This is a genomic window from Pseudomonas sp. B34(2017) (genome assembly GCF_002112915.1).
Lineage (GTDB): Bacteria > Pseudomonadota > Gammaproteobacteria > Pseudomonadales > Pseudomonadaceae > Aquipseudomonas > Aquipseudomonas pharyngis.
Genome location: NZ_NEJA01000010.1, coordinates 57,312 through 113,445, shown reverse-complemented (window position 1 = coordinate 113,445; position 56,134 = coordinate 57,312). Strand labels below are relative to the sequence as shown.

General features: G+C 60.9%; 54 protein-coding genes, 1 other RNA gene and 1 pseudogene (2 of these 56 only partly in view). 36 read left to right on the top strand and 20 right to left on the bottom strand.

The annotated features are described in order from the left end of the window. The 4 genes from CAF80_RS27370 to CAF80_RS27355 form a co-directional block, all read left to right on the top strand. Positions 1–474, top strand: the 3' end of a protein-coding gene (locus tag CAF80_RS27370; RefSeq protein WP_039766264.1) for a cytochrome bc complex cytochrome b subunit. The gene continues 738 nt to the left of window position 1, outside the view; only the last 474 of its 1,212 coding nucleotides appear in the window; the start codon falls outside the window, past its left edge; its stop codon occupies positions 472–474. After that, positions 474–1,256, top strand: coding sequence for a cytochrome c1 (locus CAF80_RS27365; RefSeq protein WP_085668170.1), 783 nt, complete (start codon positions 474–476; stop codon positions 1,254–1,256). Before CAF80_RS27370 ends, CAF80_RS27365 begins: the two co-directional genes overlap by 1 nt. 147 nt (positions 1,257–1,403) lie before the next feature. Then, positions 1,404–2,021 carry a glutathione S-transferase N-terminal domain-containing protein gene (locus CAF80_RS27360; RefSeq protein WP_011335872.1) on the top strand — a complete coding sequence of 206 codons (618 nt, stop codon included), beginning with the start codon at positions 1,404–1,406 and terminating at the stop codon, positions 2,019–2,021. Positions 2,022–2,037: 16 nt separating this feature from the next. Beyond that, entirely contained in the window at positions 2,038–2,451 is a 414-nt protein-coding gene (locus CAF80_RS27355) for a ClpXP protease specificity-enhancing factor (RefSeq protein ID WP_074690998.1), read from the top strand. 51 nt (positions 2,452–2,502) lie between these two features. Here the strand turns inward: CAF80_RS27355 and CAF80_RS27350 are convergent, their stop codons facing one another. From CAF80_RS27350 to CAF80_RS27335, 4 genes are all read right to left on the bottom strand, one after another. After that, positions 2,503–3,081 carry a BON domain-containing protein gene (locus tag CAF80_RS27350; RefSeq protein ID WP_011335871.1) on the bottom strand — a complete coding sequence of 193 codons (579 nt, stop codon included), beginning with the start codon at positions 3,079–3,081 and terminating at the stop codon, positions 2,503–2,505. Next, positions 3,078–3,671, bottom strand: coding sequence for a phosphoheptose isomerase (locus CAF80_RS27345; RefSeq protein ID WP_007928463.1), 594 nt, complete (start codon positions 3,669–3,671; stop codon positions 3,078–3,080). The genes CAF80_RS27350 and CAF80_RS27345 overlap by 4 nt, the downstream gene beginning before the upstream one ends. A 102-nt stretch (positions 3,672–3,773) precedes the next feature. Further along, a complete protein-coding gene (locus tag CAF80_RS27340; protein WP_039766259.1) occupies positions 3,774–4,136 on the bottom strand; it encodes a YraN family protein in 363 nt (120 codons plus the stop codon). Then, complete coding sequence (locus CAF80_RS27335) at positions 4,136–5,947, bottom strand: penicillin-binding protein activator (protein WP_039766257.1); 1,812 nt, start codon at positions 5,945–5,947, stop codon at positions 4,136–4,138. Before CAF80_RS27335 ends, CAF80_RS27340 begins: the two co-directional genes overlap by 1 nt. Positions 5,948–6,124: 177 nt before the next feature. Between CAF80_RS27335 and rsmI the strand changes: the two genes are divergently transcribed. The 18 genes from rsmI to lpxC all read left to right on the top strand — a co-directional run bounded on the left by rsmI (position 6,125) and on the right by lpxC (position 25,678). Beyond that, positions 6,125–7,030 carry a 16S rRNA (cytidine(1402)-2'-O)-methyltransferase gene (gene rsmI / locus CAF80_RS27330; protein ID WP_074690999.1) on the top strand — a complete coding sequence of 302 codons (906 nt, stop codon included), beginning with the start codon at positions 6,125–6,127 and terminating at the stop codon, positions 7,028–7,030. Positions 7,031–7,103: 73 nt separating this feature from the next. After that, positions 7,104–7,457, top strand: an RNA gene (gene rnpB / locus CAF80_RS27325) — RNase P RNA component class A. 403 nt (positions 7,458–7,860) lie between these two features. Beyond that, positions 7,861–8,316 carry a division/cell wall cluster transcriptional repressor MraZ gene (gene mraZ, locus CAF80_RS27320; RefSeq protein ID WP_007917012.1) on the top strand — a complete coding sequence of 152 codons (456 nt, stop codon included), beginning with the start codon at positions 7,861–7,863 and terminating at the stop codon, positions 8,314–8,316. Then, positions 8,313–9,260: a 16S rRNA (cytosine(1402)-N(4))-methyltransferase RsmH gene (gene rsmH / locus CAF80_RS27315; RefSeq protein ID WP_074691000.1), complete on the top strand. Its 948-nt coding sequence runs from the start codon at positions 8,313–8,315 to the stop codon at positions 9,258–9,260. The genes mraZ and rsmH overlap by 4 nt, the downstream gene beginning before the upstream one ends. Further along, complete coding sequence (gene ftsL, locus CAF80_RS27310) at positions 9,257–9,550, top strand: cell division protein FtsL (protein ID WP_007956777.1); 294 nt, start codon at positions 9,257–9,259, stop codon at positions 9,548–9,550. Before rsmH ends, ftsL begins: the two co-directional genes overlap by 4 nt. Further along, positions 9,550–11,289: a penicillin-binding protein 2 gene (locus CAF80_RS27305; RefSeq protein ID WP_170844883.1), complete on the top strand. Its 1,740-nt coding sequence runs from the start codon at positions 9,550–9,552 to the stop codon at positions 11,287–11,289. The genes ftsL and CAF80_RS27305 overlap by 1 nt, the downstream gene beginning before the upstream one ends. Beyond that, positions 11,289–12,752 (top strand): UDP-N-acetylmuramoyl-L-alanyl-D-glutamate--2,6-diaminopimelate ligase, encoded by a 1,464-nt coding sequence (locus CAF80_RS27300; protein ID WP_039766252.1) that lies wholly within the window; start codon positions 11,289–11,291, stop codon positions 12,750–12,752. The genes CAF80_RS27305 and CAF80_RS27300 overlap by 1 nt, the downstream gene beginning before the upstream one ends. Beyond that, positions 12,745–14,112, top strand: a complete 1,368-nt coding sequence (gene murF / locus CAF80_RS27295) for a UDP-N-acetylmuramoyl-tripeptide--D-alanyl-D-alanine ligase (protein WP_074691001.1) — start codon at positions 12,745–12,747, stop codon at positions 14,110–14,112. Before CAF80_RS27300 ends, murF begins: the two co-directional genes overlap by 8 nt. Then, positions 14,112–15,194 (top strand): phospho-N-acetylmuramoyl-pentapeptide-transferase, encoded by a 1,083-nt coding sequence (gene mraY, locus CAF80_RS27290; protein WP_007956769.1) that lies wholly within the window; start codon positions 14,112–14,114, stop codon positions 15,192–15,194. Before murF ends, mraY begins: the two co-directional genes overlap by 1 nt. A gap of 5 nt (positions 15,195–15,199) precedes the next feature. Beyond that, positions 15,200–16,546, top strand: coding sequence for a UDP-N-acetylmuramoyl-L-alanine--D-glutamate ligase (murD, locus tag CAF80_RS27285; RefSeq protein ID WP_039766248.1), 1,347 nt, complete (start codon positions 15,200–15,202; stop codon positions 16,544–16,546). After that, on the top strand, positions 16,543–17,760 hold the full coding sequence (ftsW, locus tag CAF80_RS27280; protein WP_039766247.1) for a putative lipid II flippase FtsW: 1,218 nt from the start codon (positions 16,543–16,545) through the stop codon (positions 17,758–17,760). Before murD ends, ftsW begins: the two co-directional genes overlap by 4 nt. Then, positions 17,750–18,820, top strand: a complete 1,071-nt coding sequence (murG, locus tag CAF80_RS27275; protein WP_039766246.1) for an undecaprenyldiphospho-muramoylpentapeptide beta-N-acetylglucosaminyltransferase — start codon at positions 17,750–17,752, stop codon at positions 18,818–18,820. The genes ftsW and murG overlap by 11 nt, the downstream gene beginning before the upstream one ends. After that, entirely contained in the window at positions 18,813–20,273 is a 1,461-nt protein-coding gene (gene murC / locus CAF80_RS27270) for a UDP-N-acetylmuramate--L-alanine ligase (RefSeq protein WP_011335862.1), read from the top strand. The genes murG and murC overlap by 8 nt, the downstream gene beginning before the upstream one ends. Beyond that, positions 20,270–21,244, top strand: a complete 975-nt coding sequence (locus tag CAF80_RS27265; protein ID WP_064383956.1) for a D-alanine--D-alanine ligase — start codon at positions 20,270–20,272, stop codon at positions 21,242–21,244. The genes murC and CAF80_RS27265 overlap by 4 nt, the downstream gene beginning before the upstream one ends. Positions 21,245–21,248: 4 nt before the next feature. Next, complete coding sequence (locus CAF80_RS27260) at positions 21,249–22,115, top strand: cell division protein FtsQ/DivIB (RefSeq protein WP_039766241.1); 867 nt, start codon at positions 21,249–21,251, stop codon at positions 22,113–22,115. Positions 22,116–22,130: 15 nt separating this feature from the next. Continuing rightward, positions 22,131–23,390, top strand: coding sequence for a cell division protein FtsA (gene ftsA, locus CAF80_RS27255; protein ID WP_039766239.1), 1,260 nt, complete (start codon positions 22,131–22,133; stop codon positions 23,388–23,390). A gap of 67 nt (positions 23,391–23,457) precedes the next feature. Further along, positions 23,458–24,654 carry a cell division protein FtsZ gene (gene ftsZ, locus CAF80_RS27250; protein ID WP_007956754.1) on the top strand — a complete coding sequence of 399 codons (1,197 nt, stop codon included), beginning with the start codon at positions 23,458–23,460 and terminating at the stop codon, positions 24,652–24,654. A gap of 112 nt (positions 24,655–24,766) precedes the next feature. Next, entirely contained in the window at positions 24,767–25,678 is a 912-nt protein-coding gene (lpxC, locus tag CAF80_RS27245) for a UDP-3-O-acyl-N-acetylglucosamine deacetylase (RefSeq protein ID WP_007956752.1), read from the top strand. 61 nt (positions 25,679–25,739) lie between these two features. On the opposite strand, the gene CAF80_RS27240 is transcribed toward lpxC, so the two are convergent. The 7 genes from CAF80_RS27240 to CAF80_RS27210 form a co-directional block, all read right to left on the bottom strand. Next, positions 25,740–27,245: a sensor domain-containing diguanylate cyclase gene (locus CAF80_RS27240; protein ID WP_074691003.1), complete on the bottom strand. Its 1,506-nt coding sequence runs from the start codon at positions 27,243–27,245 to the stop codon at positions 25,740–25,742. Positions 27,246–27,353: 108 nt separating this feature from the next. After that, on the bottom strand, positions 27,354–28,670 hold the full coding sequence (locus CAF80_RS27235) for an OprD family porin (RefSeq protein WP_074691004.1): 1,317 nt from the start codon (positions 28,668–28,670) through the stop codon (positions 27,354–27,356). A gap of 196 nt (positions 28,671–28,866) precedes the next feature. Next, a complete protein-coding gene (locus tag CAF80_RS27230) occupies positions 28,867–29,088 on the bottom strand; it encodes a hypothetical protein (RefSeq protein ID WP_039766234.1) in 222 nt (73 codons plus the stop codon). A 243-nt stretch (positions 29,089–29,331) separates the two neighbouring features. Continuing rightward, positions 29,332–30,696: a heavy metal sensor histidine kinase gene (locus CAF80_RS27225; protein ID WP_074691005.1), complete on the bottom strand. Its 1,365-nt coding sequence runs from the start codon at positions 30,694–30,696 to the stop codon at positions 29,332–29,334. Then, positions 30,686–31,363, bottom strand: a complete 678-nt coding sequence (locus CAF80_RS27220; RefSeq protein ID WP_011335857.1) for a heavy metal response regulator transcription factor — start codon at positions 31,361–31,363, stop codon at positions 30,686–30,688. The genes CAF80_RS27225 and CAF80_RS27220 overlap by 11 nt, the downstream gene beginning before the upstream one ends. 8 nt (positions 31,364–31,371) lie before the next feature. After that, positions 31,372–34,473: a multidrug efflux RND transporter permease subunit gene (locus CAF80_RS27215; RefSeq protein ID WP_074691006.1), complete on the bottom strand. Its 3,102-nt coding sequence runs from the start codon at positions 34,471–34,473 to the stop codon at positions 31,372–31,374. Continuing rightward, positions 34,470–35,630, bottom strand: a complete 1,161-nt coding sequence (locus tag CAF80_RS27210) for an efflux RND transporter periplasmic adaptor subunit (RefSeq protein WP_074691007.1) — start codon at positions 35,628–35,630, stop codon at positions 34,470–34,472. Before CAF80_RS27210 ends, CAF80_RS27215 begins: the two co-directional genes overlap by 4 nt. A 995-nt stretch (positions 35,631–36,625) precedes the next feature. Here CAF80_RS27210 and CAF80_RS27200 point away from each other — a divergent pair. The 4 genes and pseudogenes from CAF80_RS27200 (at position 36,626) to CAF80_RS27190 (ending at position 39,085) form a co-directional block, all read left to right on the top strand. Further along, the gene (locus CAF80_RS27200) at positions 36,626–36,985 is read left to right on the top strand and encodes a DUF6124 family protein (RefSeq protein ID WP_074691009.1); all 360 of its coding nucleotides are present in this window, start codon (positions 36,626–36,628) and stop codon (positions 36,983–36,985) included. 135 nt (positions 36,986–37,120) lie between these two features. Continuing rightward, positions 37,121–37,348 (top strand): hypothetical protein, encoded by a 228-nt coding sequence (locus CAF80_RS27195; RefSeq protein WP_039765632.1) that lies wholly within the window; start codon positions 37,121–37,123, stop codon positions 37,346–37,348. 147 nt (positions 37,349–37,495) lie between these two features. Further along, positions 37,496–37,777, top strand: a pseudogene (locus CAF80_RS29340) (PAS domain-containing protein); the annotation flags it as partial. Positions 37,778–37,984: 207 nt separating this feature from the next. Beyond that, entirely contained in the window at positions 37,985–39,085 is a 1,101-nt protein-coding gene (locus CAF80_RS27190; protein ID WP_371916412.1) for a methyl-accepting chemotaxis protein, read from the top strand. Here the strand turns inward: CAF80_RS27190 and CAF80_RS27185 are convergent. From CAF80_RS27185 to norR, 5 genes are all read right to left on the bottom strand, one after another. Beyond that, positions 39,082–39,831, bottom strand: coding sequence for a YkgJ family cysteine cluster protein (locus CAF80_RS27185; RefSeq protein ID WP_039765635.1), 750 nt, complete (start codon positions 39,829–39,831; stop codon positions 39,082–39,084). The two genes, CAF80_RS27190 and CAF80_RS27185, sit on opposite strands and share 4 nt — an antisense overlap. An 87-nt stretch (positions 39,832–39,918) precedes the next feature. Beyond that, positions 39,919–40,236, bottom strand: a complete 318-nt coding sequence (locus CAF80_RS27180) for a hypothetical protein (RefSeq protein ID WP_039765638.1) — start codon at positions 40,234–40,236, stop codon at positions 39,919–39,921. A 61-nt stretch (positions 40,237–40,297) separates the two neighbouring features. After that, positions 40,298–40,756, bottom strand: coding sequence for an N-acetyltransferase (locus CAF80_RS27175; protein ID WP_085668166.1), 459 nt, complete (start codon positions 40,754–40,756; stop codon positions 40,298–40,300). A gap of 27 nt (positions 40,757–40,783) precedes the next feature. Further along, positions 40,784–41,686, bottom strand: coding sequence for a chemotaxis protein CheV (locus CAF80_RS27170; protein ID WP_011335848.1), 903 nt, complete (start codon positions 41,684–41,686; stop codon positions 40,784–40,786). A gap of 314 nt (positions 41,687–42,000) precedes the next feature. After that, positions 42,001–43,557, bottom strand: coding sequence for a nitric oxide reductase transcriptional regulator NorR (gene norR, locus CAF80_RS27165; RefSeq protein ID WP_085668165.1), 1,557 nt, complete (start codon positions 43,555–43,557; stop codon positions 42,001–42,003). 163 nt (positions 43,558–43,720) lie between these two features. On the opposite strand from norR, the gene hmpA reads away from it, so the two are divergent. From hmpA to CAF80_RS27115, 9 genes are all read left to right on the top strand, one after another. Beyond that, positions 43,721–44,902 (top strand): NO-inducible flavohemoprotein, encoded by a 1,182-nt coding sequence (gene hmpA / locus CAF80_RS27160; RefSeq protein WP_074691014.1) that lies wholly within the window; start codon positions 43,721–43,723, stop codon positions 44,900–44,902. A 210-nt stretch (positions 44,903–45,112) separates the two neighbouring features. Beyond that, positions 45,113–45,673, top strand: coding sequence for an ester cyclase (locus CAF80_RS27155; protein ID WP_039765648.1), 561 nt, complete (start codon positions 45,113–45,115; stop codon positions 45,671–45,673). Between the two features lie 25 nt (positions 45,674–45,698). Continuing rightward, entirely contained in the window at positions 45,699–46,208 is a 510-nt protein-coding gene (locus CAF80_RS27150; RefSeq protein WP_007956723.1) for a disulfide bond formation protein B, read from the top strand. An 825-nt stretch (positions 46,209–47,033) separates the two neighbouring features. Beyond that, positions 47,034–47,975, top strand: coding sequence for a ubiquinol oxidase subunit II (cyoA, locus tag CAF80_RS27140; RefSeq protein ID WP_074691015.1), 942 nt, complete (start codon positions 47,034–47,036; stop codon positions 47,973–47,975). Positions 47,976–47,978: 3 nt separating this feature from the next. Further along, positions 47,979–50,009: a cytochrome o ubiquinol oxidase subunit I gene (cyoB, locus tag CAF80_RS27135; RefSeq protein ID WP_007956721.1), complete on the top strand. Its 2,031-nt coding sequence runs from the start codon at positions 47,979–47,981 to the stop codon at positions 50,007–50,009. 3 nt (positions 50,010–50,012) lie between these two features. Beyond that, positions 50,013–50,639 carry a cytochrome o ubiquinol oxidase subunit III gene (locus CAF80_RS27130; RefSeq protein ID WP_007956720.1) on the top strand — a complete coding sequence of 209 codons (627 nt, stop codon included), beginning with the start codon at positions 50,013–50,015 and terminating at the stop codon, positions 50,637–50,639. Next, complete coding sequence (cyoD, locus tag CAF80_RS27125) at positions 50,639–50,974, top strand: cytochrome o ubiquinol oxidase subunit IV (RefSeq protein ID WP_007956718.1); 336 nt, start codon at positions 50,639–50,641, stop codon at positions 50,972–50,974. The genes CAF80_RS27130 and cyoD overlap by 1 nt, the downstream gene beginning before the upstream one ends. Before the next feature lie 10 nt (positions 50,975–50,984). Beyond that, positions 50,985–51,872 (top strand): heme o synthase, encoded by an 888-nt coding sequence (gene cyoE / locus CAF80_RS27120; protein WP_085668163.1) that lies wholly within the window; start codon positions 50,985–50,987, stop codon positions 51,870–51,872. Positions 51,873–52,102: 230 nt separating this feature from the next. Then, positions 52,103–52,594: a RidA family protein gene (locus CAF80_RS27115; RefSeq protein ID WP_039765654.1), complete on the top strand. Its 492-nt coding sequence runs from the start codon at positions 52,103–52,105 to the stop codon at positions 52,592–52,594. Positions 52,595–52,663: 69 nt separating this feature from the next. Here the strand turns inward: CAF80_RS27115 and CAF80_RS27110 are convergent, their stop codons facing one another. The 4 genes from CAF80_RS27110 to CAF80_RS27095 all read right to left on the bottom strand — a co-directional run bounded on the left by CAF80_RS27110 (position 52,664) and on the right by CAF80_RS27095 (position 55,485). Beyond that, positions 52,664–53,368, bottom strand: coding sequence for a hypothetical protein (locus CAF80_RS27110; protein WP_039765656.1), 705 nt, complete (start codon positions 53,366–53,368; stop codon positions 52,664–52,666). Positions 53,369–53,541: 173 nt separating this feature from the next. Beyond that, positions 53,542–54,066: a hypothetical protein gene (locus CAF80_RS27105; RefSeq protein WP_039765658.1), complete on the bottom strand. Its 525-nt coding sequence runs from the start codon at positions 54,064–54,066 to the stop codon at positions 53,542–53,544. A gap of 63 nt (positions 54,067–54,129) precedes the next feature. After that, positions 54,130–54,534 carry a GNAT family N-acetyltransferase gene (locus CAF80_RS27100; protein ID WP_085668162.1) on the bottom strand — a complete coding sequence of 135 codons (405 nt, stop codon included), beginning with the start codon at positions 54,532–54,534 and terminating at the stop codon, positions 54,130–54,132. A 45-nt stretch (positions 54,535–54,579) separates the two neighbouring features. Further along, on the bottom strand, positions 54,580–55,485 hold the full coding sequence (locus CAF80_RS27095) for a LysR family transcriptional regulator (RefSeq protein ID WP_039765662.1): 906 nt from the start codon (positions 55,483–55,485) through the stop codon (positions 54,580–54,582). Between the two features lie 102 nt (positions 55,486–55,587). Here CAF80_RS27095 and CAF80_RS27090 point away from each other — a divergent pair, with 102 nt between their 5' ends. After that, positions 55,588–56,134, top strand: the beginning of a protein-coding gene (locus CAF80_RS27090; RefSeq protein WP_085668161.1) for an aspartate aminotransferase family protein. 626 nt of this gene lie beyond the right edge of the window; only the first 547 of its 1,173 coding nucleotides appear in the window; it begins with the start codon at positions 55,588–55,590; its stop codon lies beyond the right edge, outside the window.

The window sequence follows — 56,134 nt, the reverse complement described above, 5'->3', positions numbered from 1 at the left end:
GGTGTCGTGGTGTTCCTGTTTATCTTCTGCTTCATTGTGTTCTTCTTCCCGGAAATGGGCGGTTACTTCCTCGAAAAGCCTAACTTCGAGCAGGCCAACCCGTTCAAGACGCCAGAGCACATTGCACCGGTCTGGTACTTCACACCGTTCTACGCAATCTTGCGGGCGGTCCCTGACAAGCTCATGGGCGTTATCGCCATGGGTGCCGCGATTGCGGTGCTGTTCGTCCTGCCATGGCTGGACCGCAGCCCGGTCAAGTCGATGCGCTATAAAGGCTGGATGAGCAAGATCTGGCTGGTGGTGTTCTGCATTTCGTTCGTGATCCTCGGCGTTCTGGGCGTTCTGGCCCCGACGCCAGGCCGTACGCTGCTGTCGCAGGTCTGCACCTTCCTGTACTTCGCCTACTTCATTCTGATGCCGTTCTACACCAGGCTCGAGAAGACCAAACCGGTTCCGGAAAGGGTGACTGGCTGATGAAAAAGTTATTTTTTGCTCTGATTTTTGCTGCTCTGCCAGTGCTGTCTTTCGCGGCCGAACACGGTGGTCCGGAACTGGAAAAGGTCGACATCGACGTTTCCGACAAGGCTGCCTTGCAGGATGGCGCGCGTACCTTCGCCAACTATTGCATGGGTTGCCACAGTGCCAAGTTTCAGCGTTACGAGCGTGTCGCCGATGACCTCGGCGTTCCGCACGAAATGATGCTGGAGAAGCTGGTGTTCACCGGTGCCAAGATCGGCGATCACATGAACATCGGCATGCAACCGGCCGACGCCAAGACCTGGTTCGGCGCCGCGCCGCCGGACCTTACGCTGGTGGCTCGTGTTCGCGGCACCGACTGGCTCTACGGTTACCTCAAGTCGTTCTACGAAGATCCTGCACGTCCATGGGGCGTGAACAACAAGGTCTTCCCGAACGTCGGCATGCCTAACGTGCTGGTCGGCCTGCAAGGTCGTCAGGTCGTAGGTTGCAAACAGGTACAGATCGTCGAAGACGGCAAGAAGCAATATGACCCGCTGACCGGTACGCCTTTGACTCATGAAGCGTGCGATCAGTTGACCATCGTGCCGAAAACCGGAACCCTCAACGAAGAGCAGTTCGATGAGAAGGTCAAGAATCTGGTAACCTTCCTGGCTTACTCGGCTAACCCGGTTAAGCTGCAACATCAGCGCATCGGTACTTACGTCTTGCTGTACCTGGCGTTCTTCTTTGTGTTCGCCTACCTGCTCAAGCGTGAATACTGGAAAGACGTGCACTGATACGCTTCAAGCAATTGCTGTTAATCGCGCGCGCCCAAGGGCGCCTCTGAAAACGCAACGCCTGGTTCGCCAGCCGTTGCGGGAGGCGCCCTCTGGGCGCGCGCGTTTTTCCGGCTCCGACTATTTCAACAAGCGAGGAGGATCGCCATGGGCGTGACCAATCGGTTGGCCTGTTACTCCGACCCCGCCGACCACTATTCCCACCGAGTGCGCATCGTGCTTGCAGAGAAGGGTGTCAGCGCCGAAATCATTTTTGTGGAGGCTGGTCGTCAGCCGCCTAAACTGATTGAAGTGAACCCTTACGGCAGTCTGCCCACGCTGGTCGATCGTGACCTGGCGTTGTGGGAGTCGACCGTGGTGATGGAGTATCTGGATGAGCGTTACCCGCATCCACCGTTGATGCCTGTGTACCCGGTGGCGCGTGCCAACAGCCGTCTGCTGATTCATCGTATTCAGCGCGATTGGTGTGGTCTGGTGGATCTGATTCTGGATTCGCGCACCAAGGAAGCGGCCCGTGCCGTGGCGCGCAAGGAATTGCGTGAAAGCCTGACCGGCGTGTCGCCGCTGTTTGCCGACAAGCCGTTTTTCCTCAGTGAGGAACAAAGTCTGGTGGATTGCTGCCTATTGCCAATACTCTGGCGTTTGCCGATTCTGGGTATAGAACTGCCGCGGCCGGCCAAGCCGCTGCTTGATTATATGGAGCGTCAATTTGCGCGTGAGGCATTCCAGGCGAGTCTGTCTGGTGTCGAACGCGACATGCGCTAAGGCTTAAGGAGCCGCTATGAACTCCAGTCGACCTTATCTGGTCCGCGCGCTCTACGAGTGGATTGTAGATAACGATTGCACCCCGCACATGCTGGTCAATTCCGAGTACCCGGCGGTGCAGGTGCCACAGGGATTTGCCAGCGACGGGCAGATTGTCCTGAACATTTCGCCGAGTGCCGTACGGCACTTGCACATGGACAACGACGTTGTGACCTTCGAAGGTCGTTTCGGTGGTGTCCCGCACAGTCTGTACGTGCCGATTGCTGCAATCCTGGGCATCTACGCCCGGGAAAACGGTCAGGGCATGGTGTTCGATCTCGAGTCACCGATGGATGACGAGGACGAGATCGAGCATGACGACGACGTTCCGCCACCGGACAGCGAGCCGCCGCGCCCAAGCGGCCGGCCAAGCCTGAAAGTGGTGAAGTAATAAAAAAGGCGATCCGGTTGGATCGCCTTTTTTTTGCCTGCGAGTTGCGAATCAGTCGATGTATTCGAACAACTTCACAATCTTCTGTACGCCGGAAACACCTTGCACCAGGTTGGTCGCCTGGGCGGCTTCCTGTTTGGTCAGCAGGCCCAGCAGGTAGACGATGCCGTTCTCGGTCACGACCTTGATCCGCGAGCCGGGAATGCTGGCGTCGGTGAGCATCTGGGTCTTGATCTTGGTGGTCAGCCAGGCATCGTTCTGGCGGGCCAGCAGGGAGGAGGGCTGCAGCACTTGCAGTTCGTTATGGACCTTTTTCACGCGCTGAACGTTGGCGGCGGCCTGTTCGGCCTTTTCCTTGAGGTCTGCGCGCGGGGTCTGGCCAGCCAGCAAAACGACGCCGTTGAAGCTGGTGACGACGATGTGCGAGTCGTTGTCCAGGGCCGGATCGGCCTTGGCCACGTTAACGCCGACTTTGGTTTCGATCAGCGAGTCATCGATCTTGCTGCCGAAAGTGCGGGTGCCGCGGTCGTCTTCGATCGGCGCTTCACGGCTGGCATTCACCACAGAGGTGCAGCCGCTGATGCCGAGGCACAGGGTCAAGGCCAGAAGGCCAAGGCGATTAGGGGTCATTCTTCACTCCCGAACAGTTGGCTGTCGATCAGATCACAAAGGCAATGGATCGCCAGCAAGTGGACTTCCTGAATACGTGCGGTGACGTTGGCCGGTACGCGAATCTCGACGTCTTCGGGCAGCAGCAGCGAAGCCATGCCGCCGCCATCGCGTCCGGTCAATGCTACGACAATCATTTCGCGATCATGTGCGGCCTGGATCGCCTGAATAATGTTCGCCGAGTTGCCGCTGGTCGAAATTGCCAGCAGCACGTCACCCGGCTGGCCGAGTGCGCGGATCTGCTTGGAGAACACTTCGTTATAGCTGTAGTCGTTGGCGATCGAGGTGATGGTCGAGCTGTCGGTGGTCAGCGCGATCGCCGGCAGGCTAGGGCGCTCACGCTCGAAACGGTTGAGCAGTTCCGAGGAGAAGTGCTGGGCATCGCCGGCCGAGCCGCCGTTGCCGCATGAGAGCATTTTCCCCTCGTTGAGCAGGGCGTTGACCATCACCTGGCTGGCTTGCTCGATGTGCGGTGCAAGTACGTCCATCGCCTGTTGCTTGGTGTCGATGCTGGCCTGGAAAAGCTGGCGAATTCGGGATTGCATGTCCATCTGTGTGACCTTAATTAGCGCGGCTGTCCGGCACGTGAATGTGCAGCCCGCAAAGCAAAGAGCAAAAATGTTGAGTGAAAGTGTCCGGGTCGGAGCAGGCGGTCAACTGTCGAACGCATTCTGCAACCAGTTCAGCTGACCCTGGTGGCTGTCGATGGCCACCACGTCGAAGCGGCAGGGGGAGTTGGCCCAACGCGACTCGCGCTGAAGAAAATACTGTGCGGCGAAAATCAGTTTCTGCCGTTTGCGCTCATCGATGCTGTCGAGTGCGCCACCCCATTGAGTGTTCTTTCGGTAACGGACTTCGACGAATACTACTGTATCGCCATCAAGCATGACCAGATCAAGCTCACCGCGTTTGCATAACCAGTTCTGCGCCAGCAGGCGCAGCCCCTGGTGTTGCAGATGCTCGAGCGCCTGGCGCTCGGCATCCTTGCCGCTTTGCAGGTGTGACCTGTCGGGCATCAGCGTGGAGTGTCCGGCAGGCGCTGGATCTGACCGCTGACGAACTGCGCCCATGGCAACTGACGTACGACCCGTTGGGACTGGGTCATGCCCAGGCTGCCCGACTGACCTTCGATACGGCTGTCCGGCAGTGCCTTGAGCTGATCCAGTCGTGGCGCCAGACGATAGGCATCAACGCCCATCGCGTACAGGCGGCCGAGGCTGCCGGCAGCTTGCGGCCATTGCGCGGTGACCTGCTGACGCAGCGGATCGCTGGTTTCCAGCAGCCACGGGGTTTCGCAGAAGCGCACGCCGTTCATGTCGTTGTACTGGTTCACGTCTCCGCTGGCGCTGAACACGTGGGAGGTCGCGTAGACCGGCACGTCACCGGCGTACTGGAAGTTCAGGGTAGGCTTGATCTGCTGCGCCTGCTGCGGAGTGGCGGCAAGGAAGATGAATTCGATGTCCTGGCGACGCGAAGGTTGAGCGGCAACGTTGGTGCCGACGGCGTTCTGCAGACTCTTGGCACGGGCTTCGCTCTGACGCAGTTGGAACATGTCGGCGATTTGCTGGGCCAGTTGTATTGGCTGGTCAACGCGTTCGGTGGCGACGATGCTGCCGCCATTCGCTTGCCAGTCCTGGCTGAAGGCGCGCAGGACGCGGTCGCCCCATTCGCCTTTCGGCACCATGATGGCGGCGCGGTGCAGGCCATCGGCACGGGCGCGGCGGGAGACTTCGCGGGCTTCGTCTTCAGCAGCCAGGCCGAACTGGAACAGCTGCGCCGGGCCTTGATCGCCTTCGCTGTAGTTCAGGGCGAGGGTGGTGATCGGCAATTGCGGGCGAGTGCTCAGCTGTTTGACCAGCGGCTTCTCCAGCGGGCCGACGACCAGTTGCACGCCATCGGCCTGGGCCTTGCGGTAGAACTCGTCGAGGTTGGTCAGTTTCGAGCTGTCATAGAACTCGATGGCCGGTGGTTTCTGGCCGGCTTGCTGAGCCTGATAGTGCGCGGCCATGAAACCGTCACGCAGGGCCTTGCCGACCGAGGCCAGTTGGCCGTCCTGTGGCAACAGCAGGGCGATCTTGCTCAGTGGCTGGCTGGCCAGCTCCTTGAGTTTGGTCAGGGGCAGCGGCAGGTTGATCGCGGCCGGGTGCTTTGGATGCTGGTTGCGCCAGTTGTCGATGGCGGCTTGCTGCTGTTCCAGGGTGCCGGCGGTTTTCACGGCCAGGGCCAGGCTCATCCAGCCGCCGAGGTCATCGGTGGTGTTCGCTTGCAGTTGATCGGCCGGCAGCGATGCAATCAGGGACCAGATCGCTTCATGGTTCTTGCTGGCGGCTTCGCCTTCCAGCATCGGCGCGATGAAGATGCGTTCGCGGGCGGCGGCCAAGGTCTGGCCGTCGGCTTCAAGGGCACGAGCGTGAACGGTGCCGGCGCGAACTTGCAGCGGTACGGACATTTCGCTCAGGCGTTGCAGGCTTGGATGGCTCAAGGCGGTCAGCGCGGCTTTCGGCTGATTGCGGGTCATGGCCAGTTCAGCAGACAGGGTGCTGGCGAATGCCTGCTGGCCCGGCTGGAGTTGTTCCATCGGCACTTGCTGCAGGATTTGCGCGGACTGTCCGGCATTGCCTTGGCGGTACGCCATGTCTGCCGCACTCAGGCGCAGCAGCGCAGCCTTGTCCGGCGATTTGGCCTGGGCAGCCTGTTCGAGCAGTTGCTCGATGGTGGCATCCGGGGTCCGTGGAAGTTCGCCAAGGCTGGAGGAAGGGGAGCTGGCGCAAGCCGCCAACAAGGCAGCGAGGCAGAGGGCAGTGAACAGCCGCAGGCAAGCGATCATGTAAGTGTTCCTGATACTCGATCAAATTAGCGTCGAATTGTACCCAAGCACTGGCCGGGGCGCGATGTTACTGGCGTGAAACCGTCAATTTAGCTGATACAAAGAGTGCGCAGCCTCACAATGGTGCGACAAACCGTGTCCGACCCGGACGCATCGTCCGGCGCACGACGCGCTACAATGGCGGCTTTTACCGATCATGAGGTGTGCGCTTTGACTGCTCCAGGTCCTTTGAATTCCGCTGCGGGCTCGCTTTATGTGGTGGCGACGCCCATCGGCAACCTGGATGACATCAGCGCCCGGGCGTTGAAGATCCTGCGCGAGGTGGCGCTGATCGCCGCCGAAGATACGCGCCACTCCCAACGCCTGATGCAGCACTTCGGCATTTCCACGCCGCTGGCAGCCTGTCATGAGCACAATGAGCGGGACGAAGGCAGTCGTTTCATCACCCGTCTTCTGGCAGGAGACAACGTCGCGCTGATTTCCGATGCCGGTACGCCGCTGATTTCCGATCCCGGTTATCACTTGGTACGGCAGGCCCGTGCCGCCGGGATCAATGTGGTGCCGGTGCCAGGCGCGTGCGCTTTGATCGCGGCGTTGTCGGCTGCCGGTCTGCCGTCTGACCGTTTTATCTTCGAAGGCTTTTTGCCGGCCAAGGCCGTGGGGCGCAAAGCGCGCCTGGAAGCGATCAAGGAAGAACCGCGCACGCTGATTTTCTACGAGGCACCGCATCGCATTCTTGAATGCCTGCAGGATATGGAGGCGGTGTTCGGCGCTGATCGTCCTGCATTGCTCGCTCGTGAGATCACCAAGACTTTTGAAACCCTCAAGGGATTGCCGTTGAGCGAGTTACGGGCGTTCGTCGAGGCGGACAGTAATCAGCAGCGCGGCGAATGCGTTGTGGTAGTGGCGGGCTGGACCGCGCCGGAATCCGAAGACGCCGTCAGCAGCGAGGCGATGCGCATCCTCAATCTGTTGCTGGAAGAGATGCCGCTCAAGCGTGCGGCGGCCTTGGCGGCGCAAATCACCGGTGAGCGCAAAAACGTGCTGTACCAGGTGGCGCTGGATCAGCAAAAAGACGCGTAACCCGTCGCGCAGACCGGTTTGCGGGCTATTAGCGCTTGTTCTTCGGCGGCTCTGCCGTTAACCTGCGCGGCGGAGAGTCGATCGGACAGTCGCTGCCCTCTATGAAAATTAGGGGGGGGAGGAAAGTCCGGGCTCCATAGGGCGAAGTGCCAGGTAATGCCTGGGAGGCGTGAGCCTACGGAAAGTGCCACAGAAAATAACCGCCTAAGCGCTTCGGCGCCGGTAAGGGTGAAAAGGTGCGGTAAGAGCGCACCGCACGTCTGGCAACAGTTCGTGGCTAGGTAAACCCCACTTGGAGCAAGACCAAATAGGGTCCCAAGGCGTGGCCCGCGCTGGGACCGGGTAGGTTGCTAAAGATGTCCAGTGATGGCCATCGTAGACGAATGACTGTTCAAGACAGAACCCGGCTTACAGATCGACTCTCCACCTTTTTCTTTTCCCTGCTTGAATTAAAGGCGACAGGGCTGTTTATTATCAGCAGGTCTGCGCTGGAAACCCGGCAGCGGCAAACGCTGTAATAGCCATTTCCCACCTTGCTTCAATCAACAGCAGAAGCGCTTTTGTAATACCGAAAAAATCTTACTCTTAACAAATTACTTTAACTTTCGAGCGCAGCTTTCAGTGCTGCTTCAAGTTATTGGATAAAAGCATCCGCCAGATTCTCGTTGCTCATCCTTTTATGCTCCTAAATCTCCGTTCTGTAAGGGTTTTCCTTTAATCCGCGCCTTGACGGTGTGGTGGGCGCATTCCTATAGTGTGCGCAAGTGGCGGAAAGTGGCATGAAGTGGGTTTTTTGAGCTCAAAACGATAAAAATTGGAGAAACGCAGACGTGTTTCGCGGAGCTAACGCTATCAGTCTCGATGCAAAGGGCCGTCTCGCCATGCCGAGCCGGTACCGTGACGAGCTCGATTCGCGCAGTTCCGGCCAGTTGATCGTGACCATTGATGCCGTTGATCCATGTTTGTGTGTCTACCCGCTCGATGAGTGGGAAATTATTGAAACCAAGTTGCGCGCGCTTCCTTCGCTTCGCGAAGAGAACCGTCGTCTGCAACGTTTATTGATTGGTAATGCCGTTGACCTTGAGCTCGACGGCAGTGGTCGTTTCCTGGTGCCGCCGCGCCTGCGCGAATACGCGAAGCTCGACAAGCGCGCGATGCTGGTGGGCCAACTGAACAAGTTCCAACTGTGGGACGAAGATGCCTGGAACGCGGTTTCTGCCGCTGACCTGGCTGCCATACAACAACCGGGCGCCATGCCTGACGAACTGCGTGATCTGATCCTGTGACTATTGATAGCGGCTTTAACCACATCACCGTACTGCTTGACGAAGCCGTCGAGGCTCTCGCCGTACGTCCTGATGGCTGCTATCTGGACGGCACGTTCGGTCGCGGCGGGCACAGCCGGTTGATCCTGAGCAAGCTCGGGCCGGATGGTCGGCTCATCGGATTCGACAAGGATCCTCAAGCGATTGCCACCGGGCAAACGCTAGCGGCCGAAGACGGCCGCTTTGTCGTTGTGCAGCGCAGCTTTGCCGAGCTCGGTTCGGTGGTTGCCGAGCAGGGCCTGGTCGGCAAGGTCAGCGGCATTCTGCTGGATCTGGGTGTGTCCTCTCCGCAGCTCGATGATGCCGAGCGCGGCTTCAGCTTCCTCAACGACGGTCCGCTGGACATGCGCATGGATCCGTCCCGTGGCATCAGCGCAGCCGAGTTCGTCAACACCGCGCCGGTGGAAGAAATCGCCCGTGTGTTCAAGGAATACGGCGAAGAACGTTTCTCTGGTCGCATGGCCCGTGCCGTGGCCGAGCGCCGTGACATCACGCCGTTCGAGCGCACCGCCGATCTGGCCGAAGTCCTGAAAGTCGCCAACCCGGCATGGGAAAAGGGCAAGAACCCGGCAACCCGCGCTTTTCAGGGCCTGCGCATTCACGTCAACAACGAACTGGGCGATCTGGAAGCGGGTCTTGAAGCCGCGCTCGAATGCCTGGAAGTGGGCGGCCGTCTGGTCGTGATCAGCTTCCACTCGCTGGAAGACCGTATCGTCAAACTGTTCATGCGCAAGCTGGTGAAAGGCGAAGCCGACAACCTGCCGCGCAACCTGCCGGTTCGCCACGTTGCGTTCGAACCGAAAATTAAAGTCCATGGCAAAGCGCAGACGGCCTCCGACGCCGAACTCAAAGCCAACCCACGTTCCCGTAGCGCCGTCATGCGCGTCGCGGAGAAGCTGCGGTGAGCAAGCTTTTCGCCAAGCCACTGCCCGGCGGCAGCTTCTTCATGCTGCTGCTGTTCATCGGCGTGCTCGTGTCGGCCATCGGCGTGTCTTACAGCGCTCACTGGAACCGGCAATTGCTCAACACCCTGTACAACGAACTGAGCGTGCGCGACAAGGCGCAGGCCGAATGGGGGCGCCTGATCCTGGAGCAAAGCACCTGGACCGCCCACAGCCGGATCGAAGTACTGGCCACCGAACAACTGAAGATGCACATTCCCGGCGCGGCTGACGTGAAGATGGTGGCGCCATGATGAAACTCGAGGGGGCTCTTTTCCCATGGCGTTTCCGTCTGATGGTGGCACTGCTCGGCGTGATGGTTGCGGCCATCTGCTGGCGCATCATCGACCTGCAAGTGGTTGACCGAGACTTTCTCAAAGGTCAGGGCGACGCGCGCAGTCTTCGGCACATTCCGATTCCGGCTCACCGTGGTCTGATCACCGACCGTAACGGCGAGCCGCTGGCCGTCAGTACGCCGGTGACCACCCTGTGGGCCAACGCCAAGGAAATGCAGACAGCGAAAGAAAAATGGCCGGCACTGGCCGCCGCGCTGGGGCAGGATCCGAAAGCCCTGGCCGAACGTCTCGAAGCCCAGGCCAACAAGGAATTCATTTATCTGGTGCGCGGGTTGACCCCCGAGCAGGGCCAGGCCGTGCTCGACCTGAAAGTGCCGGGCGTCTACGGCATCGAAGAGTTCCGCCGGTTCTACCCGGCCGGTGAAGTCACCGCACATATGGTTGGGTTCACCGACATCGATGACCACGGTCGTGAAGGTGTCGAACTGGCCTACGATGAATGGCTGGCCGGCGTGCCCGGCAAGCGGCAAGTCATCAAGGATCGGCGCGGACGGCTGATCAAGGATGTCCAGGTCACCAAGAACGCCAAGGCCGGCAAGCCCTTGGCGTTGTCGATTGACCTGCGCCTGCAATATCTGGCCAACCGCGAGCTGCGCAACGCGATCATCGAGAACGGCGCGAAGGCCGGCAGTCTGGTGATCATGGACGTGAAGACCGGCGAGATTCTCGCCATGGTCAACCAGCCGACCTACAACCCGAACAACCGTCGCAACCTGCAACCGGCGATGATGCGTAACCGCGCGATGATCGATGTGTTCGAACCCGGTTCGACCATGAAAGCGATCTCGATGAGCGCCGCGATCGAAACCGGCCGCTGGAAACCGAGCGACACCGTCGAGGTGTATCCGGGCTCCCTGCAGATCGGCAAATACACGATCAAGGACGTATCGAAGACCGAAGGTCCGGTACTCGACCTGACCGGCATTCTGATCAATTCCAGTAACGTCGGCATGAGTAAGGTCGCGTTCGATATCGGCGGCGAAACCATTTTCCGCCTCGCACAGAAAGTCGGCCTCGGCCAGGACACCGGCCTCGGCTTCCCGGGCGAACGTGTCGGCAACCTGCCGAACTACCGCGAGTGGCGCAAGGCCGAGACCGCGACGCTGTCCTATGGCTACGGTATCTCGGTGACCGCGATCCAGCTGGTGCACGCGTTCTCGGCGCTGGCCAATAACGGGCGTCTGGCACCACTGACCCTGATCAAAACCGACAAGGCGCCGCAGACCACCCAGGTGCTGCCGGAAGCTGTCGCCAAAACCATGCAAGGCATGCTGCAACAAGTGATCGAAGCCCCGCGCGGCGTGTTCCGTGCGCAGGTGCCGGCGTATCACGTGGGCGGCAAGTCCGGTACCGCGCGTAAAACATCGGTTGGCACCAAGGGCTATGCCGAAAACTCTTACCGCTCGCTGTTCGCCGGTTTCGGCCCGATGAGCGATCCACGCTATGCAATCGTTGTGGTGATCGATGAACCGACCAAGGCCGGTTACTTCGGTGGTCTGGTCTCGGCGCCGGTGTTCAGCCGCGTGATGTCGGGCACCCTGCGCCTGATGAACGTTACCCCGGACAACCTGCCGACCACACAACAGGCCAACGCCACCCCGGTCGTTCCGCTGAAAGCCAATGGAGGGCGCGGCTGATGTCTCTGAGTCTGAACAAGATTTTCCCCCACGCCGGCCATGATCTGTTGATCCGTGAACTGGCGCTCGACAGTCGCAATGTACGCGCGGGTGATCTGTTCCTCGCGGTGCCGGGCGGCAAGTTCGACGGGCGTGCGCACATCGCCGACGCCTTGCAGCGCGGTGCTGCTGCGGTGGCCTATGAAGTGGAAGGCGCCACCGTGCTGCCGATCACCGAAGTTCCGCTGATTCCGGTCAAGGGCCTGGCGGCGCAACTGTCTGACATCGCCGGGCGTTTTTACGGTGAGCCAAGCCATCACCTGAATCTGGTGGGCGTGACCGGCACCAACGGCAAGACCAGCGTGACCCAGTTGGTGGCGCAGGCGCTGGACCTGCTCGGCCAGCATTGCGGCATCGTCGGCACCCTCGGCTCCGGTTTTCATGGCGCGCTGCAAAGCGGCCTGCACACCACGCCGAATCCGATTGCCATGCAAGCGACCCTGGGCGACCTGAAAAAGGCCGGCGCCAAAGCCGTGGCCATGGAAGTTTCGTCTCACGGTCTGGATCAAGGCCGGGTTACCGCGCTGGCATTCGACGTGGCAGTGATGACCAACCTGTCCCGTGATCATCTCGATTACCACGGCACCATGGAAGCGTACGCCGAGGCCAAGGCCCGGCTGTTCGCCTGGAATGACCTGAAGTGCCGCGTGATCAATCTCGACGACGATTTCGGCCGGCAACTGGCCGCTGAAAAGCGCGAGTCACGTTTGATCACTTACAGCCTGCTCGACAGCAGCGCCTATCTCTATGTGCGTGAAGCGCAGTTCGACGACGAAGGCGTGCGCGCCACGCTGGTCACGCCGCAAGGCGAACGCCATCTGCGCAGCACGCTGCTCGGCCGTTTCAACCTGAGCAACGTACTGGCCGCCGTCGGCGCCTTGCTCGGTCTCGATTACGCCCTCGACGAAATTCTCAAGGTGCTGCCAAAGCTCGAAGGCCCGGCCGGTCGCATGCAGCGTCTCGGCGGCGGCACTCAGCCACTGGTGGTGGTCGATTACGCCCACACCCCGGACGCGCTGGAAAAAGTTCTGACTGCGCTTCGCCCGCACGTCAAAGGCCAGCTGCTGTGCCTGTTCGGCTGCGGCGGTGATCGCGATCGCGGCAAGCGTCCGCTGATGGCCGAAGTGGTCGAGCGTCTGGCCGACCGTGTGCTGGTGACCGATGACAATCCGCGCACCGAAGACCCGGCGGTGATTTTCGATGACATCCGCGCCGGTTTCACGGCTGTGGACAAGGTGACGTTCGTGGCCGGTCGTGGCCAGGCCATCGCGCAACTGATTGCCGGCGCTTCGGCGGATGACGTGATCGTTCTGGCCGGCAAAGGTCACGAGGACTATCAGGAAATCAACGGCGAGCGCCATGCATTCTCTGATCTGGTCGAGGCGGATCACGCCCTGACCGCGTGGGAGGTGGCCCATGCTTAAGGCCCTGAAACTCAGCGAGCTGACCAGCGCGCTCGACGCCCGCCTGATCAGCGCCGACGCCAGTTTTGACGGCGTGAGCATCGACAGCCGCGCGATCAAGGCTGGCCAACTGTTTATCGCCCTGACCGGCCCGCGTTTCGACGGTCATGACTATCTGAATGAAGTCGCCGCCAAAGGCGCCGTTGCGGCATTGGTCGAGCGCGAAGTCGCCGACAGCACGCTGCCGCAATTGCTGGTCAAGGACACTCGCCAGGCTCTCGGCCAGCTGGGTGCCTTGAACCGTGCCGCGTTCACCAAACCGGTCGCTGCGGTTACCGGCTCCAGTGGCAAGACCACGGTCAAGGAAATGCTCGCAAGCATCCTGCGCACACGCGGTCCGGTGCTGGCGACCCGTGGCAACCTGAATAACGATCTGGGTGCGCCGCTGACCCTGCTCGAACTCGCCCCGGAACACAGCGCGGCGGTGATCGAACTGGGCGCCTCGCGTCTGGGTGAAATCGCCTACACCGTGGGGCTGACCAAGCCGCACGTGGCAATCCTCAACAACGCTGGGACCGCCCACGTCGGTGAGTTCGGCGGGCCGGAGAAAATCGTCGAAGCCAAGGGCGAGATCATCGACGGGCTGGCGGCCGATGGCGTCGCCGTGCTGAACCTCGATGACAAGGCGTTTGGTATCTGGAAAACCCGCGCCGGCGCGCGCAAGGTGCTGACGTTTGCCCTGAGCAACACTCAGGCGGATTTTTACGCCAGCGACCTGGCCACCGATGCCCGTGGTTGCCCGGCGTTCAACCTTCACACTCCTGAAGGTGTGGAACGGGTTCAACTGAACCTGCTCGGCACCCACAACGTCGCCAACGCCATGGCCGCCGCCGCTGCCGCTCACGCCCTGGGCGTGTCGCTGTTCGGCATTGCCACCGGGCTTGGCGCGGTACAACCGGTCAAGGGTCGCACCGTCGCGCAACTGGCGAAAAACGGCATGCGCGTGATCGATGACACTTACAACGCGAACCCCACCTCGATGTGCGCGGCCGTTGATATACTCGCCGGCTTTTCCGGTCGCACCGTTCTGGTGCTCGGGGATATCGGCGAGTTGGGCGACTGGGCGGAGCAGGGGCACCGCGACGTGGGCGAATACGCCCGGGGCAAGGTTTCCGCGCTTTACGCCGTCGGGCCGAACATGGTCCACGCCGTGAACGCATTCGGTGAAGAGGCGCAGCACTTCGGCACACAAGCCGAACTGATCCAGGCCCTCGGCGCCGAGCAGGACACAAACACCACCATTTTGATCAAGGGTTCGCGCAGCGCAGCGATGGAAAACATCGTTGCGGCCCTGTGCGGGTCCAGTCTGGAGAAACATTAATGCTGCTGCTGCTAGCGGAGTATCTGCAACAGTTCTACAAAGGCTTCGCGGTCTTCCAGTACCTGACCCTGCGCGGGATCCTCGGTGTGCTGACCGCGCTGGTCTTGTCGCTGTGCTACGGCCCGTGGATGATCCGCACCCTGCAGAACCGTCAGATCGGCCAGTCCGTTCGTAACGACGGCCCGCAATCGCACCTGTCCAAATCCGGTACGCCGACCATGGGTGGCGCGCTGATTCTGTCTTCGATCGGCGTCAGCACCTTGCTGTGGGCTGACCTGAGCAACCGCTACGTGTGGGTTGTGCTGCTGGTGACCCTGCTGTTCGGCGCCATCGGCTGGGTCGACGACTACCGCAAGGTGATCGAGAAGAACTCCCGTGGTCTGCCGAGTCGCTGGAAATATTTCTGGCAGTCGGTGTTCGGCCTCGGTGCGGCGATCTTCCTTTATATGACTGCCAGCACTCCGGTGGAAACCACCCTGATCCTGCCGATGCTCAAGGACTACAGCATTCCGCTGGGCGCGGGTTTCATCGTGCTGACGTACTTCGTGATCGTCGGTTCGAGCAACGCAGTCAACCTCACCGACGGCCTCGACGGCCTGGCGATCATGCCGACAGTGATGGTGGGCGGTGGCCTGGGCATCTTCTGCTACCTGTCGGGTAACGTGAAATTCGCTGAATACCTGCTGATTCCTTACGTACCGGGCGCAGGCGAGTTGATCGTGTTCTGCGGCGCATTGATCGGTGCCGGCCTGGGTTTCCTGTGGTTCAACACCTACCCGGCACAAGTCTTCATGGGCGACGTCGGCGCACTGGCGCTGGGCGCGGCCCTGGGCACCATCGCGGTGATCGTCCGTCAGGAAATCGTCCTGTTCATCATGGGCGGCGTGTTCGTGATGGAAACCCTGTCAGTCGTCATTCAGGTTGCCTCCTTTAAGCTGACCGGTCGCCGTGTGTTCCGCATGGCGCCGATTCACCACCACTTTGAACTCAAGGGCTGGCCCGAGCCGCGCGTGATCGTCCGTTTCTGGATCATCACCGTGATTCTCGTGCTGATCGGCCTTGCCACCCTGAAGCTGAGGTAGAACGAGTGTCTCTGATCGCTTCTGACCACTTCCGCATCGTTGTCGGCCTCGGCAAGAGCGGCATGTCCCTGGTTCGCTTCCTGGCGAACCGGGGCGTGGCGTTTGCCGTGGCCGACACGCGGGAAAATCCACCGGAACTGGCCACGCTCCAGCGTGACTATCCGCACGTGGAAGTGCGTTGTGGCGAGCTGGACGTCGAATTCCTGTGCCGTGCCGACGAGCTCTACGTGAGCCCCGGCCTGGCGCTGGCGACCCCGGCCCTGCAAGCCGCCGCGGCCCGTGGCGTGAAGCTGTCCGGCGACATCGAGCTGTTCGCGCGCAACGCGAAGGCGCCGATCGTGGCCATCAGCGGTTCCAACGCGAAAAGCACCGTCACCACGCTGGTCGGCGAGATGGCGGCTGCGGCCGGCAAGCGCGTGGCCGTGGGCGGCAACCTCGGTACGCCGGCGCTGGATCTGCTCAGCGATGACGTCGAGCTGTACGTGATGGAGCTGTCGAGCTTCCAGCTGGAAACCACCGACCAGCTCAACGCCGAAGTGGCGACCGTGCTCAACATCAGCGAAGACCACATGGATCGCTACAGCGGTCTGCCGGCCTACCACCTGGCCAAGCACCGGATCTTCCGGGGTGCGAAGCAGTTCGTGGTCAACCGCCAGGACGCCTTGACCCGTCCGCTGATGGGCGAGGGCCAGCCGTGCTGGACCTTCGGCCTGACCAAACCCGATTTCAAGGCGTTCGGCCTGCGCGAAGAGAATGGCGAGAAATACCTGGCCTTCGAATTCCAGAACCTGATGCCGGTGCGCGAACTGAAGATTCGCGGCGCCCACAACCAGTCCAACGCCCTGGCGGCGCTGGCGCTCGGCCACGCGGTCGGGCTGCCGTTCGACGCCATGCTGGCGGCGCTGCGCACCTTCGCCGGTCTCGAACACCGTTGCCAGTGGGTACGTGATCTGGACGGCGTCGGTTACTACAACGATTCCAAGGCCACCAACGTCGGCGCTGCGCTGGCCGCCATCGAAGGTCTGGGTGCGGACATCGACGGCAAGGTCGTGCTGATCGCCGGTGGCGATGGCAAGGGTGCCGACTTCAAGGACCTGCGCGATCCGGTGGCGGCCCACTGCCGCGCCGTGATCCTGATGGGTCGCGACTCCGACAAGATCGGCGAAGCGATCGGCGATGCCGTACCGCTGATTCGTGCGACCACGCTGGTCGACGCGGTCGCCCAATGCCGCGCCGCCGCCCAGCCGGGTGACGTGGTGCTGCTGTCGCCGGCCTGCGCCAGTTTCGACATGTTCAAGAACTACGAAGACCGTGGTCACCAGTTCGTCCGCGCTGTGGAGGATCTGGCATGAGCTTGAGAAACATCATCAAGCCATACCCGTCGCCGCTCATTACCGGACGCGGAATCGACCTCGACTTCCCGATGCTCGCCGGTTGCCTGGCGTTGCTCGGTCTGGGCCTGATCATGATCGCCTCGGCATCGACAGAAGTCGGCGCGGCGCAGTCGGGCAGTGCTCTCTATTACATGACCCGTCACCTGATCTACGTGGTGCTGGGCCTCGGTGCCTGCATCGTCACGATGATGATTCCGATCGCCACCTGGCAGCGCCTCGGCTGGATGATGCTGATCGGTGCGTTCGGTCTGCTGGTGATGGTGATCATCCCGGGGATCGGCCGTGAGGTGAACGGTTCGATGCGCTGGATCGGTTTCAGCTTCTTCAACGTACAGCCGTCCGAGATCGCCAAGGTGTTCGTGGTGATCTACCTCGCCGGTTACCTGGTGCGTCGCCAGAAAGAGGTGCGCGAGAGCTGGATGGGTTTCTTCAAGCCATTCATCGTGCTGCTGCCGATGGCGGGCTTGCTGCTGATGGAGCCGGACTTCGGTGCCACCGTCGTGATGATGGGCGCTGCGGCGGCGATGCTGTTCCTCGGCGGGGTCGGGCTGTTCCGGTTCTCGCTCATGGTGGTGCTGGCCGTTGGTGCGGTGGTGTTGCTGATTCAGATGCAGCCGTACCGGATGGCGCGTCTGACCAACTTCGCCGACCCGTGGGCCGACCAGTTCGGCGCCGGTTATCAGTTGTCGCAAGCCTTGATCGCATTCGGTCGCGGTGAATGGCTGGGCGTTGGCCTGGGCAACAGCGTGCAGAAGCAGTTCTACCTGCCGGAAGCGCACACCGACTTCGTGTTCTCGGTGCTGGCCGAAGAGCTGGGCGCTGTGGGCTCGCTGTGCACCGTGGCGCTGTTCGTGTTCGTGTGTATTCGCGGCATGTACATCGGTCTGTGGGCCGAGAAAGCCAAACAGTTTTTTGCCGCTTATGTTGCCTACGGTCTGTCGTTCCTGTGGATCGGCCAGTTCCTGATCAACATCGGCGTGAACGTCGGCCTGCTGCCGACCAAGGGCCTGACCTTGCCGTTCCTCAGTTATGGCGGCAGTTCCCTGGTGATCTGCTGCGCCTGCCTTGGCCTGTTGCTGAGGATCGAGTGGGAGAGTCGGACCCACCTGGGCAGTGAAGAGATGGAATTCCATGAGAGCGACTTCGCCGAGGAGCCGAACCATGGGCGCTAACGTATTGATCATGGCCGGCGGCACCGGTGGCCACGTGTTCCCGGCGCTGGCCTGTGCCCGCGAATTCCAGGCGCGCGGCTACACCGTGCACTGGCTCGGCACGCCGCGCGGGATCGAGAACGATCTGGTACCGGCTGCAGGTATTGAACTGCACCGCATCAACGCCACTGGCCTGCGTGGCAAGGGCAAGCTGTCGCTGCTCAAGGCGCCGTTCATGCTGCTGAAATCGGTGTGGCAGGCGCGGGCGATCATTCGCCGCTTGCGTCCGGTGTGCGTGGTCGGATTCGGCGGCTATGTGACCGGCCCCGGTGGTCTTGCCGCCAAACTGGCCGGCGTGCCGGTGATCGTTCATGAGCAGAACGCCGTGGCCGGCACCGCCAATCGGTTGCTGGTGCCGTTCGCCGCCCGGGTGTGTGAAGCGTTCCCCGACACCTTTACCCTGTCGGACAGCCGCCGTACCACCGGGAACCCGGTGCGCAGCGAGCTGTTCCTCGAAACACCGCGCCCGGCCCTGGCCGGACGCAAGGCGCGTTTGCTGATCCTGGGCGGAAGCCTGGGCGCAGAGCCGTTGAACAAGTTGCTGCCTGAAGCCCTGGCACAAGTCGCTGCCGACTTGCGTCCGGAAGTGTTCCATCAGGCTGGCAGAAACCACGATGAAGTGACTGCAGAGCGCTACCGCGCCGCCGGCGTGGATGCGCAGGTGCAGCCGTTCATCAAAGACATGGCCCAGGCCTATGGCTGGGCTGACCTGGTGGTGTGCCGCGCCGGCGCACTGACCATCAGTGAACTGGCCGCCGCCGGTCTGCCATCGATGCTGGTGCCCTTGCCCCACGCGATCGACGATCACCAGACCCGCAACGCCGATTATTTGGCCCGTGAAGGCGCTGCCTTCCTGATGCCGCAAAGAACGACTGGTGCCGCGGACCTTGCCGCGCGCCTGACAGAGGTCTTGATGCAACCGCAACGACTCGAACAAATGGCCCAAGCGGCCCGCCGTCTCGCGAAACCCGAAGCCACCCGCAGCGTGGTCGATACCTGTCTGGAGGTGGCCCATGGTTGAGAATCAGAAAGCCATGCCGCAACCGGAAATGCGCCGCATCCGTCGCATCCACTTCGTCGGGATCGGCGGCGTGGGTATGTGCGGTATTGCTGAAGTGCTGCTGAACCTGGGCTATGAAGTGTCCGGTTCCGACCTGAAAGCTTCGCCGGTGACCGAGCGCCTGGAATCCTTCGGTGCGCAGATCTTCATCGGCCACCGTGCCGAGAACGCCGCTGCCGCCGATGTGCTGGTGGTGTCGAGCGCCGTCAACACCTCCAACCCGGAAGTCGCGACTGCGCTGGAACGCCGCATCCCGGTGGTGCCGCGTGCCGAAATGCTCGCCGAACTGATGCGCTACCGCCACGGCATCGCCGTCGCCGGTACCCACGGCAAGACCACCACCACCAGCCTGATCGCATCGGTGTTCGCGGCCGGTGGCCTGGATCCGACCTTCGTCATCGGTGGCCGTCTGAACGCCGCGGGCACCAATGCCCAGCTCGGCACCAGCCGTTACCTGATCGCCGAGGCCGATGAAAGCGACGCCAGCTTCCTGCACCTGCAACCGCTGGTGGCCGTGGTCACCAACATCGACGCCGACCACATGGCGACCTACGACGGTGACTTCAACAAACTGAAGAAAACCTTCGTCGAGTTCCTGCACAACCTGCCGTTCTACGGGCTGGCGGTGATGTGCCTGGACGATCCGGTGGTGCGTGAAATCCTGCCGCTGGTCAAGCGTCCGACCGTGACCTATGGCTTCAGCGAAGACGCCGACGTGCGCGCGATCAATGTTCGTCAGCAGGGCATGCAGACCTTCTTTACCGTGCTGCGCCCTGATCGCGAGCCTCTTGATGTGTCCGTGAACATGCCGGGCAACCACAACGTGCTCAATTCCCTGGCGACCATCTGCATCGCCACCGACGAAGGCGTCAGCGATGAAGCCATCGTCCAGGGCCTGTCCGGCTTCCAGGGTGTCGGCCGACGCTTCCAGGTCTACGGCGAACTGCCGGTGGACGGCGGCAACGTGATGCTGGTCGACGACTACGGTCACCACCCGACCGAGGTCGCAGCAGTCATCAAAGCCGTGCGTGGTGGCTGGCCGGAGCGCCGTCTGGTGATGGTCTACCAGCCGCACCGTTACAGCCGCACCCGCGACCTGTATGACGATTTCGTCAATGTCCTGGCCGACGCCAACGTGCTGCTGCTGATGGAAGTTTATCCGGCCGGCGAAGAGCCGATTCCGGGCGCGGACAGCCGCAAGCTGTGCAACAGCATCCGCCAGCGCGGTCAGCTCGACCCGATCTACATCGAGCGCGGCGTCGATCTGGCGCCACTGGTCAAGCCGCTGCTGCGTGCCGGCGACATTCTGCTGTGCCAGGGCGCCGGTGACATCGGCGGCCTCGCACCGAAACTGTTGAAAAGCGAGTTGTTCGCCGGTGCCGTGGCGGCATCGGTCGAGGGGAAGTTGAAATGACTGCTGCCTACGCCAACCTGTTCTCCACCATCGCCCCGAAGGATTTCGGCCGGGTGGCCGTGCTGTTTGGTGGCCTGAGTGCCGAGCGTGAAGTCTCGCTGAAGTCCGGCAACGCCGTGCTCACTGCGCTGCAAAGCGCAGGCGTGGACGCGTTCGGCATCGACGTCGGCGCCGATATCCTGCAGCGCCTGCTGAGCGAAAAGATCGACCGTGCGTTCATCATCCTTCACGGTCGCGGCGGTGAAGACGGCAGCATGCAGGGCCTGCTTGAAGTGGCCGGCATTCCGTACACCGGCAGCGGCATCCTGGCTTCGGCACTGGCGATGGACAAACTGCGCACCAAGCAGGTCTGGCACACGCTGGGGATTCCGACGCCGCGTCACGCCGTGCTGCGCAGCGAGGCCGATTGTATTTCGGCAGCGACGGAACTGGGCTTCCCTTTGATCGTCAAACCGGCGCATGAAGGTTCAAGTATCGGGATGGCCAAAGTGACTTCCGCGTCCGAGTTGATCGACGCATGGAAAGCGGCCAGTACCTACGATTCGCAAGTGTTGGTCGAGCAATGGATCCACGGTCCCGAGTTCACCATCGCCACCCTGCGTGACCAGGTGTTGCCTCCTATCGCCCTGGGTACGCCACACACGTTCTACGACTACGACGCCAAGTACATCGCCAACGATACCCAGTATCGGATTCCGTGCGGGCTCGATGCCGCCAAGGAAAAAGAACTCATGGACCTCACGGCGCAAGCCTGCGAGGCGCTGGGTATTGCCGGTTGGGGCCGGGCGGATGTGATGCAGGACGCCGATGGCAAGTTCTGGTTCCTGGAAGTCAACACCGCTCCCGGCATGACCGATCACAGCCTGGTACCGATGGCGGCGAAAGCGGCCGGTCTGGATTTCCAGCAGCTGGTCCTGGCCATTCTGGCCGCCAGTGTCGATGCCGATGGCAAGAAAGAGGCGCGAGGTTAAGACCATGCAAGGCGCTCATCTCAGACATCAGCCACCCGCACCCGGCCGCAAGCCGGTGCCGCGGGGTGCCAGCCGAATGGTGGCCAAAGAGCCGATGTCCGCGCGCCTGCCAAAAGCCAACTTCGGCTTTTTGAAAGGTCTGTTCTGGCCGGTGCTGCTGGTGGCCCTGGGGTTCGGCACTTACGAAGGCGCACAGCGTTTGCTGCCGTACGCCGACCGGCCGATCACCAAGATCGCCGTGCAGGGCGACCTGAGTTACATCAGCCAGCAAGCGGTGCAGCAGCGGATCGCCCCTTACGTGGCGTCGAGCTTCTTCACCATCGACCTGGCGAGCATGCGCACCGAGCTGGAACAGATGCCGTGGATCGCCCACGCCGAAGTGCGCCGGGTGTGGCCGGACCAGGTGGTGATCCGCCTCGAAGAGCAACTGCCGGTGGCCCGTTGGGGCGACGAGTCGTTGCTCAACAACCAGGGCCAGGCGTTCACGCCCAAGGAACTGGCGAACTACGAACACCTGCCGCAGCTGTTCGGTCCGCAGCGGGCCCAGCAGCAAGTGATGCAGCAATACCAGGTGCTGAGCCAGATGCTCCGGCCATTGGGCTTCTCGATTGCGCGGCTGGAGCTGCGTGAACGCGGCAGCTGGTTCCTGACCACCGGTGCCGGCAGTTCCGGCCCCGGGATCGAGCTGCTGCTGGGACGCGGCAACCTGGTGGAAAAGATGCGCCGCTTCATTGCCATCTATGACAAGACGCTCAAAGAACAGATTACGAACATTGCGCGCATCGATCTGCGCTACGCCAACGGCCTCGCTGTTGGCTGGCGGGAACCAGTAGCGCCGACGACAGCCCAACCCGCTGTCGCAAAGAATTAAGAAGAGGCAGGACCCATGGCAAACGTGCAAAGCGGCAAAATGATCGTCGGTCTCGATATCGGCACCTCCAAGGTGGTGGCGCTGGTCGGCGAGGTTGCGGACGACGGCTCGCTGGAAATCGTCGGGATCGGCACTCATCCGTCCCGCGGCCTGAAGAAAGGCGTGGTGGTCAACATCGAGTCCACCGTGCAGTCGATCCAGCGCGCGATCGAAGAAGCCCAACTGATGGCGGGCTGCCGCATTCACTCGGCGTTCGTCGGCGTGGCGGGCAATCACATTCGCAGCCTGAACTCCCACGGCATCGTCGCGATTCGTGATCGCGAAGTCAGCTCGGCTGATCTGGAGCGCGTACTCGACGCCGCCCAGGCGGTGGCGATCCCGGCCGACCAGCGTGTGCTGCACACCCTGCCGCAGGATTACGTGATCGATAACCAGGAAGGCGTGCGCGAGCCGCTGGGCATGTCCGGCGTGCGTCTGGAAGCCAAGGTTCACGTGGTCACCTGCGCCGTCAACGCCGCACAGAACATTGAAAAATGCGTGCGTCGCTGCGGTCTGGAAATCGACGACATCATTCTCGAGCAACTGGCCTCGGCCTACTCGGTCCTGACCGACGACGAAAAAGAACTGGGCGTGTGCCTGGTCGACATCGGCGGCGGCACCACCGACATCGCGATCTTCACCGAAGGCGCGATCCGCCACACGGCCGTGATCCCGATTGCCGGTGACCAGGTGACCAACGACATCGCCATGGCGTTGCGCACCCCGACCCAGTACGCCGAAGAGATCAAGATCCGTTACGCCTGCGCCCTGGCCAAACTGGCCGGTGCCGGCGAGACCATCAAGGTGCCGAGCGTCGGCGACCGTCCGCCGCGCGAACTGTCCCGTCAGGCCCTGGCCGAAGTGGTCGAGCCGCGTTACGACGAACTGTTCACCCTGATCCAGGCCGAGCTGCGTCGCAGCGGCTACGAAGACCTGATCCCTGCCGGCATCGTGCTGACCGGTGGTACCTCGAAGATGGAAGGCGCCACGGAACTGGCCGAAGAAATCTTCCACATGCCGGTCCGCCTGGGCGTGCCGCACGGCGTGAAAGGTCTGGATGACGTGGTACGCAACCCGATTTATTCCACTGGCGTTGGCTTGTTGATGTACGGCCTGCAGAAGCAGTCCGATGGGATCTCGTTCTCGGGCATCGGCAGCCGCGACAGCTACAGCAACGATGAGCCGCAGGCGCCGTTGCTGGACCGTTTTAAGAAGTGGATTCAAGGCAACTTCTAACGCTTTACCGCAGCACCGCAACAAACAGCAGTAGGCGAAAAAACTAGAGAATGTAAGGAGAGGGAAAATGTTCGAACTCGTAGACAACATCCCCGCAAGCCCGGTAATCAAAGTTATCGGTGTTGGCGGTGGCGGCGGCAACGCTGTCAATCACATGGTCAAGAGCAACATCGAAGGCGTGGAATTCATCTGCGCCAACACCGATGCTCAAGCGCTGAAAAACATCGGCGCGCGCACCATTCTGCAATTGGGTACCGGCGTGACCAAAGGCCTGGGCGCCGGCGCCAACCCGGAAGTCGGCCGTCAGGCTGCGCTGGAAGATCGCGAGCGCATCGCTGAAGTGCTGGCCGGCACCAACATGGTGTTCATCACCACCGGCATGGGCGGCGGTACCGGTACCGGTGCTGCGCCGATCATTGCCGAAGTGGCCAAGGAAATGGGCATCCTGACCGTTGCGGTCGTGACCCGTCCGTTCCCGTTCGAAGGTCGCAAGCGTATGCAGATCGCCGACGAAGGCATCCGCATGCTCTCGGAAAGCGTCGACTCGCTGATCACCATTCCGAACGAAAAACTGCTGACCATCCTCGGCAAGGACGCAAGTCTCTTGTCGGCTTTCGCCAAGGCTGACGATGTACTGGCCGGTGCCGTTCGCGGTATCTCCGACATCATCAAGCGTCCGGGCATGATCAACGTCGACTTCGCCGACGTACGTACCGTGATGAGCGAAATGGGCATGGCGATGATGGGCACTGGCTGCGCCAGCGGTCCGAACCGTGCACGTGAAGCGACCGAAGCGGCCATCCGCAACCCGCTGCTGGAAGACGTGAACCTGCAAGGCGCACGCGGCATCCTGGTGAACATCACTGCCGGTCCTGACCTGTCCCTGGGTGAGTACTCCGACGTGGGTTCGATCATCGAAGCCTTCGCTTCCGAGCACGCGATGGTCAAGGTCGGTACCGTTATCGATCCGGACATGCGCGACGAACTGCACGTGACCGTGGTTGCCACCGGTCTGGGCGCGAAAATCGAGAAGCCTGTGAAGGTCATCGACAACACCGTTCACACCTCGATGGCCGCTGCTCAGGTGCAGCAACCGGCACCCGCTCGTCAGGAGCAGCCAGCGGTGAATTACCGTGACCTGGACCGTCCGACCGTCATGCGCAACCAGGCTCAGGCCGGTGCTGCGACTGCCGCGAAGATGAATCCGCAAGATGACCTGGACTACCTGGACATCCCGGCCTTCCTGCGTCGTCAGGCCGATTGATGAAATGTATCAGGGGTATTCAGGTGATTGGTGTTCAGCAAAGGCTCGGTCTGCTATCATCGCCAGCCTTTGTTGATACCAGTTCGCAATTTGCGCTGAAGCGGCCCATGCCATGATTAAACAACGCACACTGAAAAATATTATCCGTGCCACCGGTGTAGGTCTGCACTCCGGGGAGAAGGTTTACCTGACCCTCAAGCCTGCACCTGTCGACACCGGGATCGTCTTTCGTCGTGCCGATCTCGATCCGGTTGTCGAGATACCGGCTCGCGCGGCCAACGTCGGCGAGACAACCATGTCGACGACGCTGGTCAACGGTGACGTGAAGGTAGACACGGTGGAGCACTTGCTCTCGGCCATGGCTGGCCTGGGCATCGATAACGCCTACGTCGAGCTCTCCGCGTCTGAAGTCCCGATCATGGATGGCAGCGCAGGACCTTTCGTATTCCTGATTCAATCGGCTGGCCTGGAAGAACAGGACGCCGCCAAGAAATTCATCCGCATCCTGCGTGAAGTGACAGTGGAAGACGGCGACAAGCGCGCCACTTTCGTCCCTTTCGAAGGGTTCAAGGTGAGCTTCGAGATCGATTTCGATCACCCGGTTTTCCGGGACCGCACCCAAAGTGCAAGCGTGGATTTTTCCAGCACTTCGTTCGTAAAAGAAGTCAGCCGCGCCCGTACTTTCGGTTTCATGAGTGACATCGAGTACCTGCGCAAGCACAACCTCGCACTCGGCGGCAGCGTGGAAAACGCGATCGTGGTCGATGCCGATGGCGTACTGAACGAAGACGGCCTTCGCTACGAAGACGAATTCGTGAAGCACAAGATCCTCGATGCGATTGGCGACCTGTACCTGCTGGGCAACAGCCTGATTGGTGAGTTCAAGGGCTTCAAGTCCGGCCACGCACTGAACAACCAGCTGCTGCGCAAGTTGATTGAGCAGAAAGATGCCTGGGAAGTCGTGACGTTCGAAGACGCCAGCACTGCACCAATCTCTTACATGCGCCCGGTTGCGGCGGTGTAAGTAAAAAACCTCTCTAGTTTTTTGAAGGCCACCTTTGGGTGGCCTTTTTTTATGCCTGTTTTCAGGCGACGACGACCCGGTTTCTCCCACCTTCCTTGGCTTGATACAACGCCTTGTCCGCCGCGAACAACAGCTGCTCCAGACTGATTTCGCTCGTCGACGTCCAGGTACTGATACCGACGCTCACGGTCATCGGTGACTGGTCTTGATTCAGGCTTGGCAATTGCTCCACCGCTGTACGAATGTGTTCGGCGATCTGCTGCGCCCCGGCACTGTCGGTTTCCGCGAGGATCACCGAAAACTCCTCACCGCCATACCGAGCCACCAGATCCGCCGGACGCCGCACATTGGCGGTGATCACCCTGGCCAGTTCACGCAACGCCTGATCTCCGGCCTGATGCCCGTGCCGGTCATTGAAGGCCTTGAAGTGGTCGGCGTCGATCATCAGCAATGACAGTGGCTTGCCCGAGCGCTGGGCGCGGAACCACTCGTGGCGCAGTGACTGATCGAGCATTCGCCGGTTGGCGACCCCGGTCAGGGCATCGGTCGCCGCGAGCTGCGCCAGTTCATGTTCGGCCCGCTGACGCAGGCGCAGCTCTCGGGCCAGCAGCCAGGTCAGCCATAGCAGACCGGCACACAACACGCCGGTGGCGCCGCTGATCAGGATCGCGGTGCGTCGCCACGCGCCGAACACTTCCTCGCTGGACAGGGCAACGATCACCGTCAGCGGCAGATTGCCGACCCGCGAATAGGTGTACAGCCGTTGCTGATAATCCATGCTCGAAGTGCTGTTGAAACTGCCATTGCCGTTGCTGTCGCGCAGAATCCGCACCACATTGGGCCGGGCGGCAAAGCTCTTGCCGATCGAATCGCTCTGCAGATAAGGCTTCTGCGCCAGCAGGATGCCGTCGTTGTTGATGATGTTGAGAGTGCTGTCGATGCCGATGTCGAGGCTGTTGAACAACTGATCGAAGTAATCCAGTTTCATCGACGCCACGGCCACGCCCAGAAACTCACCGGTGTCTGAAGAAATGCGCCGACTGAAACTGATCCGCCACTGGTTGGCGTCATCGCAGTCGCAGCGGGGTTTGAACGGACGGCTGATGAACATGCCGGTGTCGCGGTTGAAGGCGTGGGCGAGGAAGTAGTCACGGTCGGCGAAATTGCCCGGCAGCGGATCGACCCGCGAGGAGTCGGCAATCACCTCGCCATACTTGTCGAGCAACAGGATGTCGCCCTTGAAGCGCGCCGTGGTGGAGCGATCGAACAGTGCCAGATGGCGGATCTGCGGCGACACGTCTTTCAGGTCGTCACGCTGGGCGGCGGCGATCAGCCCTTGCAGCGTCAGGTCATACAGCTCGACGGTGCGCAGTACATCGGCGTCGATCAACTGGGCGATGGTGGTGGCGCCACGGGTGGCCGATTCCTGGGCGTTGGCGCGTTCACGGATCAGCAGGAACGTGACGATGCAGACAATCGCGATCACGCTCAGCAGGCTGCCTGAGATCAACAGCAGCTCGGAGCGTCCGGTCGTGCCGGGAACGGTAGGGGTGCGGCTCGCGATCATGGTCCGGTTTTCGGTTGGAGATTCTTCTAAGCGTAGTTGTACCCGCTCGCTGCCACAGGCAAGAAAAAGGCCAGCGCATCAGGCTGGCCTTTTATCGTGGTGCCGATCTTAGAAGACGTTGATCGGGTAGTCGATGATCACACGGTATTCATCGGTGTCCGTATCGATTGCGCCGTAACCGTTGCCGCCGCGGTTGGTCGCCCATTGCAGGCATACCGCCAGGTCTTTGGCCTGGCCGCTCTGCACCACGTATTTGAGGTCGATGTCGCGCTCCCAGTGTTTGGCGTTGCGGCCTTCGGCGCTGTACCACGAGGCGTAACCCTTGCTGTCCGGATCGGCCTTGGTCAGGTCCAGCGTACCGCGTGAGTAGGACAGCGACGAGGTCAGCCCCGGCAGGCCGACGCCGGCGAAGTCGTAGGCGTACTTGAGTTTCCACGAGCGCTCGTTCGGGCCGTTGAAGTCCGAGTACTGCTGCGAGTTGTCGAGGTAGACGCTGTCGCCCTGGCTGATGTAATCGAACGGCGTGTTGCCGTTGACCCGCTGATACGCGGCGGTAACGCTGTGGCTGCCGATGCCCACGGTGAAATGCAGGCTGTAGGTGTTGTTGTCGATGTTGCCCAGCAGCGCGTCGCCGGTGTCCTGGGTGTGATAGAAGTGCAGGCCCGGGTTGAGGGTCACCCGATCATTCAGCGCCCAGGTGTAGTCGAGGTCGTAGTAGTACTGGTTCCAGATGTCCTTCAGCTCGGAAGCGTACAGGCTGCTGGTCAGGCCTTCGACGCCGCTCCAAGCCACGCCGGCCCAGTTCAGGTGCTGGCTCTTGTCGTCGTCGGCGAGGGTGCCGTAAGAAGTGCCGATGCGTTTGTGACCGCTCTGGTTGTAGGGCTTGGTGAAGCTGGCCTGGCCGCCTTCGATCATCCAGCCGTCGAAGCTGTGGTTGGTCAGGCTGATGCCGCGAAAGGTCTGCGGCAGCATGCGCGTCTCGCCACCGGCGATCACCGGGTTGGCGAGGAACAGATCGCCGGCTTTCAGCTCGGTATCGAACGCGCGCATCTTCAGGGTGCCACCCGCCGTGGAGAACGAACCCGGCGCTTTGCCGCTGCCGTCACTGACCGGCAGGATGCTGGAGTTGTCCGTACCACCACCGCCGTCGAGTTTCAGGCCGAGCATGGCGTGCGCATCGAGGCCGAAGCCGACCGTGCCTTCGGTGTAGCCCGACTCGAATTTGCCGAGAAACCCCTGGCCCCACTCGATGTTGTCGTCCGTCTGCTGCAGGCGGTTGCGGTTCATGTAGTAGTTGCGGGCATTGAGGTTCAGGCTCGAGCCTTCGACGAAACCTTGCTGCTCGGCTTCGGCAGCATGGGCGGCGGGGGCAATCGTTGCGGCAATTGCAATGAACAGCGGGGTGAAGCGAACTGGGTAACGCACGTGCGGTAAAGCTCCTTGGGTCAACTGACACTTCAATGTCATGAGGTGCGGGATGTTTCCAGTTGTCAAAGACGTACCAGACAGCTTTCAGACCACAACGAAAAAAGGCCGCTGAAAATCAGCGGCCTGCAAGGACGACGGTTGAACGGGAAGAGCCAAACAACCGCGTCGAGGGAAACGTTGCGCAGTGCGCGACTCAGCTGTCTTTCTCGGAGGCTTGAGCCTGAGAATTTAAGGCCTGCGGGGCTTGCGTAGCGTCCTGAGCCTTGGCCATCACTTCTGCCTGATGCTGTTCGAATGCGTGAGCGCGAGCGGCGTTTTGCGCTACAAACGTCTGGGATTCTTCAGCCATCGCCATCGGCGACAGGATCAATGAGGACAAAACGAAAGCGCTGGCAATACCCATACTGTTGGACATCTTGAAAACCTTCTTGCTTGGCAAGTGCTGTTTGGTGCGGGCAAAGATAAGGTTGCCGGGCGTTGTGAAACAGCGTGATTTTCATAAATGACTGTTACAGCGGAAGCAAAGATCAACGGGTGATCATTCCAGGACTCGGCTTGGGAACACCTTGATGGAAGCTCTGTGTTCGGCTTTGGAGTGGAACGCGGAGCGTCCCGGGCTGCATTCCCACGCGGAGCGTGGGAACGATCGGGAGAGGGGTCAGACGGGGAGGTGGATTCCGAAGGTGTTCATCCCGCGATCACTGCGCACAAACACATCGCCGCCGTGCATTAACGCGATCGCCTTGACGATCGCCAGCCCCAACCCGTGATTGTTGCCACTGTTGCTGCGCGACGCATCGACCCGGTAGAAGCGCTCGAACAAGCGCGGTAAATGCTCGCTGGCAATCGGCGAACCGGGGTTGGCTACGCCGATGCTGACCTTATGTTCCTCGACCGCGATCTGCACCTCGATCACTTGTCCCGGCGCGGTGTGTTGCACTGCGTTGCTCAGTAGATTGATCAGGGCTCGGCGCAAGTGGGCGATCTCGATCTGCACCTGGGCATCGCCGCTGACGTGGACCTGGACCTGCGCATCCTCAAGGATGAAATCGAGGTATTCGAGGGTGGTCGCCACTTCATCGGCCAACGAAGTCGACGTCAGTTTGGTGGCCTTGCTGCCCTGATCGGCGCTGGCCAGGAACAGCATGTCGTTGATGATCGAGCGCAGGCGCTCCAGCTCTTCGAGGTTGGATTGCAGCACTTCGAAATAATGCTCGGCGGAGCGCCCGCGAGTCAGGGCGACCTGGGTCTGGCCGATCAGGTTGGTCAGCGGCGAGCGCAGTTCATGGGCGACGTCGGCGTTGAAGGATTCGAGCCGCGAATAGGCTTGCTCAACCCGCTCCAGCGTCGAGTTGAACGAGTCGACGAACTGCTCCAGTTCCGGCGGCAACGGCGACAGTCGCAGACGCCCGGCCCGCAACGGCGGTGCCAGCCGCTGGGCTTCGTGGGACAGTTTGATCAGCGGTTTGAGGCCGATTCGCGCCACCCAGTAACCCAACGCCGAGGCCAGCAGCACGCCGATCACCGCCAGACTCACCAGCGCGATCAGCAACTGATGCTGGGTCTGGTGAAAGGTCTCGGTGTCGATGCCGATCATGAAGCGCAGCGGGGGGCGTTGATCCTTGGCCGGCAGTTCGGTGAGCAGCACTTTCAGCGGATAGGGATGGTCGGGCAGTTGCAGATCGCGCATGCCCAGCGGGCCTTGGGCAAACGCGCGGATCAAGGCATTCGGCTCGCCAAACTCGTAGCCCGGATTGCCGCTGACCACCCAGAAACGGATGCGCTTGTCCTCTTCGCCGAGCAGCTTGAGCTTGGCGTTGATCTTCACCCAATGCTCGGGGGTGCCATAGCGGTTGAGCGCCGATTCCAGAACGCTGTAACGCGCATCGAGCTCCGCTTCCGGCAGCAGGCCCAGGCCTTTGTCCACTTGTTGATACAGCGCGCCGCCGATCAACAGAAACACCAGCAGCGCCACCAGCGTGAACATCCCGCTCAGGCGCAGGGCGATAGAGTTACTGGACACCACGGCTCTCCAGCACATAACCCATGCCCCGGATGGTGTGCAGCAGTTTCTCGTCGAACGGCCCGTCGAGCTTGGCGCGCAGGCGCTTGATCGCGACTTCGACCACGTTGGCGTCGCTGTCGAAATTAATGTCCCAGACCATTTCCGCAATCGCGGTTTTCGAGAGGATTTCACCCTGACGCCGGGCCAGCACGCTGAGCAGTGAAAACTCTTTCGCGGTCAGGTCCAGCCGAGTGCCGGCGCGGGTGGCCTTGCGGCTGATCAGATCGATCCACAGGTCGGCGATGCTCACCTGTACCGGTTCGTGGCCGCCGCTGCGGCGGGTCAGCGCTTGCAGGCGCGCCACCAGTTCGAGGAAGGAAAACGGTTTGCCGAGGTAATCGTCGGCGCCGTCGCGCAGGCCTCGGATCCGGTCTTCGACCCGCTCGCGGGCGGTGAGCATGATCACCGGCGTCTGCTTGCGCGCACGTAGCGCGCGCAATACGCCAAAGCCATCGAGGCCCGGCAGCATCACGTCGAGGACGATCACCGCGTAGTCGCTTTCCAGCGCCAGGTGCAGGCCCTCGACGCCGTCGCGGGCCCGATCCACGGTGTAACCCTGTTCCGTCAGGCCGCGGTGCAGGTAGTCCGCGGTTTTTTCTTCGTCTTCGATAATCAGAACGCGCATGACCCGCCTCAGTCTGTCGTTGCCAGCGCCGCGACGGGCGCAGGTTTGGGCTTGTGGAACAGCCGCTCGAGCCACAAGTATATGACCGGCGTGGTGAACAGCGTCAGCATCTGGCTGACCAGCAGGCCGCCCACCACAGCGATTCCCAGTGGCTGGCGCAGTTCGGCACCGGTGCCGTAACCGAGCATCAGCGGCAGGGCGCCAAGCAGCGCGGCGAGGGTGGTCATGATGATCGGCCGGAACCGCGTGATACACGCTTCGAAAATCGCATCCTGCGGCGATAGCCCGCGATGGCGCTGTGCTTCCAGGGCGAAGTCGATCATCAGGATGCCGTTTTTCTTGACGATACCGATCAGCAACACCAGCCCGATCAGCGCCATGATCGAAAAGTCCTGGCCGCAGATCCACAGCATGATCACCGCACCCAACCCCGCCGCCGGCAAGGTCGAGATGATCGTCAGCGGATGGACGAAGCTCTCGTAGAGCACGCCAAGGATGATGTACACCGCCACCAGCGCCGCGAGAATCAGCCACGGCTGACTTTTCAGCGAACTCTGGAACGCCTGGGCCGCACCCTGGAAGTTGCCGCTGATCGCGGTCGGCATGCCGATCTCGGCCTTGGCCTGATTCAGCAGAATCACCGCGTCGCCCAATGCCACGCCGGGCGCCAGGTTGAAGGACAGGTTGGCGGCCGGGAACATGCCGTCGTGGGCAATCGACAGTGGGCCGATGGTCGGCGCGTCGAACCGGGCCAGCGCCGACAGTGGCACCATTTCCCCGCTCAGCGGCGAGCGCAGGTAGAAATAGTTGAGGCTTTCGGCCTTGCCGCGCTGTTTGGTGTCCAGCTCCAGAATTACGTTGTACTGGTTGACCTGGGTCTGGAACTCGTTGATCTGCCGCTGGCCGAAGGCGTCGTACAGCGCCTCGTCTACATCACTCGCGGTCAGGCCGAAACGCGCGGCGGCGCTGCGGTCGATGCTGATATGGGTGATGCTGCCGCCCAGTTGCAGGTCGTTGGAGATGTCACGGAACGCCGGAATGCTGCGCAGTTTTTCGGTGAGTTTCTGGGTCCAGGTCGCGAGGGTCGGCCCGTCGTTGCTCTTGAGCACGTATTGGTACTGCGCACGGCTCGGGCCGGAGCTGAGGTTGATGTCCTGGCCGGCGCGCAGGTAAAGCACGATGCCTGGGACTTTCATCAGTTGCGGACGGATGCGGTCGATGAACTGGCTGGCCGAAACATCGCGGTCACCGCGTTTTTTCAGGGCGATCCAGAAGCGACCGTTGGCGATGGTCTGGTTGCTGCCGGACACACCGACCGAATGGGAAAACGCCTGCACGGCCGGGTCGGCGGCGACGATTTCGGCCATTGCCAGGTGTTTTTTCACCATGTCGCTGTAGGAAATATCGGCGGCGCCTTCGGTGGTGCCGAGGACGAAACCGGTGTCCTGCACCGGGAAGAAACCCTTGGGGATAAACACGTAGCCGCCAATCGCCAGCGCGACGGAAATGCCGAACACGCCGATCATCAATTTCTGGTGAGCGAGGGCGCGGCGCAGGCCTTTTTCGTACCAGCTGAGCAGGCGTTCGCTGAAGCCCGGTTTGTCATGGGCGTGATGCACCGGTTTGCGCATGAACAGCGCCGCCAGCGTCGGCGCCAACGTCAACGACACCACCACGGAAATCATGATGGTCGAGGTGGCCGTCAGGGCGAATTCCTTGAACAGCCGCCCGACCACGCCGCCCATGAACAGCAACGGAATGAACGCCGCCACCAGCGAGAAACTGATCGACACCACGGTGAAACCGATCTCGCCGGCGCCCTTGATCGCGGCGTCGCGCATGCTGTCGCCGGCCTCGAGGTGACGGTGAATGTTTTCCACCACCACGATGGCATCGTCGACCACGAAGCCCACGGCCACCACGATGGCCACGAGGGTCAGGTTGTTCAGGCTGAAACCGAGCAAATACATCAAGGCGAAACTGGCGGTCAGCGACACGCCGAGCACCGCCGAGACAATCATCGTCGCCGACAACTGGCGCAGGAACAGCGCCATGACCGCCACCACCAGCAGGATCGCGATCAGCAGGGTGATTTCCACTTCATGCAGCGAGGCGCGGATGGTCTGGGTGCGGTCGATCAGGGTTTTGACCTGCACCGAGGCCGGCAGCATGGCTTCGAGGCCGGGCAGGGCGGCCTGAATCCGGTCTACGGTTTCGACGATGTTGGCGCCGGGCTGGCGGGAGATCACCAGGTTCACGCCCGGCCGATCACCGGCCCAGGCCTGCACGTAGGCATCTTCCGAACCGTTGACGACTTTCGCGACATCCTTGAGGTGAACCGGGGCGCCGTCCTTGTAGGAAACGATGAGCTGGCTGTATTCCTCGGGGTGGAACAACTGGTCGTTGGTCGACAACGTGGAAATGCTCGATTCGCCGTACAGCGCGCCCTTGGCGAGGTTGAGGCTGGTCTGCTGGATCGCCACACGAATGTCGGCGAGGGTCAGGCCGATGGCCGCCAGTTTGTCGGCCGAGGCCTGCACGCGGATTGCCGGACGTTGCTGACCGGTGATGTTGATCTGGCCTACACCGTCGATCTGACTGATCTGACGCGCAAGGAGGGTTTCCACCAGGTCGCTGAGTTCAGTGCCGGGCATTTGCGTGGAGCTGACGCTGAGGATCAGCACCGGGCTGTCGGCCGGGTTGACCTTCTTCCAGGTCGGCAGGGTCGGCATGTCTTTCGGCAGTTTGCCCGCGGCGGTGTTGATCGCGGCCTGCACTTCCTGGGCGGCGGTGTCGATGCTCTTGTCGAGGGTGAATTGCAGGGTCAGCAACGTGGAGCCCAGCGCACTGCTGGAGGTCATCTGGGTCATGCCGGGGATGGCGCTGAATTGCACCTCCAGCGGCGTGGCCACGGATGAAGCCATGGTGTCGGGGCTGGCGCCGGGCAGTTGGGCGGAGACCTGGATCGTCGGAAATTCCGCTTCCGGCAGTGGGGCAATCGGCAGGCGCGGGAAGGCAATCACCCCGACCAGCACCAGCGCGATGGTCAGCAGAATCGTCGCCACCGGGTGATCGATGCACCAGGTCGAAACGCCTTTGTGCTGCTTCATGGCTTGGGCTCCGCTTGCACCACCTGCGGCGGTTCGCTCATGACCTGCACGGTCGAACCGGGCTTGAGCCGCGACTGGCCATCACTGACCAATACGTCGCCGGGCTTCACGCCTTTGATGATGTCCTGGCCGCTGCCCTGGTAAACCATTTGCACCTGCACCGCTTCAACCTTGTCGCCGTTGACCCTGTACACGAAGTGTTGATCGAGGCCGCGTTGTACGACGGTGGGCGGAACCACCAGCGCATCTTTATCCAGCGCTGTCTGAATCTTTACCGTCACCAGCAGGCCCGGCCAGAGTTTCTGGTTGGGGTTGTCGAACTCGGCCTTGGCGCGGATGGTGCCGGTGTTGGCGTTGATCTGATTGTCGATCAGGGTCAGGTGACCTTCGCCGAGCAGATTGCCGGTTTCGCCATCGGTGTCGGCGCCGATGTAGGCCTTGACCAGTGCGCGCTGCGGGTCGCTGATCAGGCCTTGCAGGGTTGGCAGCATTTGCTGGGGCAGGGAAAACTCGACGGCGATCGGGTCGATCTGGGTCACGGTGAACAGACCCTGGGTGTCGGTCATGCGCAGGAAGTTGCCTTCGTCGACCGTACGAATGCCAACGCGGCCGGTGACCGGGGAGCGAATCTGGGTGTAGGAAAGTTGTACCTGTGCCGCGTCAATCGAAGCCTGATTGCCCTGGGCGGTGGCCTTGAGCTGGTTGACCAGTGCCTGTTGCTGGTCGTAGGTCTGCTTCGATACACCGTCGTCGACGCTGAGCAGTTTGTAGCGCTTGAGGTTGACCAGCGCCACTTGCAGTTGTGCCTGGCTTTCGCCCAGTTGTGCGCGGGCCTGGTCGAGGCTGGCGCGGATCGAGCGGTCGTCGATGGTGGCGAGCAGGTCGCCCTGTTTCACCAGTTGCCCCTCTTTGACCAGGAGCTTGGTGAGGATGCCGTCGATCTGTGGGCGCACTACGACGCTGTGCAGTGAGAGGACCGAGCCGATGCCGCTGGTGTAGCGGGGGACGTCTTTTTCGCTGACGGCGACGACTCTGACCGGGATGGCGGTGGGGGCTGCCAGTTTGGCCGGGGCGGGTTTGTATGCGTACCACAGACCTGCGGCTGCGAGGGCGATCAACAGGGTGGCGAGCAGGGCCTTTTTCTTCTGGATTTGCATGCTTGTGGGGCGCCAGGGGGACGGGGTTTGGGCAGGTTTTGTCTTTATAAACTTGTTTGGGGGTCAGGAGGGTGACGGCTGGCTGACGGCGCTGTCAGTTTCGGCTTTTGACTTGGCGGCCTTTGGGCCGGCCAGGCTTTGGATGTTCTTTGTGAATATCCGTTTCTTCGGGTGCTGCGGCTGGCGGTTCCGCCCTTACGGCGGGTCACTTTGGCAAACGCCGGAATGCCGGCCCAGCCCAAAGTAACCAAAGGGCTTGGCCCCTGCGTTCGGCGCCTCGCTGTGGCTCGGCGTTCCTTCGTTACGGGATTCATCCGGGGGCATCGCCTACGGTTTGCTTCGCTGCACCTCCTCTCGATGCATGCGGCTTCGCCGCACGGTCGCTGCGCTCCCACCCCCGGATAAATCCCTCCACTCAGCCTGCCGATGGGGCCGGCAGGTCAAGAGCGGTACTCGAGCTAACGCTCATTGTGTTGAGTGGTGGGAAGCGAGAAGCAAATGCGGACTGCTTTTGCTTTGATCGTTCCCACGCTCCGCGTGGGAATGCCGCTCGGGACGCTCCGCGTTCCATTTTCGGATGTTTGGAAACGTGTCGGGTGTACCGATTGTTTTGATCGTTCCCACGCTCCGCGTGGGAATGCCGCCCGGGACGCTCCGCGTTCCATTTTCGAATGTTTAAAAGTTGTGTCTGTTTCGGCGATCCTTCCCACAACGTTTTCAGGTTGTCCGTCGGAAGTGCGCTCTCTAGTCTCTGGCTGTCGCTGCCAATCCAGCGAACAGGCGTGGAAACCTGATTTCAAGTAGTTGCAAAGCATCTCCCCGTAATCGTTGCCGATGTCTTCTTTCGTCTGCAAACTGCGTCGCGGCGGCTGTGCGCAGGCAGACTTCGGTCTGGCCGGTTGCCTACTTATCGGTTTTCCACCCTGCGTACAGCTGCCACCTCTTGTCGTGTGGAAACGACAAGGGATGGCTCCATAGCCAAGTAGGAGTTTTTCATGGACAAACTGATACCCGACCCACCCCTCGAATCACCCACCCCACTCGAAGAGGCCATGCGCGCCGAAGACCTCGCCCGTAACCGCGAAGCCATCAAACGCGCCCTCGACTACTACCTCTGCCCCAACCCCACCAAACCGCGCCCGAGCACGATGTATATGGTCACTCCCAACGTCGACACCGAAAGCCTGCTGGCCAATGCCTGCGAGTCCCTGGCGTCGGCCAGTACCATCGCCAGCAATTTCGCCAATGAGCTTTCGGGCCCGCAGCGCAGTACGGCACTGGGAATCCAGCAGATCGTCATGCTGGCCGAGCTGGCGGTGAACCGGGCGCTGGATCGGGTTGATCCGCAAACGTGATCCGCTAGTCGAAGAGTCCCGAAAAGGAACCGGTCGTACCCTTTTTGGGGCTCTTTAAAGTCCGCTCACGCAGGTATACTGCGCGCTTTCGCGGCTCGTCCACCGGGCCGGACTTTTTTGCTTCGCGGAGCTTTCATGACTTCCCCAATCGACAACGCTGTGAGCGATGTCCCGGCAGAGCTGGCCGAGGCCGGCGAATCCAAGCCAACCATTCCTGCGTTCAAGTTTCCGTTCAAGCCAGGTGAGCTGGCGGCGGCTAAAGCGGCCAAGCAGCCGCAATTCAAGGGCAAGGACGGTGATCGTCACGCCAAGATTCCGGGTGTGGCGCCTTCGGGTACTCGCCGTTCGATGGGCAAGCGCTGATTCATTCCCGCCTCGGCCATCACTGTGATTTTCGGTCACAGTGATGGCTAATTGCTCAGTTCCTGAGCCAGATCAACGTTTAACCAGTGAGTGCGCTTAGAGTCAGCAGCCCTGCCGACTCTTTCCAATAAAACGAGCGCGCTTTCCATGAAGATCAATCTCCCGGTGACCGGGCGCAATGTCGATGTTGCGCCGGATGCGAACATTCTCTCGACCACCGATCTGACCAGCGCGATCACCTACGCCAACGACGACTTCATCAGGATCAGCGGTTACAGCCGCGACGAGCTGCTGGGTGCGCCGCACAATTTGCTGCGTCATCCGGGCATGCCGGCGCAGGCGTTTGCCCATATGTGGCAGACGCTCAAGGGTGGGCGGTCGTGGATGGGGCTGGTGAAGAATCGTTGCAAGAACGGTGATCATTACTGGGTCAGTGCCTATGTCACGCCGGTCACGCAGAACGGTGCGGCGGTGGAGTATCAGTCGGTGCGCACGCGGCCGGATGCGCGGCAGATTGCGGCGGCGGAGCGGGCGTATGCGCAGTTGCGCGAGGGGCGGATGGCGCGGTGGCAGTGGCTGCCGAGCCTGAGTTTGCGGGCGAAGATCATGGCGTTGACCAGTTCGGTGCTGGCGCTGGTGCTGGGGATTGAAGCCTGGCTGCGGCCGGAGTCTCTGGGCATCGAAGCCGCTGCGCTGGTAGCCGGCAGTGGTGCGTGTGCGCTGGGCGTGGGTTGGTTATTGCGGCCGCTGGAGCGTCTGACCGAGCGTGCGCGGTTGATTGCCGACAACCCCTTGAGCCAGGGCATTTATACCGGGCGGCGGGATCAGTTCGGGCAGATCGAGTTTGCCTTGCAGATGCTTGAAGCGCAGGTCGGCGCGGTGGTGGGGCGCATTGGCGATGCGTCGCAGCGATTGGCCGGGCATGCGGCGCAATTGGTGGATCATCTGCACAGCAGTCACACCAGCACGTTGGCGCAGCAGGCGGAAACCGATCAGGTGGCGGCGGCGATTCATCAGATGGCGGCCAGTGTGGCCGAGGTGGCCAGCCATGCGCAGCAGGCGTCGGTGGCGGCGGACATGGCGGGTACGGAAACCCGTGAAGGTCATCTGCTGGTGGGCGAGAGTCGCAGTGCAGTGTTGCGGCTGGCCGAGGAGTTGGGGCGGGCGACCGAGGTGATTCATCAGCTCGAAGGCCACAGCATCGAGATTTCCGGGGTGCTGGAGGTGATTCGCAGCATCGCCGAGCAAACCAATCTGCTGGCGCTCAACGCCGCGATCGAAGCGGCCCGGGCCGGGGATGCCGGGCGTGGGTTTGCGGTGGTGGCCGATGAGGTGCGCGGTCTGGCTCAGCGTACTCAGCAGTCGACCAACGAGATTCAACGGATGATCAGCACCCTGCAAAACGGCGCGCGGGATGCGGTGCTGGTGATGCAGCAGAGCAGCGAACATGTGGATAACAGCGTCGAACAGGCCCAGCGTGCGGCCCGGGCCTTGGACGGGATCAGCGGGCGGGTCGAGCAGATCACCGAGATGAGTCTGCAGATTGCCGCAGCGGTCGAGGAGCAGAGCGCGGTGAGCGAGGACATCAACCGCAACATCGTCAGTATTCGCACGGCGTGCGAGTTGACGGTGGATGAAGGGCGCCAGAGCCAGCTCAACTCACAGGATGTGGCGGGGCTGGCGGGGGATTTGCGTTCGCTGGCGCGGGAGTTCTGGGGGCGGCGGCAGGGCGCTTAGGCCGCTCGCAACGAAATGAACGCGTAGGTCTGCGGCGGTTCGGACACCACTTGTGCCCCGGCCGCCCGTACTTGCCCGGCGATGTCGTCGCCGGAGACATGGAACAGCCATTCACTGGAAACTTCGCTCAATGGCTGCGCCGTGACCTGATCGATCACCGAGGCAAACGCGCCCATGTCCGGCAGATACGCGGTGAACCCATCGCCCTTAAGCGCCGTGGTGCGGATGCCGAGCAAACCGCAGATCGCGTCCTTGATCCGGATGTCATCGCGATCCGCCTGACGCGAGCGCTGGATCAGCGTCACCAGTTCCTGATCCACCAGCTCACCGCCGACGATCAACTGCGGCCCTTGCTCCCACGATTCTGGCGGGCAGTCCTTGGCGGCAGGGTTCAGCGCAATGTGCGGATTGATTTCGGCGGGATAGATGCGACACACCAGCGGCCGACGCTCGTAGATGCGGCACAGCTTGTCTTCGTCAAGATTCCGGCAGGGACCGACGTTGTAGGCGGCGAAAGTGATCGCCACATGGGCGTCGGACATTCCGCTGCGTACTACCGCCGAACGCCGCTGAGCGTGTTCACGCTGCTGTTCCGGCAGGCCCAGGCCGTTGGCAAGAAACGCCTCCACCAGCACGATCACCTGACCGCCGTCAGCCGCCCACATGCGGGCTTCGGCCAGGGTCAGGGGCACATGATGATCGGTGCAGCATTTGCCGCAACCTACGCAGGAAAAGGTCGTATTCATTGAGCGGGCAATCTTCAATCAGGGTATGAATCGGCGACATAAAGCCGCCGTACAGGCCCGGAGTGAAGCAAGTTGTGCGCCATTCGCTCAGGGTTTGGCGGTGGGGCGGATCGAGTCCCATTCGGTGACGAACGCGGTTTTGGACTTTTTGTTGTACAGGCACAGCTCGGTGCCTTGCTGGCCCTTCATGTGTTTTTGCGGGTACTGGCCTTGCAGCAACAGCGCGGTATAGCCGACCCGGTCATCGAATTGCGCGGCGTTGCCGACCGGTTTGGCGTTTTTCAGGCCGCTGGCCTTGGTGCAGCTGGCGAGCACGGCTTTGTCGTAGGCCGCCCAGGCGTCGGGGCTGGAGGCGTGGGCCAACGGGGCGATGAGGCAAAGTACGGAGAGGGCGAGGCGTTTCATGGTTCGGGCATCCTTGGAAGTTGATCGCCAAGGTTGGAGTATGCCGCAGGATTTTAGTTTGTCAGTCCGGCACCAGTTCCCGGCGAACCACATACATTCCAGACATTTCGTACAAGCGCTGCGCTCGCTGATTGCTCTCCAGCACCTTCAGATCGACAAACCCTTCGCGTCGATCCCGAAACGCCTTGAACGCATGAAGCAGCAACGCCCGACCCAATCCCCGACCTTGCCCCCGAGGATGCACCACCAGATTCTTGATGTAGGAACTGGTCCAGCACTGCGCCAGGCCAATGACGCCTTCGGCATCGCTGGCGATGAAACACAGTGCCGGATCGTATTCCGGGTCGTTTTCAAACTGTTTTTGCCACACATCCAGCGCCGGCACCCGACCACCGCCTTCGCGGTAGCCGATCTGCATCAGTTCATGCACGGCGGATGCGCGTTCGGCGCTGTAGGTCGTGAGTTCGATGCCGTTCGGCCATTCGATGGTCGGCACGTCCTGGCTCAGATCGCGCCGCATCAGAAAACAGAACGTCTCGCTCAAGACTCAGTGACCCTGAGCTGCGACGTGTTTGGCCGCTTCGATCAGGCAGTGGGTCAGCTCGGGCGAGGAGAACTTGGTCAGCACGCCGTTGGCCCCGGCGAGGCGAGCCTTTTCGCTGTTCATCGCGCTGTCCAGCGAGGTGTGCAGCAGCACGTAGAGGTGGGCGAAGTCCGGGGTTTCGCGCAGGGTACGGGTGAAGGCGTAACCGTCCATCTCGGACATTTCGATGTCGGAGACGATCAGGTTGATCTGCTGCGCCGTGCCTTGCAGGTCCAGCAGGCAGTCGATGGCTTCCTTGGCACTGCGCGCGGTGTGGCATTGCAGGCCGAGGTTGCGCAGGGTGTGCACCGATTGCTGCAACGCCACCTGACTGTCGTCGACCACCAGGATCCGCGCGTTACCCAGCACTTCGGCGTCTTCCATGCTCAGCTCGGTCGGGGCCATTTCGATCTGCGCCGGGGCGATGCCGTGGATGACTTTTTCGATGTCCAGCACCTGCACCAGCGTGCCGTCCACCGAGGTCACGCCAGTGATGTAGGCGCGCGAACCGCCGGAACCGAACGGCGGCGGTTTGATGTCAGTGGTCAGGCAATGCACGATCTTGCTCACCGCCTGCACATGCAGGCCCTGTTTCGAACGGCTGACGTCAGTGACGATCAGGCAGCCGCCGTTCGGGTCTTCCAGCGGCCGCTCGCCGATGGCGCGGCTCAGGTCGATCACCGACAGCGAAGCACCGCGCAGGGTGGCGATGCCTTTGACGTGCGGGTGCGACTCCGGCAGCTTGGTCAGCGGCGGGCAGGGGATGATTTCACTGACCTTCAGCAGGTTGATCGCCATCAGCTTGCCGCTGCGCAAGGTAAACAGCAGAAGCGAAAGTGAATCTGCGCGGGCTTTGTTGGAAGACATAAAAACCTTCTGTGGAGAAAGGTGGTTGGGCGACGGTGGAAGTCGCCAGAAACTATTGATGCCGGGTTATCGGCGTCAAAAGGTTGGGCTTTAGGTTAGTTGTCGGGTGGTGGTGTGTCAGTTGGATCGATTGCCCTCACCCCAGCCCTCTCCCGGAGGGAGAGGGAGCCGAATGCGGGATGCTTTTGAGCTACACCGACCTGAAAGTGCATTGTTGAATCCATAATCGACTCGGTGATTCAGGTCGATGTAAGGCGCCAGACACCTCGGTCGGCTCCCTCTCCCTCCGGGAGAGGGCTGGGGTGAGGGTGCTTTTAGCCTTTCATCCCCAACCGCTTCGCCATCCGCCCCAGATTCGCCCGGTCCAGCCCCAGCTCCCGGGCGGCACTGGCCCAGTTGTCCCGATTGCGCTCAAGCGCTGCACTGATCAACTGCCGCTGATACTGCTCGGTGGCGGTGCGCAGGTCGCCGCTGATCAATGGCAGAGCGGCAGTCGCTTCGGACGGCGCCGATGAGTTATCCACAACCTCGCGCGGCAGATCGAGATCCAGCGCACTGAGGCTGAGAATCTTCGGCCGCACCTTGCAGTTGCCCAGCGCTTTCAGTGCGCTGCGTCCGATCAGGTGTTCCAGTTCCCGCACATTACCCGGCCAGGTGTAGGCCAGCAGCGCCTCCTGGGCGTCGCTGTTCAGACGCAGGCTGTTGAGGCCCATGCGCGAGCGGTTCTGTTCCAGGAAATAACCGCTCAGCAACAGCACATCGCGGCCCCGGTCACGCAGCGCCGGCACCCGCAACGGGTAGACGCTGAGGCGATGGTAGAAGTCGGCGCGGTAGCGGCCGCTGCGCACTTCTTCGGCCAGGTCGCGGTTGGTCGCGGCGATCAGGCGCACGTCGACCTGATGCTCCTTGTCCGAACCCAGACGCTGCAACTGGCCGCTCTGCAAAACCCGCAACAGCTTGGCCTGGACGGTCAACGACAACTCGCCGACTTCATCGAGAAACAGCGTGCCGCCGTTGGCCAGTTCGAACTTGCCGCGCCGGTCGCTGGTGGCGCCAGTGAAGGCGCCGCGCACGTGGCCGAACAGTTCGCTTTCCACCAGCGTGTCCGGCAGGGCCGCGCAGTTGAGGCTGATGATCGGTTTGTCGGCGCGCTTGGAGGCAGCGTGGATCGCCTGGGCCACCAGTTCCTTGCCGACTCCGGTTTCGCCAGTGATCAACACGGTCAGGTCGCTGCCGCCGACCAGATTGATTTCTTCCACCAGTCGTTTATGCGCCTTGCTCTGGCCGATCATTTCGCGGTTCTGCTGACCGCTGGCCTGACGATAGACCTCGGCGCGCTGGTGTTCGTCTTCGGCGCGAATCGCCAGACGTTCGATGCGCTCGGCGGCATTCACAGTGGCGGAGGCGAGGCTGGCGAAGGCTTGCAAGGCATCTAGTTCGATCGGTTCGAAACGCTCCGGATCGAGGGCGTCGAGGGTAATCAGACCCCAAAGCTTTTCATCGACGAACAACGGACAGCCGAGGCAGTCGTGAACTTCAAGATGATCGTCGAGGCCGTCGACCAGTCCGTCGTAAGGATCGGGCAAGTCGCTGTCGGCGGCGAAACGCGTTGGCCCTTCGCCGGCCAGCAGCACTTCGAAGCGCGGGTGTTCGCTGACCTTGAAGCGGCGACCGAGGGTGTCGGTACTCAAACCGTCCACGGCCAGCGGCACCAGCCATTCACCATCTAGGCGCAGCAGTGCGGCGGCATCGCAGGGCAGCAGGGCGCGCATGGCTTCGAGCAGGCGTCGATAGCGCTCGCCTTCGGGCAGTTCGCGGGACAGGTCGGAGACCAGTGGGAGCAGGGCGGTGAGCAATGATTTGGCGGACATGGGCTTGTAGTCAAAGAGACACGTTGTAGTCGAAGCGACTATAGAGTGGCTTGTGTCGATCTGACTACATAATTTTCAAGCTATTGATTTATATGAAAAAAATAATTGGCACGAATACTGGAATGAACAAGGCACTTTTAGAGAAAGCTCAGGAGTCACCCTTATGCTTAGCGTCCAGGATCGTGCCATCGTCAAATCCACAGTACCTCTGCTGGAAAGCGGCGGTGAAGCGCTGATCACGCATTTCTACCGCATGATGCTCTCCGAGTACCCGGAGGTTCGCCCGCTGTTCAACCAGGCTCACCAAGCCAGCGGTGACCAGCCTCGCGCCCTGGCCAACGGCGTGTTGATGTACGCCCGTCACATCGATCAACTCGACCAGTTGGGCGATCTGGTGGCCAAGATCATCAACAAGCACGTTGCGCTGCAAATCCTGCCGGAGCACTACCCGATCGTTGGCACCTGCCTGCTGCGCGCCATCTCCGAAGTGCTCGGCGAAGAAATCGCCACCCCGCAAGTGATGAGTGCCTGGGGCGCGGCCTACGGTCAGTTGGCCGAGATCCTGATCGGCGCCGAAACCGCCATTTATGACCAGAAAGAGCAAGCCGTCGGCGGCTGGCGCGGGGCGCGGGAGTTCATTGTCGCGGCCAAGGTCGAGGAGAGTGCGGAAATCACCTCGTTCTACTTCGAACCGGCGGACAAGGGCCCGATTCTCGCAGCCGAGCCAGGCCAATACATCGGCATGAAGCTGATCCTCGACGGCGAAGAAATCCGCCGCAACTACTCGCTGTCGGCCCTGGCCAACAAAGGCCAGTACCGCATCAGCGTCAAGCGTGAACCGGGTGGTCGAGCTTCCAATTATTTGCACGATCAGTTGCATGTCGGTTCCAGCATCCAACTGTTCCCGCCATCGGGCGAATTCACCCTGACCGCCAGTGATAAACCGCTGGTGCTAATCAGCGGCGGCGTCGGTATCACGCCGACGCTGGCGATGCTGGAAGCGGCGCTGGAAACCGAGCGTCCGGTGTACTTCATTCACAGTGCGCGCAACGGCAGCGTGCATGCGTTCCGTGACTGGATCGACGGGCTGGCCGCGCGCCATCCGCAGCTCAAGCGCTTCTATTGCTACGCCGAAGATGACGGCGTGAGCCCGGCGGCGGACAAGGTCGGGTTGTTGAGCGAGGAGCAACTGGGCGAGTGGCTGCCGGCGGAGCGTGATGTGGACGCTTACTTCCTTGGGCCGAAAGGTTTCATGGGGGCGATCAAGCGTCACCTGAAGGCACTGGGTGTGCCGGAGAAGCAGAGCCGGTATGAGTTCTTCGGGCCGGCTGCTGCTCTGGAATAATCCGGAACCGGGTTGCCCTCATTCGCGAGCAGGCTCGCTCCCACATTGAAATGCATTCAAATATGGGAGCGAGCCTACTCGCGATTGGCCGTTACACGGCCCTGATTCTTAAATTCTGTTTAAAGGTTAATCGTTTCTTAACCGGTTTATCGTTTATTCACCGATGCTGATGATAGGCGCTCGTTCGTTTACATGATCAGGATCGTCCCCATGTCGCACTTCGCCTCTTCCCGTCGTTTCAGCCTGGCCACTTTGGGCCTGTCGGTTGTCTTGCTGTCCAGTCCATTCGCGTTCGCCGAATCCGCGTTGATCCAGCCGCAGACCCTGATCGTCGATCAGAGCCTGCCCAAGGCCAAGCGTGATGCGATGGAACTGGCGGCGCGGCGTTATGGCAGTTTCTGGAACACGGGCGAAGAGGCGTTGGCCACCGCTGCCCTGTCGCCGCAGTTCGTCGACAAGACCCCGCCGGAAGGCCGGGTACAGGGGCCGACCGGGCCGCTGCTGGCGTCGAAGTTCTTTCGCACGGCGGTGCCGGACTTGAGCTGCGAGATCGAGCAAATGATCGTCGCCGGGGATCGCGTGGTGGTGCACCTGCACTTTCGCGGGCATTTCACCGGCACGTTCAAGGCTCTCAAAGGGCAGGGCCAGCGTGTAGACTTCCGGGCAACCGATATTTATCAGATCGACAACGGTCGCATCGCGGCCAATTGGCATATCGAAGACAACATCAGCCTGATGGCGCAACTGCAAGCGCAGCCGCCGGCCAGCTGAACCATGGACATGAAAGGGAAACGCGATGAGCGAGGAAACGATTCGATTGGGACGTGAGCGGCGCTATCTGGTGTTGCTGGGCATCATCTGCCTGGCGCTGATCGGCGGCGCGCTGTACATGCAGATCGTGCTGGGCGAGGCGCCGTGCCCGCTGTGCATCCTGCAGCGTTATGCGTTACTGCTGATTGCGTTGTTCGCGTTCATCGGCGCGGCCATGCGCACCCGGCGCAGCATCACCGTGTTCGAGGTGCTGGTGGTGATTTGTGCCATCGCCGGCGCTGGTGTCGCCGGGCATCACGTGTACACCCAGTTCTATCCGGCGGTGAGCTGCGGCATCGATGTGTTGCAGCCGATCGTCGATGACCTGCCGCTGGCGAAGATCTTCCCGCTGGGCTTCCAGGTCGACGGTTTCTGCTCGACGCCGTACCCGCCGATCCTCGGCCTGTCGCTGGCGCAATGGGCGCTGGTGGCCTTCGTGCTGGTGGTGATCCTGGTGCCGCTGCTGACCTCGCGTAACCGAAAAGCGTTGCGCTGAATCAACTTTTCGGCGCGTGCGCCGATAAACCAAACGCCTCGATTTGCGGTGACGCAGATCGAGGCGTTTTGCATTTCAGGGTCTGTGTGAAAACACCGTGACGAACGGCAAGGAAGGGTGCGACAGGTGTGCGACATGTTGTCACACACGCCCTGTCGCAGCGCGTTTCACAGGTCCGGATTGGAGTGCTGTTACAAAAAAGGATTGGTCTGTTTCAGCGTTTTTCTGTTTTTGCACGCGTGTGCCGGATCAGGCAGTTTTAACAGACTCGGGCAGATGGCCAAAAGCCTTGGCATATCGGGCTTTGCGCGGATCGCGCCGTGGGAAAAAGCTTTCGGAGCTGTCTGAACTGAGGCCGATAGGCCTACATTTTTTGGTGTTTTTGTTGAGAATCGATTTCGATAACATGGGTCACTTTTGCAAAAAAAGCGATGGATTGTTGCTCAGAGCGATAAAAATTATTTCGGGATAAGACATGGTGTATAGGGCGCTACCTATCTACAATCGCCCGCACTGAATTCCCGGCACTGTTCAGCCTTTATTAAGGAGGCGAGCAGGAAGTCGGGTGTCGGGCAGCCGAGAGGCTTGCGAGACACCCAGGTGTCGGTGCCTTTCCAACTTTCCGCACCAAATGGAATTGGTCTGTAACAAGGCCTTTGACCACGAATTCGAATAAGAACTGACCGCTGTCCCAGGTTTTGTCGAGCGTCTGACGCGCGACGGGCGGCCCTTATTCAATCCAAAGAAAATGCCAACCCTTGGCAGGGTGAAGTGTTGGCGATCAAAACCCAACTGCATTGCGCAAGCTGCTTTAGAGGTCGTGAGATGAGTAAAAACAGGTACCCCAGATTACTAGGCCTAGTGCCGCTGCTCGGCACGTTGTTGCTGGGAGGCTGCAACATGACCTTGCTCAATCCAACGGGCCAGGTCGGCCTGGAACAGCGCAACCTGATCATCACCGCCACGCTGCTGATGCTGTTGGTCGTTGTGCCGGTCATCGTCATGACCTTCCTGTTCGCCTGGAAGTACCGCGCCTCCAACAAGAACGCCGTCTACACCCCGAAATGGTCGCACTCGACCAAGATCGAAGTGGCAGTCTGGACCATCCCGGTCCTGATCATCATTGCCCTGGGTTACATCACCTACAAGTCGACCCACTCGCTGGATCCGTATCGTCCGATCGAATCCGACGTCAAGCCGGTGACCATCGAAGTGGTCGCGCTGGACTGGAAGTGGCTGTTCATCTACCCGGAACAAGGCATCGCCACGGTCAACAAGATCGTGTTCCCGGCGCACACGCCAGTTAACTTCCGGATCACTTCGGACGCGGTGATGAACTCGTTCTTCATCCCGGGCCTGGGCGGCCAGATCTACGCGATGGCGGGCATGACCACCAAGCTGCACCTGATCGCTGACCGCAACGCTGAAATGGACGGTATCTCCGCCAACTACAGCGGCGCTGGTTTCACCGGTATGAAATTCAAAGCGATCGCAACTTCTCAGGAAGATTTCGTCGCCTGGGTAAGTGAAGTCAAAAAGGCACCTAAACAGCTTGAAGCCGCTGAATACGCAGCCCTTGCCAAGCCAAGCCAGAACAATCCAGTCGAGCTCTACTCCTCGGTCACGCCGAACCTGTTCCAGACCATCGTCGACAAGTACGAAGGCATGAAACCAGGCAAGCCGCTGAAGCACGAGAAGAAAGAGAAAGAAGTGGCGGCAACGGATATGGACTCGAATTCGCATTCAGCTGCCGGGGCAGAGGAGTAAACGATGTTTGGTAAATTAAGTTGGGAAGCGATCCCTTTCCACGAGCCGATCGTGATGGTCACCATCTCGATGATCGCGCTCGGTGGTCTGGCGTTGTTCGCTGCAATCACCTACTTCAAGAAGTGGACTTACCTGTGGACCGAGTGGCTGACGTCGGTCGACCACAAGAAAATCGGCGTGATGTACATCATCGTCGCCATGGTCATGCTGCTGCGCGGTTTTGCCGACGCCATCATGATGCGTACCCAGCTGGCCATGGCCACCGAGGGTTCGCCTGGCTACCTGCCACCTGAACACTATGACCAGATCTTCACCGCTCACGGTGTGATCATGATCATCTTCATGGCGATGCCATTCTTCACCGGCCTGATGAACCTTGCAGTGCCGCTGCAGATCGGCGCGCGTGACGTTGCGTTCCCGTTCCTGAACTCCCTGAGCTTCTGGCTGCTGGTGTCCGGCGTCGTGCTGATCAACCTGTCCCTGGGCGTCGGCGAATTCGCCAAGACCGGCTGGGTTGCCTATCCACCGCTGTCGGGTCTGCAATACAGCCCTGGCGTGGGGATGGACTACTACATCTGGGCGCTACAGCTATCGGGTCTGGGTACAACGTTAACGGGGGTTAACTTCCTCGCGACCGTGCTGAAAATGCGTACCCCTGGCATGAAACTGATGGACATGCCGATCTTCACCTGGACCTGCACCTGGGCAAACGTTCTGATCGTGGCTTCGTTCCCGATCCTGACCGCTACCCTGGCACTGCTGACCCTTGACCGTTACATGGATTTCCACATTTTCACCAATGAACTTGGTGGCAATCCAATGATGTACGTCAACCTGTTCTGGGCATGGGGCCACCCTGAGGTTTACATCCTGATCCTGCCGGCATTCGGCATTTTCTCGGAAGTCATCTCGGCCTTCACCGGCAAGAAACTGTTCGGCCACCACTCGATGATCTACGCCTCGGGCGCGATCTCGGTACTGGGCTTCATGGTTTGGCTGCACCACTTCTTCACCATGGGTTCGGGTGCCAGCGTCAACGCCTTCTTCGGTCTGGCGACGATGCTGATTTCCATCCCGACGGGTGTGAAACTGTTCAACTGGCTGTTCACCATCTACCAGGGCCGTCTGCGCTTCACCAGCCAGGTGCTGTGGACCCTGGGCTTCATGGTGACCTTCGCCATCGGCGGCATGACCGGCGTACTGCTGGCCATCCCGGGTGCTGACTTCGTTCTGCACAACAGCCTGTTCGTGATCGCTCACTTCCACAACGTGATCATCGGCGGTGCGGTATTCGGCTACATCGCAGGTTTCGGCTTCTACTTCCCGAAAGCGTTCGGCTTCAAGCTGCACGAAGGCTGGGGTAAAGCAGCGTTCTGGTTCTGGATCTCGGGCTTCTTCGTCGCGTTCATGCCGCTCTACGCTCTGGGCTTCATGGGCATGACCCGTCGTCTGAACGCCACCACCAACCCTGAGTGGGTACCGTACCTGTACGTTGCCATGTTCGGTGCGGTGATGATCGCTGTGGGTATCGCCTGCCAGCTGATCCAGCTGTACGTGTCGGTGCGTGACCGCAACAAGCCGGAAAACATGTGCGAACACGGTGACCCGTGGAATGCCCATACCCTGGAATGGTCGACCTCGTCGCCACCTCCGTTCTACAACTTCGCTGTACTGCCAAAGGCAGACTGCATCGATCCGTTCACCGAGGCCAAGGAAAACGGTACCGCGTACAAGGCCCCGGCCAAGTACGAACCGATCCACATGCCGAACAACACTGCCACTGGCGTGGTGATGGGCGCACTGCTGACCGTGTTCGGTTTCGCGATGATCTGGCACATCTGGTGGTTGGCGATCGCCAGCCTGGCCGGCACTGTCATCTACTTCGTGATCCACGCAGCACGTGACGATCAGGGCTACATGGTGCCGGTTGAAACGATCGAGCGCATCGAAGCCGAGCAGCACAAGCGTCTGGTAGCGGCCGGGAAGATCCCTGCTTCCGCAACCCGTGTTGAAACCAAGTTGGAACAGGCTTAAACAATGTCGAACTTAGTGACCAATGCTGGACACGCCCATGGTCATGACCATGGGCACGATGACCATCACCACGACTCGGGCGAGATGACCGTATACGGTTTCTGGCTCTACCTGATGACCGACTGCATTCTGTTTGCGTCGATCTTCGCGGTGTACGCGGTACTGGTAAACAACGTCGCCGGTGGCCCGTCGGGCCACGACATCTTCGAACTGCCATACGTGCTGGGCGAAACCGCTCTGCTGTTGTTCAGTTCGATCACCTACGGCTTCGCCATGCTGGCGTTGTACAAGGGTAAAAAGCAGCAGGTTCTGGGCTGGTTGTTCATGACCTTCCTGCTCGGCGCAGGCTTCATCGCCATGGAGATCAACGAGTTCCACCTGCTGATCTCCGAGGGCTTCGGTCCTAGCCGTTCGGGCTTCCTGTCGGCGTTCTTCACGCTGGTCGGTACCCACGGTCTGCACGTGTCCGCCGGTCTGATCTGGATGGGCATCATGATGTACCAGGTCAACAAGCACGGCCTGACGGCGACCAACAAGACCCGTCTTAGCTGCCTGAGCCTGTTCTGGCACTTCCTGGACGTGGTGTGGATCTGCGTATTCACCGTTGTTTACCTGATGGGGACCCTGTAATGGCTAATGCACACTCCCATGACAGCCATGATGCTGGCCACGGCAGCGTAAAGTCGTACGCCATCGGCTTCATCCTGTCGGTAATCCTGACCGTCATCCCGTTCGGCCTGGTGATGTTCCCGACCCTGCCGAAGTCGACGACGCTGGCAATCGTCCTGCTGTTCGCCGTGATCCAGGTGATCGTTCACCTGTATTACTTCCTGCACCTGGACCGTTCCATCGCTCAACGTAACAACGTGATTGCGTTCGTCTTTACGGCCATCGTGATCGTGCTGCTGGTCGGTCTGTCGCTGTGGATCATGTTCAGCATCCACACCTACATGATGGCGAAGTGAGGTAAACCCGATGTCGCTCAAGCACTTTATCCAAATCACCAAACCGGGGATCATTTTCGGTAACGTGCTTTCTGTGGCAGGCGGGTTCTTCCTGGCCTCGAAAGGGCATGTCGATCTGGCCGTGTTTCTGGCAGCCATGATCGGCACTTCCCTGGTTGTGGCCTCCGGTTGCGTGTTCAACAACTGCATCGACCGCGACATCGACCTGAAGATGGAACGCACCAAGAACCGGGTGCTGGTCCAGGGCTTGATCTCCCTGAAACTGGCCCTGGTCTATGCGACCGTCCTGGGTGTCGCCGGCGTTGCGTTGCTGTACAAGGTGGCCAACCCGTTGGCTGCCCTGTTCGCCGTGATCGGCTTCATCATCTACGTCGGCTTCTACAGCCTGTACCTCAAGCGCAAGTCGGTTCACGGCACGCTGGTGGGCAGTCTGTCGGGCGCCATGCCGCCGGTGATCGGTTACGTGGCCGTGACCAACAGCTTCGACATGGCCGCGCTGACCCTGCTGGTGATGTTCAGCCTGTGGCAGATGCCGCATTCCTACGCCATCGCGATCTTCCGCTTCAACGATTACCTGGCCGCATCGATTCCGGTGCTGCCAGTGAAGCGCGGAATCCAGGTGGCCAAGAAGCACATCCTGCTCTACATCCTGGCCTTCCTCGTGGCGACCTTGATGCTGACCTTCAGCGGTTACGCCGGCATGAGCTACCTCGCCGTCGCCGCGGCCATGGGCATGTACTGGCTGTACATGGCCTGGACCGGCTACAAGGCGGTGGATGACACGGTCTGGGCACGCAAGCTGTTCGTGTTCTCGATCTTCACCATCACCGCGTTGAGCGTCATGATGTCCCTGGACTTCAAGGTGCCGACCGAGCTGCTGCTGACGTACGCGCCGTAAGGTTCGAACGTTGTACGAGAAACCCCGTTCATCGAGAGATGAGCGGGGTTTTTTGTTGCTCGGATGATGGATAAACGACGTCCTTTGTCGCGAACAGACTCTCTCCCAAAAGGGTGGGGTAATCAGCCATTCCCTCGAAACGACTAGCTAGAAATCGACAGGTTGCGGTCGATAGGCAAAAGTCCTAGATTCGGATCCAACTACATGCATCGATCAAGAGGCTGGGCGAAATGACTGAGAGGATGACCTGCGACGAGCGCTTCATTGCCCTGGCAAAAGAGCTGAACTACGACATCAATGGCGAGAACACGGTGGGTGGCAATTACGCGCCGTTGATCCGTCATCGCGATGAGATCTACATCAGCGGCATGGTGCCGCGCACCGAGGGCAGGATTCAGTATCCAGGGCGAGTGGGGCAGGAGTTGACGCTCAAGGATGCGCAGGCCGCGGCGAGCATCAGTGCGATGCGGTGTCTGGCCTTTATCGTCGATGCAGTCGGTTCGCTGGACAAGGTCAGGGCGTTGTTGCGGGTCACGGTGTACGTGAAGTCCACGCCGGATTTTGTCGATCTCAGCGAAGTCGCCAACGGCGCCTCGGACGTATTCAGTTATGTGTTGGGCGATGTCGGGCGCCATACCCGCACTACCGTCGGCGTCTATCAGTTGCCGAAGAACGCAGCCATCGAAGTCGACATGATTGCCGCCGTGCACCCCTCGGCATAACCGCCGATCTGCGTCCAACAAAAAGCCCCGCCTGAATATCAGAGCGGGGCTTTTTCGTCAGCGCCGGTATTACTGGGCGGCGATGCTGTAACCGTCGAACGCGGTCTGCTGTTGCAGGGCGGTGATGATGTTCTTGCGGTTGATCGCGTGCTCGGTGCCGGCGTTGTCGACGAAGGTTTCGCCTTCGATTTCCGCCTCGTCGCCTTCGCCGACGAAGGTGAAACCGAGGAATTCAAGCGCCTCGCGATCCACGCTCAGACGCGAACGCGGTGTGCGCATTGGCAGGGTCACGCTGATGCCGTCCTTGCTGATGCTGAACACTTCGACGTCTTTCTTGGCGCGTGCGGCCTTGCTCTTGCCGCCGCTCGGGTTGCTGATCGCCTGATGGGTCTGGTTCAGAACCTTGAGGGCCAGCCCGTAGACGATTTCCTGGAACGCCGGATCGTCCTTGAAGCTGGACAGGATGCGGCTGATCGGGAATTTGCTGCTCAGATCTTCGAGGGCAGCGATGTCGGCAGCCTCAGCGTCCTTCAGGCGCTTGAGTTCGCCCATCAGCTCATAGGCCTGGTCGTCATCGAAGCGGTCGTGTGCCTGACGGATCGCGGCGCGCAGTTCGCGGATTTGATCGCTCTCGCGGCTCGACTGGAACGCGTCCAGCACCATCTCGCTGATGATCTTCGCCTGTGGGATATGTTGTGAAAGATTGATGGAGTTTTCGTATTCCGCTTTGGACGACAGAGTGACTACGGATTCAGCGGTGTTGAAATCGGACATTGAAATTTCACTACTTTTTTAACTTGAGATGAGACGAGAAAGCGCTGGGGGCTTTTTCAGGCCGACTAATTTAGGGGAGCGCAGCGGCGTTGTCACGGAGCAAGGGGCCGTTGGTGCCGATTATTTGTCCGGATGATTTGTGTTGAGCAACCTGGCACCGCGAGCGCTCTGCCTTATTCATTGGCGATGGCATTCCTCGGCAACCGCCGGGACGCCAGTGCACGCAGTGTCCAGTAGAGCTTCAACGAGCGGGTGCCGATCAGGCCGCCCAGGAACCCCGAAATAATCGACTTGATCAACAGCATGTCCGGGGAGGCGGAACGCTCTGGATGCACGTCATGCTGGTAATTGAAGTAGTAGTTCGCAGAAAAGAACATCAGGTACATGATCAGGATTTTTACCGTGCCCGGCATGATCAGCCCTTTCGCAGAGTCGTCGAGCACCACGCCCCGGCGGGAGAACACCAGCCAGGCCGACAGGCTGCCCAGCAACAGCGCGGCGAACCAGGTGCTGAAAAACAGGCCGGGGTTGATCGTCAGGTTCAGTGAGTACAGCGACCATGCCAAAAACGCCGGGGGCGTTATCAACATCGAGGCACGGCTCTCGCGTCGGGGAGAAAACGACTTGATGCCGAAATAAACCACCAGCAGAAAAATCAGGTAAACCCGTATCGGAGTGTTTTGCAGAATCGTGAGCATTGCGCAGCATCCATGCTGAAAAGGAGGAGGGTGGAGCATAGTCGGGGTCACGGTAATCGTCGGCTATTTCAGTCGCAAACGCTCCATCGCGATCACCGAGGTTTCAAACCCCAGGCTGGCAAAAAAAGCTTCCGCACCTTCGCGGCCGGCACGCAGAACCCAGGTAATGTCGGTGTTGTCGCCCATCACATGTTCCACCAGCGCCCGCCCGATGCCCGCGCGCCGATGTTGCCCGTCGACCACCACCATCGACAGGTAACCGTTGGAGATCCCATCGGTGATGCCACGGGCGAAGCCGACAATCTGCTGGCTGCTCAATGCAACGGCAGTGCGTTGGGAGTTCTGGATGAGTTGTGCGAAATGTTCGGCGGTGCCGGTGCGATGAGCCCAGCCGTGCCGCTCGAGAAACTGCCTTGCTGCCTCCACTTCCGTGGGCATGAGGTCGCGTATTGAAATGTCTTTGTTCATTTGTTCATCCCGTCCCTGGTGTATTTCCAACAGTAGTCGCGTTGCCTACGGCCTGCCCCACATCTGCATGGCGAACTCGACAAAGCGACGCAGTTTCGGCAGCCGATAGCGATCCGGCGCGTAGAGCAGATGCATCGGGCGATTCGGCGGCTGGTAGTCCGGCATCACCACGACCAGTCGGCCGTCGCGCAGGTCCTGTTCCACCAGTGCGTCCGGCAGCATCACGATGCCCATGCCGGTGCGCGCGGCCTGATGCAGGCCGGCGGAACTGTTGATCAGCATCGGGCCTTTGACGTCGACCATGATTTCGCCGTCCGGGCCGCTGAGGCGCCACTGTTTTTCCACCGATTGCCAGTCATCGCCGGCGGGGTAGGCGAAGGACAGACAGTCGTGTTGGCGCAGTTCCTCAGGCGTGAGCGGCATGCCGCGTCGGGCTACATATTCCGGGGAGGCGCAGACGGTCAGGGTGTAGTCGATCAGCGGGCGGGCGATCAGGTTGGACTGGTCGAAGTGGCCCAGTCGGAAGGCCACGTCGAGACCGCTTTCCAGCAGATCCGGACGGCGGTTGGTCAGGATCACGTCGAGTTTGACCTGCGGACATTGCAGGGAAAACTCACTGAGCGCCGGGGCCAGACGTTCGACGCCAAAGGTCAGCGGCGCGGTCACCCGCAGGATGCCGCGCGGTTCATCGAGCGTCTGTTCGGCGAGGCGTTCGGAGTCGGCGACCAGACCGAGCACTTCCAGGCAGCGCTGGTAGTAAACGCTGCCGAACTCGGTCAGCCGCTGGCGGCGGGTGGTGCGTTGCAACAGTTGCACACCGAGCCGGTGCTCCAGCGCCCGCAGGTGATTGCCCACCATGGTCGTGGACATTTCGCACTGCAGCGCGGCCGCCGTCATGCTGCCGGACTCCACAACCTTGACGTATACGCTCATCGACTGGAACAGATCCATTATCAAGCCTGGCTTCTAAATGATTGAAGTTTTGCCGAGTTTATCCAGTTCAGGTGGATAACCATACTGCCAGCACCTCTCACCTCGCTGGAGTTTGCCGACATGACCGCCGCCCTGATGAACACCTATCAACCGCTGGACCTGAGCTTCATCAAAGGCCTGGGCACCCGACTGTGGGATCAGGCGGGCCGCGAGTATCTGGACGCGGTGGCGGGCGTGGCGGTGACCAATGTCGGCCACTCGCACCCGCGCATCGTGTCGGCGATCAGCGAGCAGGCGGGTTTGCTGCTGCACACTTCCAATCTCTACAGCATCGACTGGCAACAATCGCTGGCGCAGAAGCTGACGCGGCTGGCGGGGATGGAGCGGGCGTTCTTCAACAACTCCGGTGCCGAGGCCAATGAAACCGCACTGAAACTGGCGCGCCTTTACGGCTGGCGCAAAGGCATCGAGCAGCCGCTGGTGGTGGTGATGGCCAACGCGTTTCACGGGCGTACCCTCGGCACCTTGTCCGCCAGCGATGGCCCGGCGGTGCGCCTGGGCTTCAATGAGTTGCCCGGGGATTTCGTCAAAGTGCCGTTCGGCGATCTTCAAGCGCTGGAGCAGGTGCAGCGCAAACATGGCCAGCGGATCGTGGCGATTCTGGTCG

What these genes read in the sequence shown, in the direction of transcription:
- CAF80_RS27365 (WP_085668170.1), top strand. Translation starts at nt 474, where the DNA reads ATGAAAAAGTTATTTTTTGCTCTGATTTTTGCTGCTCTGCCAGTGCTG.
- CAF80_RS27360 (WP_011335872.1), top strand. Translation starts at nt 1,404, where the DNA reads ATGGGCGTGACCAATCGGTTGGCCTGTTACTCCGACCCCGCCGACCAC.
- CAF80_RS27355 (WP_074690998.1), top strand. Translation starts at nt 2,038, where the DNA reads ATGAACTCCAGTCGACCTTATCTGGTCCGCGCGCTCTACGAGTGGATT.
- CAF80_RS27350 (WP_011335871.1), bottom strand. Translation starts at nt 3,081, where the DNA reads ATGACCCCTAATCGCCTTGGCCTTCTGGCCTTGACCCTGTGCCTCGGC.
- CAF80_RS27345 (WP_007928463.1), bottom strand. Translation starts at nt 3,671, where the DNA reads ATGGACATGCAATCCCGAATTCGCCAGCTTTTCCAGGCCAGCATCGAC.
- CAF80_RS27340 (WP_039766259.1), bottom strand. Translation starts at nt 4,136, where the DNA reads ATGCCCGACAGGTCACACCTGCAAAGCGGCAAGGATGCCGAGCGCCAG.
- CAF80_RS27335 (WP_039766257.1), bottom strand. Translation starts at nt 5,947, where the DNA reads ATGATCGCTTGCCTGCGGCTGTTCACTGCCCTCTGCCTCGCTGCCTTG.
- rsmI (WP_074690999.1), top strand. Translation starts at nt 6,125, where the DNA reads ATGGCGGCTTTTACCGATCATGAGGTGTGCGCTTTGACTGCTCCAGGT.
- CAF80_RS27305 (WP_170844883.1), top strand. Translation starts at nt 9,550, where the DNA reads ATGAAACTCGAGGGGGCTCTTTTCCCATGGCGTTTCCGTCTGATGGTG.
- CAF80_RS27300 (WP_039766252.1), top strand. Translation starts at nt 11,289, where the DNA reads ATGTCTCTGAGTCTGAACAAGATTTTCCCCCACGCCGGCCATGATCTG.
- murF (WP_074691001.1), top strand. Translation starts at nt 12,745, where the DNA reads ATGCTTAAGGCCCTGAAACTCAGCGAGCTGACCAGCGCGCTCGACGCC.
- mraY (WP_007956769.1), top strand. Translation starts at nt 14,112, where the DNA reads ATGCTGCTGCTGCTAGCGGAGTATCTGCAACAGTTCTACAAAGGCTTC.
- ftsW (WP_039766247.1), top strand. Translation starts at nt 16,543, where the DNA reads ATGAGCTTGAGAAACATCATCAAGCCATACCCGTCGCCGCTCATTACC.
- murG (WP_039766246.1), top strand. Translation starts at nt 17,750, where the DNA reads ATGGGCGCTAACGTATTGATCATGGCCGGCGGCACCGGTGGCCACGTG.
- murC (WP_011335862.1), top strand. Translation starts at nt 18,813, where the DNA reads ATGGTTGAGAATCAGAAAGCCATGCCGCAACCGGAAATGCGCCGCATC.
- CAF80_RS27265 (WP_064383956.1), top strand. Translation starts at nt 20,270, where the DNA reads ATGACTGCTGCCTACGCCAACCTGTTCTCCACCATCGCCCCGAAGGAT.
- CAF80_RS27260 (WP_039766241.1), top strand. Translation starts at nt 21,249, where the DNA reads ATGCAAGGCGCTCATCTCAGACATCAGCCACCCGCACCCGGCCGCAAG.
- ftsA (WP_039766239.1), top strand. Translation starts at nt 22,131, where the DNA reads ATGGCAAACGTGCAAAGCGGCAAAATGATCGTCGGTCTCGATATCGGC.
- ftsZ (WP_007956754.1), top strand. Translation starts at nt 23,458, where the DNA reads ATGTTCGAACTCGTAGACAACATCCCCGCAAGCCCGGTAATCAAAGTT.
- lpxC (WP_007956752.1), top strand. Translation starts at nt 24,767, where the DNA reads ATGATTAAACAACGCACACTGAAAAATATTATCCGTGCCACCGGTGTA.
- CAF80_RS27240 (WP_074691003.1), bottom strand. Translation starts at nt 27,245, where the DNA reads ATGATCGCGAGCCGCACCCCTACCGTTCCCGGCACGACCGGACGCTCC.
- CAF80_RS27230 (WP_039766234.1), bottom strand. Translation starts at nt 29,088, where the DNA reads ATGTCCAACAGTATGGGTATTGCCAGCGCTTTCGTTTTGTCCTCATTG.
- CAF80_RS27220 (WP_011335857.1), bottom strand. Translation starts at nt 31,363, where the DNA reads ATGCGCGTTCTGATTATCGAAGACGAAGAAAAAACCGCGGACTACCTG.
- CAF80_RS27215 (WP_074691006.1), bottom strand. Translation starts at nt 34,473, where the DNA reads ATGAAGCAGCACAAAGGCGTTTCGACCTGGTGCATCGATCACCCGGTG.
- CAF80_RS27210 (WP_074691007.1), bottom strand. Translation starts at nt 35,630, where the DNA reads ATGCAAATCCAGAAGAAAAAGGCCCTGCTCGCCACCCTGTTGATCGCC.
- CAF80_RS27200 (WP_074691009.1), top strand. Translation starts at nt 36,626, where the DNA reads ATGGACAAACTGATACCCGACCCACCCCTCGAATCACCCACCCCACTC.
- CAF80_RS27195 (WP_039765632.1), top strand. Translation starts at nt 37,121, where the DNA reads ATGACTTCCCCAATCGACAACGCTGTGAGCGATGTCCCGGCAGAGCTG.
- CAF80_RS27185 (WP_039765635.1), bottom strand. Translation starts at nt 39,831, where the DNA reads ATGAATACGACCTTTTCCTGCGTAGGTTGCGGCAAATGCTGCACCGAT.
- CAF80_RS27180 (WP_039765638.1), bottom strand. Translation starts at nt 40,236, where the DNA reads ATGAAACGCCTCGCCCTCTCCGTACTTTGCCTCATCGCCCCGTTGGCC.
- CAF80_RS27175 (WP_085668166.1), bottom strand. Translation starts at nt 40,756, where the DNA reads ATGCGGCGCGATCTGAGCCAGGACGTGCCGACCATCGAATGGCCGAAC.
- CAF80_RS27170 (WP_011335848.1), bottom strand. Translation starts at nt 41,686, where the DNA reads ATGTCTTCCAACAAAGCCCGCGCAGATTCACTTTCGCTTCTGCTGTTT.
- norR (WP_085668165.1), bottom strand. Translation starts at nt 43,557, where the DNA reads ATGTCCGCCAAATCATTGCTCACCGCCCTGCTCCCACTGGTCTCCGAC.
- hmpA (WP_074691014.1), top strand. Translation starts at nt 43,721, where the DNA reads ATGCTTAGCGTCCAGGATCGTGCCATCGTCAAATCCACAGTACCTCTG.
- CAF80_RS27155 (WP_039765648.1), top strand. Translation starts at nt 45,113, where the DNA reads ATGTCGCACTTCGCCTCTTCCCGTCGTTTCAGCCTGGCCACTTTGGGC.
- CAF80_RS27150 (WP_007956723.1), top strand. Translation starts at nt 45,699, where the DNA reads ATGAGCGAGGAAACGATTCGATTGGGACGTGAGCGGCGCTATCTGGTG.
- cyoA (WP_074691015.1), top strand. Translation starts at nt 47,034, where the DNA reads ATGAGTAAAAACAGGTACCCCAGATTACTAGGCCTAGTGCCGCTGCTC.
- cyoB (WP_007956721.1), top strand. Translation starts at nt 47,979, where the DNA reads ATGTTTGGTAAATTAAGTTGGGAAGCGATCCCTTTCCACGAGCCGATC.
- CAF80_RS27130 (WP_007956720.1), top strand. Translation starts at nt 50,013, where the DNA reads ATGTCGAACTTAGTGACCAATGCTGGACACGCCCATGGTCATGACCAT.
- cyoD (WP_007956718.1), top strand. Translation starts at nt 50,639, where the DNA reads ATGGCTAATGCACACTCCCATGACAGCCATGATGCTGGCCACGGCAGC.
- cyoE (WP_085668163.1), top strand. Translation starts at nt 50,985, where the DNA reads ATGTCGCTCAAGCACTTTATCCAAATCACCAAACCGGGGATCATTTTC.
- CAF80_RS27115 (WP_039765654.1), top strand. Translation starts at nt 52,103, where the DNA reads ATGACTGAGAGGATGACCTGCGACGAGCGCTTCATTGCCCTGGCAAAA.
- CAF80_RS27110 (WP_039765656.1), bottom strand. Translation starts at nt 53,368, where the DNA reads ATGTCCGATTTCAACACCGCTGAATCCGTAGTCACTCTGTCGTCCAAA.
- CAF80_RS27105 (WP_039765658.1), bottom strand. Translation starts at nt 54,066, where the DNA reads ATGCTCACGATTCTGCAAAACACTCCGATACGGGTTTACCTGATTTTT.
- CAF80_RS27100 (WP_085668162.1), bottom strand. Translation starts at nt 54,534, where the DNA reads ATGAACAAAGACATTTCAATACGCGACCTCATGCCCACGGAAGTGGAG.
- CAF80_RS27095 (WP_039765662.1), bottom strand. Translation starts at nt 55,485, where the DNA reads ATGGATCTGTTCCAGTCGATGAGCGTATACGTCAAGGTTGTGGAGTCC.